This window comes from Sporosarcina sp. Y1009 (assembly GCF_057669865.1).
In genome coordinates this window covers 230,687-287,828 of record NZ_JBYHFO010000005.1, presented here as the reverse complement: position 1 = coordinate 287,828, position 57,142 = coordinate 230,687, and the positions used below count along the sequence as shown (strand labels likewise).

General features: G+C 40.2%; 64 protein-coding genes and 2 riboswitches (1 of these 66 only partly in view). Of the genes, 20 read left to right on the top strand and 44 right to left on the bottom strand.

Features of this window, described 5'->3' with window-relative positions; translation table 11 throughout:
* Positions 1–290: the end of a nuclease-related domain-containing protein gene (locus AC25Y1_RS09000; RefSeq protein ID WP_488147636.1), read on the top strand. Its footprint begins 574 nt before the window's first position; the window shows 290 of its 864 coding nt (coding positions 575–864); its start codon lies off the left edge, out of view; its stop codon occupies positions 288–290.
* Between the two features lie 43 nt (positions 291–333).
* On the opposite strand, the gene AC25Y1_RS08995 is transcribed toward AC25Y1_RS09000, so the two are convergent.
* The 4 genes from AC25Y1_RS08995 to AC25Y1_RS08980 all read right to left on the bottom strand — a co-directional run bounded on the left by AC25Y1_RS08995 (position 334) and on the right by AC25Y1_RS08980 (position 2,761).
* Complete coding sequence (locus AC25Y1_RS08995) at positions 334–948, bottom strand: YIP1 family protein (RefSeq protein WP_488147635.1); 615 nt, start codon at positions 946–948, stop codon at positions 334–336.
* A gap of 60 nt (positions 949–1,008) precedes the next feature.
* Positions 1,009–2,109 (bottom strand): DUF2812 domain-containing protein, encoded by a 1,101-nt coding sequence (locus tag AC25Y1_RS08990; RefSeq protein WP_488147634.1) that lies wholly within the window; start codon positions 2,107–2,109, stop codon positions 1,009–1,011.
* Positions 2,106–2,435, bottom strand: coding sequence for a PadR family transcriptional regulator (locus AC25Y1_RS08985; protein ID WP_488147633.1), 330 nt, complete (start codon positions 2,433–2,435; stop codon positions 2,106–2,108). The genes AC25Y1_RS08990 and AC25Y1_RS08985 overlap by 4 nt, the downstream gene beginning before the upstream one ends.
* 161 nt (positions 2,436–2,596) lie before the next feature.
* Positions 2,597–2,761, bottom strand: coding sequence for a hypothetical protein (locus AC25Y1_RS08980; protein WP_488147632.1), 165 nt, complete (start codon positions 2,759–2,761; stop codon positions 2,597–2,599).
* A gap of 172 nt (positions 2,762–2,933) precedes the next feature.
* On the opposite strand from AC25Y1_RS08980, the gene AC25Y1_RS08975 reads away from it, so the two are divergent.
* Positions 2,934–3,326, top strand: a complete 393-nt coding sequence (locus AC25Y1_RS08975; protein WP_488147631.1) for a thiol-disulfide oxidoreductase DCC family protein — start codon at positions 2,934–2,936, stop codon at positions 3,324–3,326.
* A 42-nt stretch (positions 3,327–3,368) separates the two neighbouring features.
* Here the strand turns inward: AC25Y1_RS08975 and AC25Y1_RS08970 are convergent, their stop codons facing one another.
* The 5 genes from AC25Y1_RS08970 to AC25Y1_RS08950 all read right to left on the bottom strand — a co-directional run bounded on the left by AC25Y1_RS08970 (position 3,369) and on the right by AC25Y1_RS08950 (position 9,437).
* Entirely contained in the window at positions 3,369–3,725 is a 357-nt protein-coding gene (locus AC25Y1_RS08970) for a DUF779 domain-containing protein (RefSeq protein WP_488147630.1), read from the bottom strand.
* 11 nt (positions 3,726–3,736) lie between these two features.
* The gene (adh, locus tag AC25Y1_RS08965) at positions 3,737–5,278 is read right to left on the bottom strand and encodes an aldehyde dehydrogenase (protein WP_488147629.1); all 1,542 of its coding nucleotides are present in this window, start codon (positions 5,276–5,278) and stop codon (positions 3,737–3,739) included.
* Positions 5,279–5,827: 549 nt separating this feature from the next.
* The gene (locus tag AC25Y1_RS08960) at positions 5,828–7,003 is read right to left on the bottom strand and encodes an amidohydrolase (protein ID WP_488147628.1); all 1,176 of its coding nucleotides are present in this window, start codon (positions 7,001–7,003) and stop codon (positions 5,828–5,830) included.
* Positions 7,000–8,235, bottom strand: coding sequence for an allantoate amidohydrolase (locus tag AC25Y1_RS08955; protein WP_488147627.1), 1,236 nt, complete (start codon positions 8,233–8,235; stop codon positions 7,000–7,002). Before AC25Y1_RS08955 ends, AC25Y1_RS08960 begins: the two co-directional genes overlap by 4 nt.
* 20 nt (positions 8,236–8,255) lie before the next feature.
* Positions 8,256–9,437, bottom strand: a complete 1,182-nt coding sequence (locus tag AC25Y1_RS08950; RefSeq protein ID WP_488147626.1) for a hypothetical protein — start codon at positions 9,435–9,437, stop codon at positions 8,256–8,258.
* A gap of 210 nt (positions 9,438–9,647) precedes the next feature.
* On the opposite strand from AC25Y1_RS08950, the gene AC25Y1_RS08945 reads away from it, so the two are divergent.
* The 4 genes from AC25Y1_RS08945 (at position 9,648) to AC25Y1_RS08930 (ending at position 14,254) form a co-directional block, all read left to right on the top strand.
* Entirely contained in the window at positions 9,648–10,805 is a 1,158-nt protein-coding gene (locus AC25Y1_RS08945; RefSeq protein ID WP_488147625.1) for a S1C family serine protease, read from the top strand.
* A gap of 354 nt (positions 10,806–11,159) precedes the next feature.
* On the top strand, positions 11,160–11,861 hold the full coding sequence (locus AC25Y1_RS08940) for a winged helix-turn-helix domain-containing protein (RefSeq protein ID WP_488147624.1): 702 nt from the start codon (positions 11,160–11,162) through the stop codon (positions 11,859–11,861).
* Complete coding sequence (locus tag AC25Y1_RS08935) at positions 11,858–13,261, top strand: sensor histidine kinase (RefSeq protein WP_488147623.1); 1,404 nt, start codon at positions 11,858–11,860, stop codon at positions 13,259–13,261. Before AC25Y1_RS08940 ends, AC25Y1_RS08935 begins: the two co-directional genes overlap by 4 nt.
* Before the next feature lie 117 nt (positions 13,262–13,378).
* Positions 13,379–14,254, top strand: a complete 876-nt coding sequence (locus AC25Y1_RS08930; protein ID WP_488147622.1) for a foldase protein PrsA — start codon at positions 13,379–13,381, stop codon at positions 14,252–14,254.
* A 36-nt stretch (positions 14,255–14,290) separates the two neighbouring features.
* Here the strand turns inward: AC25Y1_RS08930 and AC25Y1_RS08925 are convergent, their stop codons facing one another.
* The 8 genes from AC25Y1_RS08925 to thiD form a co-directional block, all read right to left on the bottom strand.
* Positions 14,291–14,884: an HAAS domain-containing protein gene (locus AC25Y1_RS08925; protein ID WP_488147621.1), complete on the bottom strand. Its 594-nt coding sequence runs from the start codon at positions 14,882–14,884 to the stop codon at positions 14,291–14,293.
* Between the two features lie 362 nt (positions 14,885–15,246).
* Positions 15,247–16,008: a DUF1129 family protein gene (locus AC25Y1_RS08920; protein ID WP_488147620.1), complete on the bottom strand. Its 762-nt coding sequence runs from the start codon at positions 16,006–16,008 to the stop codon at positions 15,247–15,249.
* Positions 15,986–16,339, bottom strand: a complete 354-nt coding sequence (locus AC25Y1_RS08915) for a PadR family transcriptional regulator (protein WP_488147619.1) — start codon at positions 16,337–16,339, stop codon at positions 15,986–15,988. Before AC25Y1_RS08915 ends, AC25Y1_RS08920 begins: the two co-directional genes overlap by 23 nt.
* Before the next feature lie 127 nt (positions 16,340–16,466).
* Positions 16,467–17,090 carry an NAD(P)H:quinone oxidoreductase gene (wrbA, locus tag AC25Y1_RS08910; protein ID WP_488147618.1) on the bottom strand — a complete coding sequence of 208 codons (624 nt, stop codon included), beginning with the start codon at positions 17,088–17,090 and terminating at the stop codon, positions 16,467–16,469.
* 80 nt (positions 17,091–17,170) lie between these two features.
* Positions 17,171–17,821, bottom strand: a complete 651-nt coding sequence (locus AC25Y1_RS08905) for an alpha/beta hydrolase (RefSeq protein WP_488147647.1) — start codon at positions 17,819–17,821, stop codon at positions 17,171–17,173.
* 61 nt (positions 17,822–17,882) lie between these two features.
* Positions 17,883–19,085 (bottom strand): DUF3238 domain-containing protein, encoded by a 1,203-nt coding sequence (locus AC25Y1_RS08900; RefSeq protein WP_488147617.1) that lies wholly within the window; start codon positions 19,083–19,085, stop codon positions 17,883–17,885.
* 65 nt (positions 19,086–19,150) lie between these two features.
* Positions 19,151–19,810, bottom strand: a complete 660-nt coding sequence (gene thiE / locus AC25Y1_RS08895; RefSeq protein WP_488147616.1) for a thiamine phosphate synthase — start codon at positions 19,808–19,810, stop codon at positions 19,151–19,153.
* Positions 19,803–20,639, bottom strand: a complete 837-nt coding sequence (gene thiD, locus AC25Y1_RS08890; RefSeq protein WP_488147615.1) for a bifunctional hydroxymethylpyrimidine kinase/phosphomethylpyrimidine kinase — start codon at positions 20,637–20,639, stop codon at positions 19,803–19,805. Before thiD ends, thiE begins: the two co-directional genes overlap by 8 nt.
* A gap of 75 nt (positions 20,640–20,714) precedes the next feature.
* Positions 20,715–20,819, bottom strand: a riboswitch (TPP riboswitch).
* 396 nt (positions 20,820–21,215) lie between these two features.
* Positions 21,216–21,323: riboswitch (TPP riboswitch) on the top strand.
* Between the two features lie 97 nt (positions 21,324–21,420).
* Here thiD and thiM point away from each other — a divergent pair.
* Together thiM and thiW are read left to right on the top strand one after the other, a co-directional pair.
* The gene (thiM, locus tag AC25Y1_RS08885; protein ID WP_488147614.1) at positions 21,421–22,191 is read left to right on the top strand and encodes a hydroxyethylthiazole kinase; all 771 of its coding nucleotides are present in this window, start codon (positions 21,421–21,423) and stop codon (positions 22,189–22,191) included.
* Positions 22,188–22,685 (top strand): energy coupling factor transporter S component ThiW, encoded by a 498-nt coding sequence (gene thiW, locus AC25Y1_RS08880; protein ID WP_488147613.1) that lies wholly within the window; start codon positions 22,188–22,190, stop codon positions 22,683–22,685. The genes thiM and thiW overlap by 4 nt, the downstream gene beginning before the upstream one ends.
* A 37-nt stretch (positions 22,686–22,722) precedes the next feature.
* On the opposite strand, the gene AC25Y1_RS08875 is transcribed toward thiW, so the two are convergent.
* The 18 genes from AC25Y1_RS08875 to AC25Y1_RS08790 all read right to left on the bottom strand — a co-directional run bounded on the left by AC25Y1_RS08875 (position 22,723) and on the right by AC25Y1_RS08790 (position 37,710).
* The gene (locus tag AC25Y1_RS08875; protein WP_488147612.1) at positions 22,723–23,589 is read right to left on the bottom strand and encodes an ABC transporter permease subunit; all 867 of its coding nucleotides are present in this window, start codon (positions 23,587–23,589) and stop codon (positions 22,723–22,725) included.
* The gene (locus AC25Y1_RS08870; RefSeq protein ID WP_488147611.1) at positions 23,589–24,374 is read right to left on the bottom strand and encodes a PhnE/PtxC family ABC transporter permease; all 786 of its coding nucleotides are present in this window, start codon (positions 24,372–24,374) and stop codon (positions 23,589–23,591) included. The genes AC25Y1_RS08875 and AC25Y1_RS08870 overlap by 1 nt, the downstream gene beginning before the upstream one ends.
* Before the next feature lie 15 nt (positions 24,375–24,389).
* Positions 24,390–25,154, bottom strand: coding sequence for a phosphonate ABC transporter ATP-binding protein (gene phnC / locus AC25Y1_RS08865; RefSeq protein WP_488147610.1), 765 nt, complete (start codon positions 25,152–25,154; stop codon positions 24,390–24,392).
* An 85-nt stretch (positions 25,155–25,239) separates the two neighbouring features.
* Complete coding sequence (locus tag AC25Y1_RS08860) at positions 25,240–26,265, bottom strand: PhnD/SsuA/transferrin family substrate-binding protein (protein WP_488147609.1); 1,026 nt, start codon at positions 26,263–26,265, stop codon at positions 25,240–25,242.
* Between the two features lie 41 nt (positions 26,266–26,306).
* Entirely contained in the window at positions 26,307–27,122 is an 816-nt protein-coding gene (locus tag AC25Y1_RS08855; RefSeq protein WP_488147608.1) for a PHP domain-containing protein, read from the bottom strand.
* A gap of 18 nt (positions 27,123–27,140) precedes the next feature.
* The gene (locus AC25Y1_RS08850; protein WP_488147607.1) at positions 27,141–27,836 is read right to left on the bottom strand and encodes a phosphonate C-P lyase system protein PhnL; all 696 of its coding nucleotides are present in this window, start codon (positions 27,834–27,836) and stop codon (positions 27,141–27,143) included.
* A gap of 6 nt (positions 27,837–27,842) precedes the next feature.
* Entirely contained in the window at positions 27,843–28,475 is a 633-nt protein-coding gene (locus AC25Y1_RS08845) for an LbetaH domain-containing protein (protein WP_488147606.1), read from the bottom strand.
* Positions 28,423–29,646 carry a phosphonate metabolism protein PhnM gene (phnM, locus tag AC25Y1_RS08840; RefSeq protein WP_488147605.1) on the bottom strand — a complete coding sequence of 408 codons (1,224 nt, stop codon included), beginning with the start codon at positions 29,644–29,646 and terminating at the stop codon, positions 28,423–28,425. The genes AC25Y1_RS08845 and phnM overlap by 53 nt, the downstream gene beginning before the upstream one ends.
* Positions 29,647–29,658: 12 nt before the next feature.
* A complete protein-coding gene (locus AC25Y1_RS08835) occupies positions 29,659–30,492 on the bottom strand; it encodes an ATP-binding cassette domain-containing protein (protein ID WP_488147604.1) in 834 nt (277 codons plus the stop codon).
* Complete coding sequence (locus AC25Y1_RS08830) at positions 30,482–31,354, bottom strand: alpha-D-ribose 1-methylphosphonate 5-phosphate C-P-lyase PhnJ (RefSeq protein ID WP_488147603.1); 873 nt, start codon at positions 31,352–31,354, stop codon at positions 30,482–30,484. The genes AC25Y1_RS08835 and AC25Y1_RS08830 overlap by 11 nt, the downstream gene beginning before the upstream one ends.
* A complete protein-coding gene (locus AC25Y1_RS08825; RefSeq protein ID WP_488147602.1) occupies positions 31,354–32,457 on the bottom strand; it encodes a carbon-phosphorus lyase complex subunit PhnI in 1,104 nt (367 codons plus the stop codon). The genes AC25Y1_RS08830 and AC25Y1_RS08825 overlap by 1 nt, the downstream gene beginning before the upstream one ends.
* Positions 32,457–33,053 carry a phosphonate C-P lyase system protein PhnH gene (gene phnH / locus AC25Y1_RS08820; protein WP_488147601.1) on the bottom strand — a complete coding sequence of 199 codons (597 nt, stop codon included), beginning with the start codon at positions 33,051–33,053 and terminating at the stop codon, positions 32,457–32,459. Before phnH ends, AC25Y1_RS08825 begins: the two co-directional genes overlap by 1 nt.
* Before the next feature lie 31 nt (positions 33,054–33,084).
* Positions 33,085–33,507 carry a phosphonate C-P lyase system protein PhnG gene (phnG, locus tag AC25Y1_RS08815; protein WP_488147600.1) on the bottom strand — a complete coding sequence of 141 codons (423 nt, stop codon included), beginning with the start codon at positions 33,505–33,507 and terminating at the stop codon, positions 33,085–33,087.
* A 167-nt stretch (positions 33,508–33,674) separates the two neighbouring features.
* On the bottom strand, positions 33,675–34,391 hold the full coding sequence (locus AC25Y1_RS08810) for a GntR family transcriptional regulator (RefSeq protein ID WP_488147599.1): 717 nt from the start codon (positions 34,389–34,391) through the stop codon (positions 33,675–33,677).
* 52 nt (positions 34,392–34,443) lie between these two features.
* Positions 34,444–35,235: a 5'/3'-nucleotidase SurE gene (gene surE, locus AC25Y1_RS08805; RefSeq protein WP_488147598.1), complete on the bottom strand. Its 792-nt coding sequence runs from the start codon at positions 35,233–35,235 to the stop codon at positions 34,444–34,446.
* Between the two features lie 283 nt (positions 35,236–35,518).
* Positions 35,519–36,058, bottom strand: a complete 540-nt coding sequence (locus AC25Y1_RS08800; RefSeq protein ID WP_488147597.1) for a histidine phosphatase family protein — start codon at positions 36,056–36,058, stop codon at positions 35,519–35,521.
* A 110-nt stretch (positions 36,059–36,168) separates the two neighbouring features.
* The gene (locus AC25Y1_RS08795) at positions 36,169–36,603 is read right to left on the bottom strand and encodes an NUDIX hydrolase (protein ID WP_488147596.1); all 435 of its coding nucleotides are present in this window, start codon (positions 36,601–36,603) and stop codon (positions 36,169–36,171) included.
* 45 nt (positions 36,604–36,648) lie between these two features.
* Positions 36,649–37,710, bottom strand: coding sequence for a DmpA family aminopeptidase (locus AC25Y1_RS08790; protein WP_488147595.1), 1,062 nt, complete (start codon positions 37,708–37,710; stop codon positions 36,649–36,651).
* Between the two features lie 233 nt (positions 37,711–37,943).
* Here AC25Y1_RS08790 and AC25Y1_RS08785 point away from each other — a divergent pair, with 233 nt between their 5' ends.
* The 4 genes from AC25Y1_RS08785 (at position 37,944) to ortB (ending at position 41,777) form a co-directional block, all read left to right on the top strand.
* The gene (locus tag AC25Y1_RS08785; protein ID WP_488147594.1) at positions 37,944–38,483 is read left to right on the top strand and encodes a helix-turn-helix domain-containing protein; all 540 of its coding nucleotides are present in this window, start codon (positions 37,944–37,946) and stop codon (positions 38,481–38,483) included.
* Positions 38,484–38,626: 143 nt separating this feature from the next.
* Positions 38,627–40,057 (top strand): Na+/H+ antiporter NhaC family protein, encoded by a 1,431-nt coding sequence (locus AC25Y1_RS08780; protein ID WP_488147593.1) that lies wholly within the window; start codon positions 38,627–38,629, stop codon positions 40,055–40,057.
* Positions 40,058–40,369 carry a 2-amino-4-oxopentanoate thiolase subunit OrtA gene (gene ortA / locus AC25Y1_RS08775; protein WP_488147592.1) on the top strand — a complete coding sequence of 104 codons (312 nt, stop codon included), beginning with the start codon at positions 40,058–40,060 and terminating at the stop codon, positions 40,367–40,369.
* On the top strand, positions 40,362–41,777 hold the full coding sequence (ortB, locus tag AC25Y1_RS08770; RefSeq protein ID WP_488147591.1) for a 2-amino-4-oxopentanoate thiolase subunit OrtB: 1,416 nt from the start codon (positions 40,362–40,364) through the stop codon (positions 41,775–41,777). Before ortA ends, ortB begins: the two co-directional genes overlap by 8 nt.
* A gap of 117 nt (positions 41,778–41,894) precedes the next feature.
* Here ortB and AC25Y1_RS08765 read toward each other — a convergent pair whose 3' ends face one another.
* Positions 41,895–42,422, bottom strand: a complete 528-nt coding sequence (locus AC25Y1_RS08765; RefSeq protein WP_488147590.1) for a hypothetical protein — start codon at positions 42,420–42,422, stop codon at positions 41,895–41,897.
* 11 nt (positions 42,423–42,433) lie between these two features.
* Positions 42,434–43,615: an Alp7A family actin-like protein gene (locus AC25Y1_RS08760; protein WP_488147589.1), complete on the bottom strand. Its 1,182-nt coding sequence runs from the start codon at positions 43,613–43,615 to the stop codon at positions 42,434–42,436.
* Between the two features lie 749 nt (positions 43,616–44,364).
* Between AC25Y1_RS08760 and AC25Y1_RS08755 the strand changes: the two genes are divergently transcribed.
* The 5 genes from AC25Y1_RS08755 to AC25Y1_RS08735 all read left to right on the top strand — a co-directional run bounded on the left by AC25Y1_RS08755 (position 44,365) and on the right by AC25Y1_RS08735 (position 49,745).
* Positions 44,365–44,964 (top strand): glycosyltransferase family 2 protein, encoded by a 600-nt coding sequence (locus tag AC25Y1_RS08755; protein WP_488147588.1) that lies wholly within the window; start codon positions 44,365–44,367, stop codon positions 44,962–44,964.
* 26 nt (positions 44,965–44,990) lie between these two features.
* The gene (locus AC25Y1_RS08750) at positions 44,991–46,013 is read left to right on the top strand and encodes a polysaccharide biosynthesis protein (protein ID WP_488147646.1); all 1,023 of its coding nucleotides are present in this window, start codon (positions 44,991–44,993) and stop codon (positions 46,011–46,013) included.
* Position 46,014: 1 nt separating this feature from the next.
* Complete coding sequence (locus AC25Y1_RS08745; protein WP_488147587.1) at positions 46,015–46,869, top strand: SDR family oxidoreductase; 855 nt, start codon at positions 46,015–46,017, stop codon at positions 46,867–46,869.
* A 284-nt stretch (positions 46,870–47,153) separates the two neighbouring features.
* Positions 47,154–48,560 carry a YfcC family protein gene (locus AC25Y1_RS08740; RefSeq protein WP_488147586.1) on the top strand — a complete coding sequence of 469 codons (1,407 nt, stop codon included), beginning with the start codon at positions 47,154–47,156 and terminating at the stop codon, positions 48,558–48,560.
* 27 nt (positions 48,561–48,587) lie between these two features.
* A complete protein-coding gene (locus tag AC25Y1_RS08735) occupies positions 48,588–49,745 on the top strand; it encodes a M20 metallopeptidase family protein (RefSeq protein ID WP_488147585.1) in 1,158 nt (385 codons plus the stop codon).
* A gap of 391 nt (positions 49,746–50,136) precedes the next feature.
* Here AC25Y1_RS08735 and AC25Y1_RS08730 read toward each other — a convergent pair whose 3' ends face one another.
* Positions 50,137–50,751 carry a C1q-like domain-containing protein gene (locus tag AC25Y1_RS08730; RefSeq protein WP_488147584.1) on the bottom strand — a complete coding sequence of 205 codons (615 nt, stop codon included), beginning with the start codon at positions 50,749–50,751 and terminating at the stop codon, positions 50,137–50,139.
* A 103-nt stretch (positions 50,752–50,854) separates the two neighbouring features.
* Here AC25Y1_RS08730 and AC25Y1_RS08725 point away from each other — a divergent pair, with 103 nt between their 5' ends.
* Positions 50,855–51,061, top strand: a complete 207-nt coding sequence (locus AC25Y1_RS08725; protein WP_488147583.1) for a hypothetical protein — start codon at positions 50,855–50,857, stop codon at positions 51,059–51,061.
* A 418-nt stretch (positions 51,062–51,479) separates the two neighbouring features.
* On the top strand, positions 51,480–51,818 hold the full coding sequence (locus AC25Y1_RS08720; RefSeq protein WP_488147582.1) for a LytTR family DNA-binding domain-containing protein: 339 nt from the start codon (positions 51,480–51,482) through the stop codon (positions 51,816–51,818).
* 178 nt (positions 51,819–51,996) lie between these two features.
* On the opposite strand, the gene AC25Y1_RS08715 is transcribed toward AC25Y1_RS08720, so the two are convergent.
* The 6 genes from AC25Y1_RS08715 to AC25Y1_RS08690 all read right to left on the bottom strand — a co-directional run bounded on the left by AC25Y1_RS08715 (position 51,997) and on the right by AC25Y1_RS08690 (position 56,276).
* Positions 51,997–52,641 (bottom strand): vWA domain-containing protein, encoded by a 645-nt coding sequence (locus AC25Y1_RS08715; RefSeq protein ID WP_488147581.1) that lies wholly within the window; start codon positions 52,639–52,641, stop codon positions 51,997–51,999.
* A gap of 269 nt (positions 52,642–52,910) precedes the next feature.
* Positions 52,911–53,906 (bottom strand): macro domain-containing protein, encoded by a 996-nt coding sequence (locus AC25Y1_RS08710; protein WP_488147580.1) that lies wholly within the window; start codon positions 53,904–53,906, stop codon positions 52,911–52,913.
* A gap of 18 nt (positions 53,907–53,924) precedes the next feature.
* A complete protein-coding gene (locus AC25Y1_RS08705; protein ID WP_488147579.1) occupies positions 53,925–54,401 on the bottom strand; it encodes a hypothetical protein in 477 nt (158 codons plus the stop codon).
* 30 nt (positions 54,402–54,431) lie between these two features.
* Entirely contained in the window at positions 54,432–54,836 is a 405-nt protein-coding gene (locus tag AC25Y1_RS08700) for a hypothetical protein (protein WP_488147578.1), read from the bottom strand.
* A complete protein-coding gene (locus AC25Y1_RS08695) occupies positions 54,833–55,363 on the bottom strand; it encodes a GNAT family N-acetyltransferase (RefSeq protein WP_488147577.1) in 531 nt (176 codons plus the stop codon). The genes AC25Y1_RS08700 and AC25Y1_RS08695 overlap by 4 nt, the downstream gene beginning before the upstream one ends.
* Positions 55,364–55,379: 16 nt before the next feature.
* Complete coding sequence (locus tag AC25Y1_RS08690; RefSeq protein WP_488147576.1) at positions 55,380–56,276, bottom strand: hypothetical protein; 897 nt, start codon at positions 56,274–56,276, stop codon at positions 55,380–55,382.
* A 194-nt stretch (positions 56,277–56,470) separates the two neighbouring features.
* Here AC25Y1_RS08690 and AC25Y1_RS08685 point away from each other — a divergent pair, with 194 nt between their 5' ends.
* Positions 56,471–57,073 (top strand): TlpA disulfide reductase family protein, encoded by a 603-nt coding sequence (locus AC25Y1_RS08685; protein WP_488147575.1) that lies wholly within the window; start codon positions 56,471–56,473, stop codon positions 57,071–57,073.
* The last annotated feature ends 69 nt before the right edge of the window (positions 57,074–57,142 follow it).

The following is a 57,142-nucleotide window of genomic DNA, read 5'->3' as shown; positions in this document are numbered from 1 at the left end:
AAAGTGATATTTTCACCGGAGTTGCATGTCCATCATGCTGTTTTTTAGGTATGACTAAATATAAGGGTGGTTGGCGCTGTCCAACATGTCCGCAAAAATGTTCGCATGCACATATACAGGCGATACGCGATTGGTTTCTTTTATTCGGTGGTAACATAACAAATAGAGAATGTCGCGATTTTCTTAACATAACACAGCGTCATACAGCTACCCGAATATTGAAAAGTATGGAATTGCACACTGAAGGCGAACAGCGTAATCGCACTTATACATTAAGAACCTTCAGATAAACAATCAAAAACGTGCACTACTTTCCAGTGCACGTTTAAATAATTACAAGAAAATAATTAATAATAATGGAATCAGAACTATAAGTACGATCAATACAGCAATTCCGACACAAATCATGATAACCCCAAAACCGCGCCATGCTGAAAAATTATGCACGAGTCCGATTCCTCTTGATAGAACAACCAGTCCATAAATCGAAACACCCATTAAGAGCAAGTTATGAAGAAAATAAAAACCGAACGACATATTCGTTATGGCAAAATCACCAATCGGCTGTATAAACAAACTCTCTCCATAAATGATAACAGCGATAATCCCAATCGGCATCGTCCATATCGTTGGAATGAGACCAGCCGCGACTGCATAACTCATATTGCGGATTGAACCAGTACCACCTAATAATTTTCCAATCCAAGTATAAACAACAGACACCAATCCCCAACTGGCGATGCTGATGATGATTGATAAAATAGTGACAATCACTAGAATAACAGGTAATGAAAAGCCTTCGAGAAAACCAGTATCCGCAAACGCTAAAATTCCTGTAGCAAAAGATGATAATATGGCTAGAAAAATTAAGTAACTGATTGATTTATTGTCAAGCATGTATTGCACGGTGTTCTTTGGCTGAGACCAAATCGATAATAATGGATTCATAAGACGACTCCCTTTTTATTTTATTATCAAATCATTGGAATAAAATGGCTACCCAGTTTTTCAAACTTCTTTCATCCTCTTTGCATACCACAAGGAACGAAGCATTCCTGTAATCGGAATTGCTAGTGACATTATTAACGCAATCATAATGACTTTTGCAAATAAATTCCAACCACTACCTTCGTACATCCAAAACATGAAAAACGTCAATAATAACGAGAAAAGGAGAGAACCGCCGCTCATCACCAATACTTTGCGGACATGCGCTTTCTTTTCTGTCAGATCAAACGTAAGCCGGGGTTTTATTTCCCCACGCTCATATTCTTTCATCCATAGCGCAGATCTGGCGATGGAGCTTGGAGAGAAAAACATTAACTGCCAGTCGTCACTTTTGTGAATATCAAAATAATGTAACGAAGTTTTCAATTGGAAATCATAGACATAAGACACTCGCTTTGGTTCCCCTTTTTGAAAAGTAAAGCGTGCACCTTGAATACGAACGAGATGATTGCCTTCCGCCGCCATATCATTTAACCAATTTTCCAATCGATCTGGGGCATTTGTCCATCCCAATTTCCATTTGACAAATGTATTTTCACGGGCAGGTTCAACATCAATAGATGAGCCAAAGTAGCGCTTTTCAAATGACCGCAGTTTCCGCGTTGCATGAATACACAGCCAAATGATCGCAACTAATTGTAATAAATACGGAACAAGAAACTTAACGGCTTGACCAAAGCCATCATTTTCAGAAACTGATAGCACGATAATGACAAGCGTTGCAAAAAAGAACAATTGCATGCCATAGAAAATTGAAATTCCAGTGAACACATTCGAGTGAAGGCGATTTCGCTTCAGTATATTATCGCGCACAGGATAAACGGTAATGGTAGGTTCCGCATTTTTCAAGAACTGCCAATTCCCTTTAGAAAAGAAACTACTCCAACCCGATTCTTCTAATCTATGCGACAGTTCACCACGAGATTTATCGAAAACAATTTGAAATTCAATCTTTTCACAATCCCCTTTTTCGAATGAAAACACGCGTATTTCCAGATTGATATCAACCAGCTGGTCACCATTCGCCGCCATTTCTGCTAACCAATGCTCCGTTTTTTCGACATCGTAACTCCAAAACGGTCGCCACTTTTTTATCGTCATTGGAATTCCCCCTCATGTTTAACCGCATTGGCATGCAATTCTTTTAGTCGAGTAATTTCATGTTGCATCAGAATTTTCCCTACATCGGTTATCTCGTAAATTTTCTTTCGCAATTCATCGGAATACACCGAAATAATGCCATCTCGTTGCATTTTCGTAAGCGTTCCGTAAATCGTGCCCGATCCAAGAACCAACCGGCCCGCCGTCAGTTCCTCAACATGTTTTATGATACCGTAGCCGTGGCGCGGGACTTTTAGGGATAATAAGATATAAAAAGCGGTTTCTGTCATTGGTAAATAAGATTTCAATACTTTTTCAATGCTCATCCGTATCACTTCCAATCCTAACCACTATGTCGCAACGTGACTGTGTCATAACTAGACTATATCACAACGTGACACATATAATCAATTACAAATACAAATGAAAAAAGAGTCTTCCGTTTAAGGAAAACTCTTACACCAATGCGTATGTCAGTATACATCCATTATTGGTATGTCTCAGGCAGTTCTTGGACTTTAGCTTGTTCCTCTTCTTCCTTAGCACGAGCATCAAAAATGGGTGCGCCTTCACCGACCATTTTCAACGAAGCAATATAATCTTCGTCATGTCTACGCGCCATTTCTTCCGGATCAATTGGTAAACGTTCCATAAACGATCAGCCTCCTTTACATAATAACCATGGCTAAATGTGACGGGAAAACTTAATCAAATCGATTATTCACTTTAATTATACCAAATTTTCTGTCACTAGTAAACTACAATGCTTCATTCGTAATACTTTTGTGATGTCAGGTTATACTATGCTTTAAGGAGGGATTTTAATGCAAAGAGTGATCTTATTTGACGGCGAGTGTAATTTTTGTGATTCGAGTGTACAATTTATCATCAAAAGGGACCCGTATGCATACTTTCATTTCGCATCATTACAAAGTGAAATAGGCGTAGCTTTGACGAAGAAATACGGCATACCTGAAGAGGTCGATAGCTTAGTTTATATTGAAAAAAATAAAGCATATACAAGATCTGGTGCAGCACTTCGTATCGCGAAAAAACTTGATGGATTATGGCATTTGTTATTTATATTTATACTCGTTCCAAGACCCATTCGTGACAGTGTTTATGCCTATATCGCTAGGAATCGTTATAAATGGTTCGGCAAAAAAGAACTCGCTTGTTCATTACCATCCCCAGAAGTTCGTGCACGATTTTTATAAATGTAAAAAGCCTTTTGGATTCCTCCAAAAGGCCATTCACATTCACACTTTTAATGCTTCATTTTCTTCTTTCGTAAAAATGCGAGATCGGACTAAGAAACGTTTCCCCTCAACACCCTCTAGTGAAAACATGCCGCCGCGTCCTTCTACTACATCGATAATGAGTTGCGTGTGTTTCCAATAGTCGAACTGGTTTTTATGCATATAAAACGGTGCGTCGCCAATGTGACCGAGAAGGACGTCTTGCTCCCCGATGATTAGCTCACCGTCTGGGTAGCACATTGGTGATGACCCATCGCAACAACCGCCCGACTGATGAAACATTAGCGGGCCATGTTTCTTTTTCAAAAACTCAATGAGTTCTAGTGTCGCGTCAGTCGCAATCACACGTTTTGTCATCTTCTCTTCTCTCAAAAGAATCCTTGTTTGTTTTCGTTGTAACTGACAAGCATGTTTTTCGTTTGCTGATAGCCGGAAAGCATATCGAGATGGTTTTCACGTCCAATACCAGATGCTTTGTAGCCTCCGAATGCTGCATGTGCTGGATAGACATGGTAACAATTCGTCCAAACGCGTCCTGCTTGAATACCACGACCGAAACGGTACGCCGTATTGACATCACGCGTCCAAATTCCAGAACCCAGACCATATAATGTGTCATTCGCAATTTCAAGTGCTTCTTCTTTCGTTTTAAATGTTGTGACTGAAACAACTGGCCCAAAAATCTCTTCTTGGAAAATCCGCATTTTATTGTCACCTTTAAAGACTGTCGGTTGAACATAATAGCCTTCTGCCAAATCGCCCTCGAGCTTATTTTGTGCGCCGCCCGTTAAGCATTCCGCGCCTTCTTGTTTACCGATATCTAGGTACGACAAGATTTTCTCCATTTGTTCATTTGAAGCTTGCGCCCCCATCATCACTGTTGGATCAAGCGGGTTTCCTACTTTAATTGCTTCTACTCGTGCAAGTGCGCGCTCCATGAATTTATCGTAAATCGATTCTTGGATCAAAGCCCGTGATGGACATGTGCACACTTCCCCTTGATTGAGCGCGAACATGACAAATCCTTCGACAGCTTTATCGAAAAATGCATCGTCTTCGTCAGCGATATCCTCAAAGAAGATATTTGGCGATTTTCCACCTAACTCAAGTGACACAGGGATTGTATTTTGGGACGCATATTGCATGATAAGACGTCCTGTCGTTGTTTCACCTGTGAAAGCAATTTTTCCAATTCGCGGACTCGATGCAAGTGGTTTCCCTGCTTCTAAGCCAAAACCATTCACAACATTTATAACACCCGCTGGAAGTAGATCTTCGATTAGTTCAACAAGAACCATAATCGATGCAGGTGTTTGTTCAGCTGGTTTTAAAATGACACAGTTTCCAGCTGCGAGTGCGGGTGCGAGTTTCCAAACTGCCATTAAGATTGGGAAGTTCCACGGAATAATTTGGCCAACGACGCCAATTGGCTCATGGAAATGATACGCGACTGTATCATCATCAATTTGGCTCACGCCACCTTCTTGTGCACGAATTGCCCCTGCGAAATAACGGAAGTGGTCGATTGCTAGCGGAATGTCCGCGTTCAATGTTTCCCGAACCGCTTTTCCGTTTTCCCAAGTTTCCGCAACTGCCAACAATTCTAAGTTTTGCTCCATACGTTCAGCGATTTTATTTAAAATATTTGAGCGTTCTGTGACTGACGTTTTTCCCCACGCATCTTTTGCGCCGTGTGCAGCATCCAGTGCCAATTCAATATCTTCTTTCGTAGAACGCGCGACTTGTGTGAAAACCTTCCCCGTCACTGGTGTTATATTGTCAAAGTACTCACCGTTAACCGGCGGTGTCCATTTCCCACCAATATAGTTCTCGTACCGTTCCTTATAATTTACTTTTGCTCCGTCCGTGTTTGGAAATGCGTAAACATGATTTTCTACTGCTTGTACCATTTTCCATTCCTCCCATTTCGATAATTTTCTAAAACTGTGCTGCGCATAGATTCCTATGAATCTACTTGCCTACCAAATTCCTGAAATCCTAAGAGGTTACTTACTCATTATGTCAGATTAGATACAATATTTCAACTAGACTAATATCAAATTCTATTTAAGTGTTTGTTTCCGACAATTTTTGCTGTAATTCGATTGTATTCCCCAGGAAATATGATGAATCAAGGCTGATTTCTGAACCAACTATAGGTCTTTCAATTCTTTTTAAGGTTAGCCTTCATCGCTAAAACCATTCACTGCCACTCGAGGTAATCCGAATCATCTAACACCACTCCCTGCTCTATTGGGGTTTAAACCAACATGATGAAATGCTATGGATTTTTTCCACGCACTACTATCCTATGGGCGAGCGTCTAGGGATATGCATAAATTCTTTAAGTTTTTTTATTCAACAAAAAAAGCCCCCTATCTTTACGAGATAGAGAGACTTTACAAAGCGGTTTTCGCATGGTGACTTGTTCTATTGGATTCCTAGCTAGCATTCTTGTTTTACTTGTTCAGGTAAGCCCATGCATATTGTGCATAAAGTTCTGCGCCTGTGACTAGTGCGTCTTCGTCGATGTCGAAGTTCCCGTGATGGTGCGACCATTCGGTGTCTTTTTCGGCATTTCCGCTTCCGACAAGCGCGAAGCTTCCCGGTGCTTTGTCTAGGTAGAATGAGAAATCTTCTGCACCCATCGTTGGTTTTTCATTGTAAATAACGTCGGATCCGAAAGCTTCTGCGGCGACTTGTTGAACGAGATCCGCACTCTTTTCATCATTTACAACGGGTTGGGTACCGCGGATGTACTCGACTTCTGCAGTTGCTCCGTACATCGCAGCGACGCTCTCTGCGTAGTGAGAAATACTTTTTTCAATATGATCGCGCGTTTCTTGGCTGAACGTGCGAACTGTACCTTCTATAACCGCATTCTCGGCAATTACGTTAAAACGCGTGCCTACATCCATTTTACCAATTGTAAGCACAGCAGGACTTTGTGGGTCGATTGTTCGTGAAATAACTGTTTGAACATTCATCACGAACGAAGAAGCTACGAGTGTAGCATCAATGCAATCTTCAGGCATCGCGCCGTGACCACCTTTTCCTGTGAAATTCACACGGATAATATCAGCCGCGGCAAATGTTGGTCCAGGTGGGCATGAAACTTTATGTGTCGGCATTTGTGACCAAATATGTATTCCAAACACATTATCTACATCATCCATCGCGCCTTGTTCGACCATCGCTTTTGCGCCTTCAGCAATTTCTTCAGCTGGTTGGAACACAAGACGCACACTCCCTTGAAGCTCATCCTGTACCTCCGATAGCGCCTTTGCGGCGATTAACAGCATGGATGTATGCGCATCATGGCCACAGGCATGCATTTTTCCCGCTACTTTTGAAGCGTAAGGAACGTGCGTATTAAGCTGTTCAACAGGAAGCGCATCCATGTCCCCGCGTAAGGCAACCATTTTCCCATGCGATTTCCCACTAATTGTTGCGATGACACCCGTCGGTTCAGTTCTTCGATATGAAATTCCAAGCCCATCAAGATAATTGCAAATGAATTGCGTCGTCTGCTCTTCTTCCCAAGGTAATTCTGGTTCACTGTGTAATTTTCGTCGAAGCGCTGTTAATTCGTCGCTATATTGAGTGATTAAATCTTTAATTTTTTGATTGATCATGATGTTTTTTCCTCCATTAATCTTTTGACCGTTTCAAATAGAATTGTTGCACCCGCCGCTATATCAGAAGCATCCGACCATTCCTCAGGGCAGTGGCTAAGTCCATTTTTACTCGGGATGAACACCATTCCGCAAGAAGTGAAATCCGATAACACCATCGCATCATGGCCGGCACCACTTTGGATGGTGCAATTTGAAATGTCTAATGCATCGCTTGTTTCTTTCAAGATGGAACGAATATTTTCATCCAATAGCTTTGGTTGAATATAAAGATTTTCCTCCACAGTCATCTGAATACCAGTCTCCATTTGTGCTGCAATTCGTTCCTCTGTCCGTCGAACCGCATCTAATACATGTGTTTCTTCACCTGAACGGATATCGATTGTGAACGTAACTTTATCCGGAATCACATTGGCCCCATTTGGATAAACAGTCAATCGCCCCGTCGTTATGACCGTTCCTCCTCCGACTGAATTTGCAATATTCGGTAAGTCTGCGATGAGTTTTGCAGCCGATACTAAAGCATCCGCACGACGATCCATTGGCGTTGTCCCTGCATGTCCCGCTTGACCTTGCACGGTGACTTCTAATTGCGTTAACCCTACAATCGCCTCTACAATTCCAACTTGAATGCCTTTCTCTTCAAGTATGGGACCTTGTTCAATATGAAGTTCCAAAAAAGCACGGATGGTTTCGGGATCACGCACTTTTCTTTTCGTAGGGTCCAAACCGATTTTCAACATTGCATCTTCTGCCAAAATATCATCTTTATCCGAAAGTAATCTAAAATCTTTTTCGGAAAGGACACCCATCATCCCTCTTGAACCCATGAGACCGCCGCCAAAACGTGAACCTTCTTCTTCAACGAGTGCAATAATTTCAAGGGGATATGTAGGTTGAATCGCATTTTCTTTGAACAATGCTGCGACTTCCAACCCAACAACGACACCAGCGGCACCATCATAAGAGCCTCCATTCGGAACGGAGTCAAAATGAGAGCCGACAATGACAGATGGGCCTTCAGGAAATGAGCCTTCAAGTTTCCCGAAGATATTTCCAAAGCCATCTTCACTGACAACTAGATCCAAAGCCGTCATTTGATTCTTAATATAGTTTCGCGCCTGCAAATCTTCTGGACTATATGTGAGTCGCGTGACACCTTCGCCAGGCGTTGCTGTATATTGGCGTAACGATTCGATATGTTGCTCAATTCGTTTGATATTTGCCTGCATCATGTTTCCCCCCAACTACTTTATAGAAATCCAACAAATATACCTGCAAGTACGACAGAGACAATCGTCACGCTGATAAAACCACCGACGAGCATTGGCGGTAGCATATGACTCGTTAACACTTTGCGTTCTTCCTCATCTTCCGTTAAGGCGACAATTACTTCATTTGTAATAATATAGTCTGCTGGGAATCCGTATAATGCCGTCAATGAAATCGCAAACGCCATTTCTTTACTCACTTTGAGGACTTTCCCCATGAAAAATGAGAATATGTACATCCCAAGAACCCCTAATCCAATACAAGCAATGAGTGGGTACAAAATGTCCATCATCATTTCAGGCGTCGCAACTTTCAACCCGTCGAAGACAAAAAGCATAAGCGCAAGGATTGCAAAACCAAATCCATTGGCCTTTTGCAAGACTTGGCGTTCTAAGAAACCTACGCTCGTTGCGATAACACCGAATAACAAACAAAGAACATATGGACTAATGGTGAAAAGTGGTGCCAGCATTTCAGAAGTAAGATACGCAAGATAACCCACAACCGCCAGCCTGAAAAACTTGAAATAATCTGTATTATATTTCTTAGGCATTTTACTAAACAACTTGAGTTCGGGTTTCGCTGATTCCTTCTCAGCTTCTAATTCCTCAGCCAACTCCCCGTTTCGATATTTAGCAAGAAGCATTTTCCCTTCTTTTTTCAGCATAACTGAAGTTAACGGGTAGCCTGCGAATCCTTGCATTACGTAAATTACGATTGCGAAAACAGACAACATCGTTAATCCTGCACCCGCTGCACCTTCTGACATGATTAACGCGGAGACAATACCGCCGACAAGAGGAGGAATCGCAACTAGCACCGTTTGAACATCAAATAATAATGTTCCAATTCCAAATAAGATGACAACAATCCCCAATATTCCTGCCAGGGAAATTAAAATGGTTTTCCACTGCCTGATTAATTCTTGAACTGAAAGCAATGTACCCATATTTGTAATTAGCAAATAGATTAACATCGTAGCAACAACGGGTGGCACACCTGCAAGCGCGACAATATCTTGCGGGAAAAATGTCCAATAACCGAGTAAAAATAGGACCGCGCTGATAAACACAGAAGGAATCCAGGCCTTCGTGCGAACGGCAACAAGATCACCGATAAATAAGATAGCAACAACAAGAACCAACGCGAGCATTTGAGACATAAAAGTTCCCCTTTTCTGATAATGATGAATCTACATACATTAGCATAAAAGTTTGTGAATTAAAAGCACAACTTTTTCCAGTTACATTAGAAATGCTTTCAAATCAACATTTCCTATGGTCATTAATTGTTTACTTCTTCGTAATAGTTTGTTCATATTTCCCATGTAAACTAAAGATAATTAGAACAAAACAAATAAGGAGGAATTATAATGGAAACAGAAAAGAAAAATGGAAAAGCAAAACGTTTTCTATCGACCGTTGCTGCAGGAATCATTGGTTCCATGCTCACACTCGGCGTCGTTTTCAATACAGATTTACTACCAGAAGCAGCAGGGTCCTCGGAGATTCAGTCGGAAAGTCAACCAGCGTATAATGTTGAACAAACATCTGCTAAAAACGACCTTTCACTTCCAGATATGGTTGAGAGCGCGTCCAGCGCAATCGTTGGCGTCGTGAATTATACAAGCGACGGGAATCGATTTGCCAGTGATGTAAAAGATATTCAAAATGGCACAGGTTCCGGGGTTGTTTATAAAATCGATGGCAATGATGCGTATATCGTCACAAATAATCACGTAATTGACGGCGCAAAGAAAATAGAGGTGTCATTGGAAAGCGGCGATACGACGACCGCAGAACTCGTTGGTCAGGACGCGCTTAGTGATTTAGCCGTTTTAAAAATGGATGCCAAATTTGCAAATAGCGTTCTGGAGTTTGGTGATTCTGATGTACTTCGTGCCGGGGATCCAGTCGTCGCAATCGGGAATCCACTCGGTCTCGAGTTTTCTCGAACGGTGACACAAGGAATTGTCAGTGCCGTTGACAGAGCGATAGATGTAGAGACGGCTGCTGGTTCTTGGGAATTGAACGTTATCCAAACTGATGCAGCCATCAACCCTGGAAACTCGGGTGGGGCATTATTGAATGCAGCAGGTGAACTCATTGGGATCAATAGTTTAAAAATTGCACAAGGTGGTGTGGAAGGACTTGGATTTGCCATTCCGAGTAACGACGTCCTCCCCATCGTCGATGAAATCACTAAAAATGGCAGTATAGAACGACCATATATTGGTGTAGGGCTTGCCAATCTAAATGAAGTACGCGGAGAATATGTACAACATCTTCCGGCATCAGTTGAAGGCGGCGTTATGGTTGTCAGTGTCGATCCAGAATCAGCTGCCGGAAAAGCAGGTGTCAAGGAAGCAGATATCATTACGGAAATCAACGGGATCGCTGTTAAAAATGCGACTGAGTTGCGCAAATTTCTTTACTCAGAATTAAAGATTGGTGAGAAAGCATCATTCAATGTATATCGCGGCGCAGAGAAAATCACGATTGACCTAACTTTGACGAGTAATAAAAAATAAGAACAGCGCTTTAGCCCATAACCGAGTACTTGATTTTTCAAGTATTCGGTTTTTTCTTTGATGCCGTAGATTTTCCGGTTGAGGCAAGGATACTTCTATATGAAATACTGCTTCTGATAGTTCGCTTGTACTTGGTATGGTTTTGCTTGCACTTCTTAAGGGTTTGATTGCACTCAGGAGACGTTTCCTTGCATTCAAATCAATTTGCTTGCAAGTCGGGACCTTTAACCTATTATAAACACTCCTTTATCTAACCGAAATTCACTTTGGTCTGAAAAGGGGTTTCTAGTTGCTTATTTATCATTTTCACCTTAATTTTAAGATAAAGAGAACTTGGGGAAAGGAGGCATTTGATTGAAAATACTAGTAATTGAGGACAATGAAAGTGTCTCTTCAATGATTGAATTATTCTTTTCGAAAGAAGGAATAGACGGAGAATTTGTGAAAGATGGACTCGAAGGCTTAAAGCGGGCACGTGAAGGTGGTTGGGATTGCCTCATCATCGACTGGATGTTACCTGGTATGGAAGGAATTATGATTTGTCGAACATTGCGGGCAGAAGATTATTCAGGCCCAATTATTATGCTAACTGCAAAAAATAGTGAATCCGACCAAGTACTGGGCCTTGAAATGGGTGCGGATGATTACGTAACAAAACCATTCAGCCCGTTGACTTTAATGGCACGCATTAAAGCCGTTACACGCCGATACTTCACGCACTTAGCCGAACCAGAGCAGACAGGTATCATTACAACAACCCATTTTACAATCAATCAAAATACCAGAGAAGTATTACTTGACGGACAATCGATTCAAAACTTAACCCCTAAAGAATTCGATTTATTACTGCATTTCGTACAGCATCCAAAGCAAGTATTTTCACGCGAACAACTTTTAGAGCGCGTTTGGGGGTTTGACTTTTACGGGGACGATCGAACAGTGGACGTTCACATAAAACGATTACGGACAAAAATCGCAACCGATACGCAGCCTTTTTTCCATACGGTTTGGGGTGTCGGGTATCGTTTTGATGAAACCGTTGGTGAGACTACTTGAAAATCAAATACTTATACCAACAAATTGCAAGTCACTTAAGTGTGATCATTGTCGCGTTCCTCATTTTAAGCTTGGTTTTTTCCCAGTATGTTGAGAAGTTTGTTTACGACGCTAAAACAGAGGAACTCATCACTTACGGACAAAACATCTTAACAGATACAGAAAGAAGCCAACTAAGTTCGACAACTATTTTACAATCTTACGGCCATATTCTCGATGGCCGAGATATCCAATATAGCCTATTTAACGAAAACTCGGTTATCACGTATTCAACCGGTCAAAATACACCACTGATCGAACTGCGGGAAGAGGAATGGGAAGACATACAAAACGGGAATATTATTACTGTTAAACAAGATTTCAATCGATTCGATGAAGCCGTTACGTTTGTCTTACTACCGTATTTTCATAACACTGAGTTTGTCGGTGGAATCCTACTCACTTCCCCGATTAAAGGATCACGTCAAGTCGTCACAGAAATGAATACCTTTTTACTCTACACAACCGGGATTGCACTCGTCTTTTCATTATTACTCAGTTGGATTTTGTCCTTTTTTCATGTTCGGCGCATTAAACGACTACAAGAAGCAACCTCACTCGTTTCTGGCGGCGATTATTCCGTCCGAATTCCATCCTCCAACTTCGATGAAATTAGTGAGCTTGCCGGTGATTTTAATAGTATGGTGAAAAAGTTAAATGCATCAATGGAAGAAATTCAAACGTTAGAAAACCGACGACGCCAATTCATGGCAGATGTTTCACACGAATTACGAACACCCCTCACAACGATTCGTGGAATTATCGAAGGTATTAGCAATGACATGATTTCAGAAGAAGAAAAAATAAAAGGACTTGGCCTTGCGAGCAATGAAACTCGACGTCTCATTCGACTTGTCAATGAAAACTTGGATTATGAAAAAATTCGTTCTAACCAAATTGTATTGCATAAACAAGAAATTCAGCTGATCGAGTTGTTTGAAATCATCAAAGACCAACTCAGTGAAATGAGTGCCCAGCGAAATAATGAAATCGTTATTTCCACTGCATCTGACGTCCGAATCCACGCAGACTACGATCGGATGACTCAAATTCTAATCAATATTATCAAAAACAGTATACAATTTACTGAAAATGGTGTAATTGCTTTACATGGATATGAACAAGGTGAGCATACGATCATTGAAATTTCGGATACGGGGATTGGCATTGATCCTGCTGATATCGAAAAGATTTGGAGCCGCTTTTATAAGGCAATCTTGTCAAGAACGACCAATCCATATGGAGAGTTCGGACTTGGGTTATCCATTGTCAAACAACTCGTAATGATGCATAATGGAACAATCGATGTTGAAAGTATCAAAGGACAAGGTACGAAATTTACAATTATTTTGCCGAAATAGGGTATACTACTATTTACGTAAATAGAAGTTTTTATCATCAAATTCTATTTGTTAATAGTTTGTTCATAATTCACATGTACAATCAAAGGAAATCTAACATTTATGGGGGAGAAATAATTGAGTAAGAAGTTCATGAAATCACTACTACTAACAGCTGTACTCGCAGTCTCATTTGTACTTGCAGGTTGCGCCGATAACAACAAGAACAATGAAGATGTCGCAACTGTTGAAGGCGAAAAGATTACAAAAGATGAGTTATACGATGCTATGGTACAAGCTGGCGGGCAAGAAGCACTTTCAATACTAATTGATGGTAAACTAATTGACCTAGAAGTAAAAGATGAAAAAATTGAAGTATCCGACGAAGAAGTTGATGAAGAACTATCAGCATTTGTTGAAACTAGCGGCGGAGATGAAGCTTTCAAGACCGCTTTAGAACAAAGTGGAATGACTGAAAAAGAATTCAAAGATAATATCGTTGAGTACTTATCTCTTCGTAAGTTATTAGAACCACGCATTGATATTACCGATGAAGAACTCGAAGCATTCTTTGAAGAAACAAAAGCGCAATGGGCACAAGCTGAACAAGTTCAAGCAAGCCATATTCTTGTTGATGACGAGGAAACTGCCAAAGAAGTCGAGCAAAAATTGGAAGACGGCGGAGACTTTGCAGAACTCGCTGCAGAGTATTCACAGGACCCATCGAACGCTAACAACGGTGGCGATTTAGGTTATTTCGGCAGAGGTCAAATGGTTCCTGAATTTGATGAAGCTGTCTTCGCAATGGAAATCGACGAAATTAGCGGTCCAGTTGAAACTAGCCACGGTTTCCACATTATTCACGTAACGGATAAAAAAGAAGAAAAAGAAGCGAGCCTTGAAGAATCAGAAGAGCTAGTAAGAGACGCACTTTTCGAAAGAAAAATGCAAACGGAATACGGCGCTCTAATTGCAGAACTGAAAGAAAAGTACACAGTTGAAAATAATTTATAACATAGCAAAGGAAAAGCTCATCGGGCTTTTCCTTTTTTATTTGAGATGATCACTATACTCCCGCAGATTCTTTCTTAGAATAAGCAACTGAACGATGATCATCGCAGCAATCAACGCCATCGAAATAATCCAACCACCGATTATTTTCCACTCTTCATTAAACGATGTAAAATTAAATACGATCTGTGGTCCGAATAATAAAATAGGAACTAGAATGGCAATCCACTGTTGTAACCAAATTGCACCGCTCACAAAGATTAAAGCACAAATTATCGCAATGACGATATTCATTTTCCATGATGCGACATAAAATGGATCAATAAAGAATGAACTAGAAAGTGCGACTGCAAAAAATAGGAGCATAACAAGTGTTACCGCAAAAAATGATAAAAAAAAGCTTTTCTTATTGGTCATTTCTTTTTTTGCCATGTTCCGAAACAATGCCCAGTAAATAATAAGCGAAACAATCGCTACAATCGGCAACCCAATTAGCTGAATGATATTCATCTCGAATGAACCGTTTAACGCAGATCCCATGGTTGAATACGCTACAAACAAAAGCCCAACAATCGGGATATATTTAAACCAAGAAGCAGAGTCATTGGTCATCTCTTTTTCCAGCGACTCCATATACTCCGCAGGTGACCCCGCCGTAATACTTTCAACACTTTTCCCGCGACTTTCAAGCTCCGCAAGATGATCTTCTAACTCCCCGTTACCTCTTCAATTTCAACTTCATTTTTCCCCGATGTGAATAAATACAACCGAACGTTTTTTACAAACTCATCACTTCTCTTTGACAGTTTCATGATGCTCCCCCTCTCTTTCCATTAAAAGATTAACGCCAATTGAAAGCTCTTTCCAACGCGTTTTAAATCCTCCTAGTTCCGTTCTTCCTTAAGAAGTCAGGGAATAACACTTCCGTTTCGGAGACGTGTATCGCAGTCGTCGCAAATCCTCTGCGTACTTCACGTTATATGATGATAAATCCTTCATATTCTCACAGACTCTTTCTTTTTTAGCACTAGTAAATGCATGATGGTAAAGATACTAATAAGAACCATAGAAATCACCACGCCACCGACCATTTCCCATTCCTTATTAAACGACGTGTAATTGAACACAATCATAGGTCCGAATAACAAAATTGGATAAACAATGAGAAGCCAACTTCCCAGCCAAATTGCCCCTACAACAAATACTAACGCACAAATAATCGCAATGAAGATATTCATTTTTGGTGAAGCTGTGTACAACGGATCGATGAACAACGAACTTGAAAGTGCGACTGCAAAAAACATAAGCATGACAAGCGCAACTGCGAAAAATGAAGCGAAAAAGCTTTTCTTACCCGCCCATTCCTTTTTCGCCATGTTCCGAAACAGTGCCCAGTAAATAATAAGCGATATAATCACCACAATCGGCAACCCAATTAGCTGGATGATATTCACTTCAAATGCACTATTTAGCGCGGATCCCATTACTGAAAAGGCAAGGATGATAAGTCCGACAATCGGTAAATACTTAAACCAGGAAAGATAGTCGTTCACCATCTCTTTTTCCAACGACTCCATATACTCCGCAGGTGATCCAGCCGTAATACTCTCAACACTTTTTCCTCGACTCTCAAGCTCCGCAAGATGATCTTCAAGCTCCCCCGTAACCTCAACAATTTCCTCTTCATTTTTCCCTGATGTAAATAAATACAACCGAACATTTTTTACAAATTCATCACTTCTCTTTGATAGCTTCATGATGCTCCCCCTCCCTTTCCATTAACAAATCAACACCCATTGAAAGCTCTTTCCAACGCGATTTAAATCCTTCTAGTTCCGTTCTTCCTTCAGAAGTCAGGGAATAATACTTCCGTTTCGGACCGTTCGGAGACGGACGCATAGCAGTCGTCACGAATCCTTCTTTTTGCATCCGGAGTAGCACGGGATAGATGCTTCCTTCACTGACCATTGTTAATCCAAACGTACCCAATCGCTCAATCATCTCATACCCGTATGTTTCCCCTTTACTGATGACTGCAAGAAGGCAGCCTTCCAAAACCCCTTTTAACATCTGACTCGATGAAGCCATCCATTTCCACCTCCACACCACTATCTTGTAATACATACTAGCAGACAGAAATTAAAATGTCCACTAGTTTGTATAACAACATAGCAGTCAAAAAAATCGACTCCAATTCGAGTCGATTTACTACAAATTATACTTCTAAATACCTCAACGCTTTCGCAACTTTCACCGTACGTTCCGCCTGGTGTTGGACTGCTGCTTTAATCGCCGCTTCGTCTTCAGCGATTTTTCCGTCCTGTCCAACGGTAACGCTCGTTCCGTATGGGTTTCCACCAGCTTCGAATGTTACTGGATCTGTAAATCCTGGGGCCGCCACAATTGCTCCCCAGTGATACATCGTCGTATATAAAGAAAGAATAGTCGCTTCCTGTCCACCATGTGGGTTTTGTGCAGACGACATTGCGCTCACTGCTTTATTCGCAAGTTTTCCTTGTGCCCAAAGCCCACCGACTGTGTCGATAAAGCTTTGCACTTGGCTTGAGACATTGCCGAAACGTGTGGGTACACTAAAAATGATGGCGTCTGCCCATTCCAGATCCTCATGTGTTACTTCCGGAACATCTTTCGTTGCCTCCACATGCGCCTTCCAACCTTCATTGGAATCGATTGCGGATTGTGGTGCTGTCTCCGGAATCTTTAATACCCTTACCTCAGATCCGGCTTTATTCGCACCTTCTTCGGCCCACTGCGCAAGTTGATAGTTTGTACCACCCGAACTGTAATATACGATTGCCGTATTTATACTATCATCCATCTTATTAGCACTTGTGTTCCCGAATAGTCTGTATAAGTAGCCCAATTTATTCACCCGCCGCTCTCACCAAGGAATTTAAATTAGAACTGGCTTCGGTACCAATCCGCTGCTGCAGCGACTTCAGATCCCGTTAACGTATGCCCGTTCATCTCCCAGTGTACTGCTGTACTCGCGCCTGCACCACGTAAAAGCTCATCCAACTCTTCAGATTCTGCAGCTGAACACATCGGGTCATTTTTCCCTGCGGCGATAAACACCGAAACCTCAGAGAGATCCGGCAACTCGACACCGCGTCTTGGAACCATTGGGTGATGCAAACTTGCACCTTTTAGCGAATCCCCATAATGGAACAATAAACTCGCCGCGATATTGGCTCCGTTTGAATAACCGAAAGCCACGATATTCGAACGATCGAAGCCGTGTTCTTTTGCAGCTTCATCTAGAAATTCATGTAGTTCCTTCGTACGGAAAATTAAATCTTCCTCATCAAATACACCTTCCGCTAGTCGACGGAAGAAACGCGGCATACCGTTCTCAGATACATTTCCTCGTACACTCAACACCGATGCTTCTGGATCAATCATTTCAGCTACTGGTAATAAAGCCTGCTCTGTCCCACCAGTCCCATGCAATAATAACAAAACAGGTTTCGACGTATCGCTACCTTGCTTAAAAATATGCTTCAAGTCAAATTCCTCCTTTAAATTCTTTTCCCAATTCGTCCAATTCATAAACTGTCTTGAATTCGAGATAATCTTATCAGAGAAATTTTGCATTGTCAAAGAGGTTGTTTCACTCGAAATTAGAAAATCGCCAATATTGCCAAGCAATTACGCCAGACATCCAAGCAAGCCCCTTACTTTTACTGAGATGGATTGTACGCCACTTACTCCCTTCCCCACGAGCAATATAGATTTCATGATGGGGAGCTTGGTCATGGAAACCAGTCATATCAAACGTGCCATCGCGTCTAAAGACGGTTCGCACTTCATAGTCGATAGGAGGGGCTGTGACTAGCGGATTGGCAACAGCATGTGTCAGTAAAAATCCAACCTCACCTGGTCGATGTTTGTTTTCCTCCAAAATAATGCCCTCGCTTGAGGCGACACCTTCTTCCCGGATACGACCGAATCGATCATAGGCAATCGTTCGACCAACGTCTTTCTCAAACGACATCAGCGGATGCTTACGATAATCCAGCGTTACATTTATACGTGTTCGGTACTTATCACTTTCTATATCAAAGTCTCGACCGTCACCTTGAAATGAATGATTTTTCGACAGTGGATTTGGATTTTTGATCACGTCATCTTGTAAAAACGTTGCGTAGCGAAATGCCCAATGATCTACATGACTTCTATGTTTCTTTTTGAGAACAGGGATCAGTAAAAGCCTCGGTTTCGCAATCAACTTCGAAACTGTGTATCGCTCCATAGCAGGTTCTGCGTGGATCGCCGCTTTACCAAATCGCTCAAATACATTGGCTACAAACGATTTACCTCGACTCATTCGCTCTTCCGACTTTCTCAGCAGCCGTGTGGAATGGATTCGATATGTATAGGATTCATCTAACGAAAAATCTCGATCAATGTAGCGATTCCCTTTAACTGCCTGCATATATATACCGTTGCGATAGATTTCATAGGTTTCAACATCTTTAATTTCTTCCCAAGACAATGCGATTTGTGACTTTGCAACGATCGTTGTCATCACGAGAAATTGAAGTGGATTTTTAATATTCTTTTGTTCAGCAAATGCCGAAGTTTGAAGCGCAATGACATCTACAACTTCATCATTGACAAGTCGTTCAATTGAGTAATGGTACATTTTTGCGTGTTTGAAATTACCGTCCGAAAACTCGGCGACTGTCCCTTCATATAGGAGTTCTCCATCTCGATATACTTGGTAAACCCCACCGACGTCTCGCCATGTGAAGGTGATTAAATCATGTGTATGGGTAATGGCCTCCACCTCAAAAAAATCATTCGTTTCCATACAAAAAACCACACTCCCTTTAGACAGAAGTGTGGCGTATTTTAAAGTTTGTTATACGTCTTGACTTACATTTCAACACCCGTAAGTGCAAGTGTGATGTGACCTTTGAAATTTCTTGTCGCTTCTTCTGTATTGTCACCATTTGTAATCGCTGAAATGACCGCAACGCCAGATGCACCAGCATGGATAACCTGGCTCGTCTTTCGCTCAGTGATGCCACCAATACCCACGACTGGTAAGCCTGGAAGTTCGGCGACGATTTCTTTCACAAGTGCCGTTCCAATTGCAGAACCAGCATCCTCTTTCGAATCTGTTTCAAATAATGGTCCGACACCAACATAATTAGCACCCGCGTCTGTTGCGGCTAATGCTTCGTTCAATGAATGTGTTGAAACGCCGAGCACTTTATCTGCACCGATTTTCAAGCGCACATCTGAAACTACGCCGTCGTCTTGACCGATATGAACACCGTCTGCATCAATTTCAAGCGCTAAGTCCACATCATCATTTACGATAAATGGTACTTTGTATTCTTCACAAAGCGCTTTACATTGCAGCGCCAATTCTTTTAAATCGTCACCAACGAGCGCGCCTTCCCCTTTTTCACGGAGTTGGAAAGCTGTTATACCACCTTTTAACGCCCCTTCGAGTACTGCTAGCGGATCTCTTCCACCTATGTTTGGTGTCCCCATTATAAAATAAAATTGTAGTTTACTTTTATCCATTGATTGCAATCCCCTCTATAAGTTTCTCGTTTTTCATTCGTCGTCCGTATGCCCAATGATTTGTTGGACCATGCCCGCTTCCTATGCTTAGACCATCTTCAATTGCCGCATGGATAAAATGTTTTGCGGAAACAACCGCATCTTCAAGTTTTTCTCCATTCGCAAGAAATGCCGTCAAGGCGGCAGCGTATGTGCATCCTGTTCCATGTGTGTCTTTAGTGTTTACCCAAGATGACCGAACTAAAAACTTTGTGCCTATATTAGACATGAACAGATCTTCAGCAAAGGGTGCATCTCGTCGATGCCCCCCTTTTATGACGACAGCCTTCACGCCTAAGGCTAGTATATGCCTGGCTGCTTCTTCTATGTCTGCATCCGTTTTGATGGTTAACCCCGTTAGTACTTCAGCTTCTGGGATATTCGGTGTTACAACAGCCGCTAAGGGTAACAGGACCGATTTCAATGCCTCTACTGCCTCATCGCGAAGCAAAGAAGCTCCCCCTTTGGCAATCATGACTGGATCGACAACTAGAGGAATTCCACTGCCCTGAATCGAATCTGCAACTGCATGAATAATTTCCGCTGAAAACAACATGCCTGTTTTTGCGGCCTTCACTGTAAAGTCCTCTGTAACTGCTTTAATTTGCGCTGTAACCATTGTCGGTTCCATCGCTTGAATTGCTGAAACGCCATGCGTATTTTGAGCCGTGACCGCTGTTAGTGCTGATGTGCCAAATACGCCAAGTTCCTGAAACGTCTTGAGGTCCGCCTGTATCCCCGCGCCCCCGCCACTATCCGAACCCGCAATTGTTAATGCTATATTTACCATGTTAGAACACGTCCTTTATTATGTTAAAAGCCGCCCCTGAAAACGATAGGAGGCGGCAACCATAAATTAAAAGGATATGGCGGATGCCCACTTTCCTACGTCGGTATCATCCGAATCAGGTTCCAAGGGTCCGCGCAAACTCGCACATCTCAGCCCATTAAGGCCCCCCTAGTGGTTATCAAACTATTCAGCTTTGATTCACTATAACACATATAACCTAGTTTCCGAAATAGAAGTTGCAGTGTGTTTTGGATGTTTCGGACGATGTTGCGTTCTTTTGACGAAACGTTGCGTTCTCCTCGGAACGTTGCCTTCTAGGGACAAAACATTGCCTTCTTTTGCTAAAACGTTGCCTTCTCCAGGCAAAGCGTTGCGTTCTTTTGACGAAACGTTGCTTTCTCCTCGGAACGTTGCGTTCTCGGGACAAAACGTTGTCTTCTTTTACTGAAACGTTGCCTTCTAGGGACAAAACATTGCCTTCTTTTGACGAAACGTTGCGTTCTCCCACAAACAATCATTCTCGTCTTGCGAATATTCCAAGTTGTGGTATAGTAACTGTGAAAACTACATAAATGATTTTGCCACTAGGGGTGTCCTTTTTAAGGACTGAGATGCATATGGATATGCGGACTCTTATTACCTGATCTGGTTTATACCAGCGGAGGGAAGTGGGACTGCGCATTTCCATGGACTTTATTTTAAAAAACCGCAGGCCGCTTCTTGATGCTATTTCAGGAGGCGGCTTTTTCATTTACAAAAATGACTAAGGGCGGGAATAATTATGATGCAAAGCAAAAATCTATTATCAAAACTACGTGAGGAACAACCACTGATTCACTGCATCACCAATATTGTGGTCGCGAATTTTCAAGCGAATGGCTTACTCGCACTTGGAGCCTCACCAGTGATGGCAGATGCTATTGAAGAAGCTGCAGAAATCGCCGCCGTGTCATCTGCAACAGTTTTAAATATAGGTACGTTAAAACGCACAACCATAGATGCTATGATTCTTGCAGGAAAAAGCGCTGTGGAACATGGATCTCCAGTCGTGCTCGATCCAGTTGGCGCAGGTGCTACTTCATTCCGAAAAGAGTCCGTTCTACGAATATTGAACAATGTGGATATCACTTTAATTCGCTGTAATGCAGGCGAACTTGCTACAATCGCTGGGGTTGATTGGCAAGCAAAAGGTGTTGATGCTGGCGATGGCGATGCAGACATCGAAGAAATCGCAAAAGAAGTTGCTGTAAAACACAATTGCCTTGTTGCGGTCTCCGGAATCATTGATATCGTCACCGACGGGTATGAAGTCATCAAAATAACAGGTGGCGATCCACTTATGACGCGCGTCACTGGCGTTGGCTGCCTATTGAGTAGTGTCGTAGGTGCCTTTCTAGCAGTTGCAAATGAAAATCAGCTAGAAGCTACCGCAACCGCGTTAACTTTTTATAAACGTGCTGGTGAAAAAGCTGCAGAACTCGCAGATGGACCTGGTGATTTCGGTGTCCACTTCCTAAACGCCTTTTATTCAAAGGAGGCGATTAAAGGATGAGCACTAGAAAAATTGCGATTATGACGATGTTTGTTGCGATTGCTGTTGCTGGATCAGTTTTCGTTTCATTCCCCGCGGGGATCGCTCGGGCATATCCTATCCAACATGCAGTTAACGTGCTTGCTGCGATTATGCTTGGACCGATACCCGCACTTACAATCGCGTTTATGACCGGGCTTGTTCGTTTACTAACAGGTACAGGGTCACTGCTTGCGTTTCCGGGCGGGATGATTGGCGCTTATTTGGCAGGTGTGATGTACAAGCGATTTGGAAAGTCGGTATATGCCGCAATTGGTGAAGTGATTGGGACGGGTTTGATTGCGCCATTTTTTGCGATTCCGTACGCAAAAATCCTAATGGGTACGACTGTCGGTACTTTTTTCTTCGTCCCGCCATTTTTAATTTCCAGCTTTAGCGGCGCAGCATTAGGATTACTGCTAGCTGCTCGGCTGCAACATACGCAAGTCGCGAAAAAACTTGGAACGATTGAGTAATGAAAAAGCCGCTTTTGGCGGCTTTTCATACTTATCCTCAAGCTGAAGCATTCGATAAAAAACGTTTCTTTAATTGGGTCGAGAGTAGCTCAAGTCCAATTGCGATGACTAATATGAAATAAGTAATGAACCCAACTTCTCGTAAATCGAAGTAGAAACCAGAAGCCATTAACAATTCGAAACCGATACCGCCTGCACCCGCTGCAGCACCCATTGCAACTGCAACCGTGAAATTCGTTTCGAAGCGTAGAAATGACCAGGATAATAAAGAACTTGCAGTTGAGGGAATGACAGCATGTGTGACAATATGCCACCAATTTGCACCACTTGCGCGTAGTGCTTCGATAATGCCCTCGTCTACTTCTTCAAATAATTCGGAGAAGGCTTTCACTAAAAACGCGACTGAATGGAAGACCATCCCAATTATGACCGCCTCACTTCCAAGGCCTGCTGCGATTGCAAAGATCAATACCCATAAAACAGTTGGCACCGCGCGAATAAAAGTCACGACGACGATAATCGCATTGGAAACAATCTTAGGCGATAAATTCTTGGCTGCAAATAAGGCAACAAACAAGGAAATGATGACACCTATCAGCGTCGAAAGAAAGCCCAGTCCCAACGTTAAGCCGATTTGGACAACCGCATCCCATAATGTAAAATGACTGAAAAAGGGTTGTAAAAACATCACTTTCAAATTATATAAGGTATCAATTGTGGCTTGTACGATTGATATCCCTTTTAAGTCAAAGGTCAAAAACCCGTAAACCGTCAAAAAAGAAAGGGACAAAAACGTCATTAACATAACAATCTGGGTCTTTCCCCATACTTTAATCTTTATTTTCCCGGCACTCGTCTTCTTTTTATAATCATAAGTCAGATCATTACTCTTAATGGTCGTCATTATAAAATAATCCTCCTGACATAATTGGAAATGAGCTCAATGCCAATTACAACAACCACAATACTGATTGTAATCAAACTCACCACATTATAGTTCATGCTTTTATAATACAAATCGAACATGAAACCGATTCCCGTCCCGGTTAAAATCCCAACAAGCGTCGAACTTCTAATATTCGTTTCAATCATATATAAAATCCAACTAATCATTTGCGGCGAACATTCCGGTATGACAGCTTTCGCCACCATCTGAAAATAAGTCGCCCCTGATGCGCGTAAAGCTTCCACTGAACTACTACTTGTTTCATCGATTGTCTCGATAAAAGCACGTGTTAAAAATCCAAATGTCGCAAGAAATAAAGCAAAATAACCTGTTAACGCATTTTGCCCAAATGACAATAGCAGGATTAGCGCCCATGCGACAATCGGTATATTTCGGTACACAGAAGCAACAATTCGGCTTAATGATGCGAAAAAGTTATTCACCTTCGTCGTCTGCGAGCCCATTAAAGCTAAGAACATGGCCACAACCGCTGCAGTTGTAGTGGAAGTAATGGATAGAAAAATAGTTTCTATTAATTTATCGATAACAGATGGAAACTTCTCTAAAGATTCCGCTGTAATATACAGGTTAGAAGCCATCCAACTGGCCGCTTTTGGCAATGTTAGCAAGCCGTGCATGAAATTGAAATCTGTTAACTTTGCTGATAAAAGTGTAATGCCGATAAGCATGACAAAGACAAATGTGAGCTGTTTTTTACTTTTCTTATACGCGTGAACCGTCATCGAAGGTTTTTCCCCCTATTCCATAATTAGGCTTCCGGCTTCAGAGCCATAAATTGCATGAATCGCTTCTGACGACAGTGCTTCTGAATCTCCGTCATAGACAACACGACCACTATTCAATCCAATCACTCGGTCTGAGTATTTCTTGGCTACATCGACCTGGTGGAGGTTGACGATACAAGTTATATTCATTTCCTTCGAAATGCTTTGTAGGTGATCCATAATTACTTTCGAAGCATTGGGGTCCAACGATGCGATTGGCTCATCGCAAAGGAGCAACTTCGGAGATTGTATTAAAGCACGCGCAATACCAACACGCTGTTTTTGTCCCCCACTTAGTTGGTCACATCTTTTATAGGCATGCTCACTCATTCCGAGCTTCTCAAGAAGATGGAAGGCCTCCATTTTTTCTTCCTCTGTAAATATGCCCAAAATCCCTTGCAAGGTCGATTTATAGCCAAATCTTCCATGCAACACATTTTCAATGACCGTTAAACGAGAGACCAAGTTGTAATGTTGAAAAATCATCCCGATTTTCGTTCTATGTCTGCGTAAATTCTTTTTGTTTAACAAAGCTACTTCAGTACCATCAAAGTGGATATCTCCCTCGGAGATGTCAATCATTCGATTTATACAACGCAGAAATGTTGATTTTCCTGCACCGGATGGACCAATAATTGAGACGAACTCCCCTTCAAATATTTCCATGTTAATATCCGATAAAACATTCTTCCCTTTTTCATAATGCTTAGAGACATCTTTAACATGTAATATGGCCACCTAAAAAACTCCTCGTAACTATATTTTTATATCACTAGGCATGTGCCACTGGATCAGCACATGCCCGCTTCGTCTTGTAATTAGCTTAATTCGATAATTCGCGGATTGGGTTAAACCATGCATCCTCTACAGAAACAAATCGCTCTTCAGCTTTTTTCGAGAAAAGACCAGACACTTCGGAGTCTGCTGGAACAAAGATACTTTCGTTATTTGCAATCTCATCTGATATTAGTAGCTCCTGAATTTTCTTAAAGTCTTCTTCACTTAATACCTCCGAGTTTGCGACAAACGGTGCATTTAGAACAGGTGTCACGTTAATCAATGTGAATTCTTCGCCGTATAAATTATTAAATGGCTCTGCAGCATCATTTTTCACTTTGTAAACCGCACCTTTGGTATTTGCTTCCCCTTCTGCAACTTCAACGTAATTCCCAACACATGTATCACAGAATGCAGCTACATCTGCACGGCCATTTAAAAGGTTAACAGCTGAACCTTGATGGGAGTCACCGTATAAAACGTCTTTGAAGAATGTGCCACCTTCCATCAGATCTTCTGCCGTTAAATCTTTCCATTGATCTTGAGTTGCAAAGTAAGAAACAATGTCACTTGAAGGAACTTTAAACCCTGATGTTGAACTGCTTGATACGAACGAGAAATTGGAATCGACAATATCATCTATTGAATACTCACCGTCTACTTTATAATTCTCTGCATCTGCCTTTTTAACAGCTAACCAGCTATAGTAAACTGCATCATCAATCGTTCCCGATGCGCCACTAGGAACTACAAGCGGCTTGATTTTATCATTCTTGTTGCTTGCCTCGATATATCCCTGTGCACCCATGAAGGCTAGTTGTGCGTTTCCGTTTGCAATTGTTTCGATGGCAACTGCGTAGTCAGTCGTCAACTTATGGTCAACTTTTTTTCCAGTTACCTCTTCAATGACTTCACCAATTGCATCACGAGCCGCTTTCAAATCATTGCCTGATTCATTTGGATACCAAACCATTATTAACTCATCCGAATTCGATGCAGATCCTGTTGAACATGCTGCTAAAACCGAAGCTAGAACGATAAGTGTTAAGAAAGACAAAATGTGTTTTTTCATTTTTTTCTCCTTTTAAATAGATAGTTTGTGTGCTTTTCTCTTTAAATATTAGCTAATTCGAAATGCTGCATAGGGCTTAACTGCTCACCAATGCCTATTTCACTTCCATATCGACCATGGAAATCGCTGCCGCCTGTTTGGAACAATGAATACTCATTTGCATATTGTGACACGCTTTTCCTGTCTTCTGCTGTATGCGCAATGTGATTACGTTCGATTCCATCGAGTCCGTTTTTCACAAGTTCTGGGATTAAATCATATGAATCCAGCTGTCCGGGATGCGCTAAAACAGCAAATCCATTATCTGCCTTTATTGCTCTAACAGCTGAAATAGCATCTACATATTCAATATCTCTTGCACAAATTCCATTTCCTTTAAATAGACGTGTATACAGTTGTTTGTAGTAATGCGTGTTAAATGGTTCTTCTACTAAAGCATCCATAATATGCTGTTTGTAAATAACCCCTGACATCATTGCATTTTTTGCAACTTCTAGAAATTCGATGTCGAAATGATTCTTTTGCAGCTGATGAATTTGCCACAACGAATTCTCATGCCTTCTGGATAACAATGGATTACAAAGCTTTTTTATTTGAGTTGCTTCCTTATCAAATTCATAGCCTAAAATATGCACTTTACGCTTTCTCGAAAAATCATATGCTGAAATCTCGATACCTGGGATAACTGTGATGCCGTACTTTTCGCCCGCGATTTGAGCAGGTTCAATCCCACGAACTGTATCGTGATCGACTAAACTGATATGCGTTAAGCCTCTTTGAGAGGCCATTTCAAGTATTTCATCCACAGAAGAAGATCCATCAGAATAATGGGAATGGATGTGTAAGTCCGCCTTCATCATGTAACACCCCTTTTGTCAGATTGCTATTTCCTCCTGCAAGTCATAGACTTTATCGCATAGGCCGTCCATAAACGCCAAATCATGAAATATACCAATTAATGTTGTGCCGTCAGCTTTCAAACGTTCAATAATTTCGCGCACTTTCAACTTAGAAGCATCGTCCAAGCTTGCTGTCGGTTCGTCCAACAAAAGGAGACGAGGTTTTTTTACAATGGCACAGGAGATATTCAGTCGTAACTTTTGACCGCCTGAAAATGTGTTTGGATAACTATCCCATAACTCTGGATCTAGTTCGAAATGCGTCAAGGCATCCTCCGCTGCCTGCCTTGCTTCTTCTTTGGACCGCCCCATTTCTATCACCGCTTGTTCTACAAGTTCCCGAGCAGTCGTACGCGGCATAACATTCAAGAATTGTGACACATAGCCAATTTCATGTTTGCGTAAATACAAAACTTCCCTTTCAGACAGCTTTGCCAAATCCACTTGGCCAAATTTTTCAGAGTTATACAGGATGGAGCCTTCCTGGGGTAAATACGTGCGGTAAATACTTTTTAACACGGTCGATTTTCCACTGCCACTCTTCCCAACAATGCCAATGAATTCCCCTTCTTCTAATGAAAAATTAATGCTTTGAATAGCTGTCATCTTTTTCGTTAAATGATGAATGGTAAAGGATTTGCTTAAATCTTTTACTTCGAGTAAACGTGACATCACACACTACCTCTCATCGTATTTATTGATAAATTCAGCAATATTCAGCTGGAAGTCATCTATTCTATTTTTTATCTGCTCAAAGGGCCAATCCCACCAACTGATGCGATAAAGGGCTTCAATCTCCTCAGCGGAAAAGCGGTATTTAATCACTTTCGCTGGAACACCAACAACAATTGCGTAAGGCGGAACATCTTTTGTCACAACCGCTCCGCTTCCTACAATAGCGCCAATGCCAATTGAAATACCTGGCTGAATAATTGCACCATGACCAATCCAAGCATCGTGACCGATATGGGTTGTTTGTTTTTCTCGTTCGTCTAAAAACTGCTCATCATCTTGGTCACCAAAGCCGTACATTCTCTTCCGGTACGTAAAGTGGTGAAGAGACGGCCTTTTATACGGGTGATCTGTTGGCCCGATTCGCGTTTTAGCTGCGATATTCACAAACTTGCCGATCTTCGAATTTTGTACAAAACAAAACTGTCCTGTGTAAGAATAATCATCTAACGACGCATTTTCTATGAAATTGTATAGGCCGATTTCAGTGAATGCCCCTAGCTCCGTGTTTTTCAGTTCAACGTTGTCATGAATATAAGGCTTCTCGGATAGTTGAAGTTCCTTTGCTCTTATCGACACGGTACACCGTCCTTGTCATGAGTTTTCCATCTACGATTGATGTCGTAACCATCGGAAATCCATCGTCCATTTTTTCGATAATAATGATATCTGCTTTTTTCCCTGCTTTAATTGATCCAATTTCATTATCCATTTGAACAGCTTTTGCAGGATTTAGTGTCACAAGTTGAAACATTTCATGAAGATCTTGGCCGTATTCTTCACTTAATCTGAAAACTGAATGCAGCAGTGCAGCTGGGTAATAGTCGCTACATAAAACATCAATTGCGCGTTGTTGAATCGCCTCTGCCGCTGATAGATTTCCGGAATGAGAACCGCCAAGCAGCACATTAGGCGCACCGGCAACCGTCCACAAACCCATTTCTTTGGCTTTCACTGCAACTTCGATTGTCGTTGGAAACTCGCTAATTGTTGTTCCGAAGCTTTTCACTAGCGGTAGTTTTCCAATCTCGTCGTCATCATGTGATGCAATCGCGACATTGTTTTCTAACGCAATTTTTGAAATCTCCTTGATTTGTTCCAATGTGATTTTTTCTGTGTTCATATTGCCTTGAATAATTTTGTCTAGTTCGGCATCGGGTAGTTCGTTGAATCCTTGTAAAGTCTTTCGATAAATCTCCAAGTCTCGGTATTGTCCTTGGCCCGGCGTGTGATCCATAAAGGAAATCAAGTGAACCTTGCCGTCTTGAATATTCTTAGTGAAGCGTTCAACCTCTTCAATATTGTCAATTTCAAAACGTGCATGTGTACGATTTCTGATTAGATGTTCGCTTGTCGATGTTTCATTAATGGCGTCAATTAGACGATTTACATGTTCTGGACTGCGTATCGGCTTTGGTGCAAATCCATTCCCTGCATAAATCGAAAGCGAATGAAACATCGTTGTGATGCCGTGATTGATCAAAATTCGTTCAGCTTCACGCAGACCCATTTTAAAATCCATCAAGCAAGTTGGTCTTGGCGAAATAATGCCTTCTATATAATCAGAATGGATGTCTACGAACCCCGGAGAAATATACCCGCCTTGTGCATCGATTAGCGAATAACCGCTGTACATTGAAATATCTTTCGCTGGGATAATTTCTTGGATTCGATCATTACTGATCACAACTGCATGATTTCCAAGTATCTGTTCTTCGGTAATAATTTGACCATTTATCAAAATGTACAAAGTAGCACCCCTTTAAATTAACGAATAGACGAGCTGTTGCGTATATTCATGCTGTGGATCTTCTAAGATTTGATCTGTAAGCCCTTGTTCAATAATTTCTCCGTTGAGCATGACAATGGTGCGGTCCGCCAACATCCGAATAACCGCCAAATCATGTGAGACTACGAGCATGCTGATTCCAAGTTCTCGTTGAATTTTTTTAATGAGATCAAGCACACTTGCCTGTACCGATAAATCTAAACCCGTTGTCACTTCATCTAAAAATAAAATGGGTGGATTATTGGAAAGTGCTTTTGCAATCTGAACACGTTGCTGCATCCCACCAGAAAACTTCCTTGGTTCGTCTTTCATACGCGCAAGTGGAATATGAACATGTTCTAGTAACTCTTTGCTTCTGTCTTCCATGCGCTGAACATTTCGATCACCTGCCGCAATCAATTTTTCAGCAATATTACCTATGGATGAAAAATCCATTTTCAAACCAAGAATCGGATTTTGATAGACCATTCCAAGAATATAATTTCGGATATGGCGGTGTTGTTGTGATGATTCTTCAAAGATATTTGTTTGTCCGCCTTTATACGAACGGATATAAGCTTGCCCATCTGTTACGGCTTCGTCGAAGTACAAACACTTCATCAGCGTAGACTTTCCACTGCCACTTTCTCCGACGATTCCCAGTATTTCACCCTCATGTAAATCGAACGAAATATTCCGGCAAGCATAGACGGTCTGGCACTTGGGGCAATAGTTTTTTTCGACAATGCCATCGTCGGCACAGTTCGTGCAACCTGGTCCATACTGCTTCTTAAAATTCCTCACTTGTAAGATCGGCTTATCTCGCATAGGCAACCTCCACTCCTGTAGTAGGCGCTTCTTTGTTCAACTGGGATAGACAATGACTCGTATCATTGCATTGATATTCAGTAACACCTGTTTCCTGATTTACCAATTCATCAAGATAGACATTAACCGAAGAACATAAGCGACATTGTTTTCCTTCAAACGATTCTACTTCGAATGGATAGTCCTCAAACGCGAGTGACGACACATTTGTATAGGGCGGAATCGCATAGATTTTCTTTTCTCTACCTGCACCGAATAAGATCAAGGCCTCTGATTGATGAAGTTTCGTATTATCAAAACGCGGAATTGGACTAGGTGCCATCACATAACGGTCATGCACAAGTACCGGATGATCCGCATCTGTAGCCGTCTTCCCATACTTCATAATTTGTTCGAACAACATGAGCCATGCCCCGCTATAGTCATTTTCGGCGTGAAGTTTTTTCGTTTTAAATTCACTCGGTTCAACCCAACGTAGTGGTTCAGGAATCGGAACTTGTAGCACCATAATTTGATTTTTCGTTAACGGAACTTCTGGAATACGGTGTCGTGATTGGATAATCGAAGCTTCACTTGTTTCTATGGTCGTTTGAACACCCGTTGTTTTATTGACAAGTTTTTTAATATTAACCGCATTGACCGATTCATCTGAGCCTTGATCAATTACTTTTAATATGTCTTTTTTACCAATGATAGATAGCGTGATTTGAAGGCCGCCTGTTCCCCAGCCGCGCGCAATAGGCATCTCTCTTGAAGCAAAAGGTACCTGATAGCCCGGGATGGCTACACCTTTTAAAATGGCTCTTCGTATTTCCTTTTTCGAACCTTCATCAAATAAAGCGAAATGTGTTTGCAACTGCATTATTTTTTAGACTCCTTTTTAATTTTCCGTATACTATCAAGCTTGGATTGAAATGTCACATAATGTGGCAACTTCAAATGTGAGATAAAACCGCTTGACTCGACTGAATCTATATGGAGTAGGACAAATTCTTCGTCCTGCGTTGGATGGTCTTTCTTCCCGACTTCTAAGCCGTGATCTAAAATACTCATTGCAATGGCCTTCGTTTCGTTTTGTCCATAACAAATGCCGTAGCCGATTTCAAATTCCATTTCTTCTATATGGTTGTCGTTTTGTACAGAAACAGGAACAAACGACTCCACTTCTGTTACCTTAATTTCGCCGATATAATAGTCGTTTTCTTCATCATCCGATTGATCTGTAGGATGGTTCACTGTGAGCGGCAACTTGCCAACACGTAATTCCCCGACTGTTGGATGGACTTGACCATACCCTCGAATCGCTGCATACCCAAGGGATGTAACGGCCCCTGTTTGCCCTCTCGTCAACACTTGCAGTCGTTCGCTGCGCGTCGTCGGAAACTGTAGGCTTTGTTTTGTCACGTCGATGGGTTCTGTGTTGTCGTCTTCAACTTGGGAAAATAACTGTTCTTCCCGTAAGTACTCAACAACTTTAGGCAAAGCATTTAAGTTCGATGTTGTTGTTTCAGTTGCCTCGTTTAAAAAATCAATTACCCAATCCTTCATCCCGGCTTTAGATTCACTGAGAAGATTAAAATCCAGTAAACGATGTGTATAGTCGTAAGATGCCCCTAGGATTTGTCCGCCTGGTATATCCTTAAAACTCGCTGAGATTCTTCGCTCGACCGCCATCGTATTTGTCTCAACAACTCTTGTGTAATAAGTCCTCGGCAATGTTGAACGATGTGCTCGTAATAAAAACACCGCTTCTTCCACATTGCCTTCGGATTGTTTTATCGCAAGTGCCGCTAGATACTCCGAGTACAAACTACTTTCAGACATTACTTGATCCACCATCCCACGCATTGTGGCCATGATCGTCTCAATTTCCAATAGCTCATGTTCTTGAATGCGTTCATAGGTAAGGCGCTTAATCGATTCCGCTATCGCTTCAGTGCCACCTTTAACAGCTACATAAGCCATTAGCTCACCTCTCGTTCATAAATCAGCGTCGTTCTTGGCAAACACATAATGTTGCTGTTTGAATCGATTAAAATAAGATCTACACCAAGTGGATACTCCTTGATGGCTTCTGCTCGTTCAGTAATCCAAAATTCACTACCCGCAATTTCCACGTTTTTAGTGCGTTCGATGCCAGGCCCTTCTAACAACAGCTGGTTTCCAGTCGATAGCTGATTTGTTTCGATTAGAATCGTTGTGGACTGCTGCGGATTTCTTAATGTGCCTTTTCTAGCTTCTTTAAACACATTTTTTATCTGTTGTTTTTTAGCATCTTTCATGATGAAGATATAATCTGCTTGTTGTAGTTCAGCAACTTTTGCATAAGTAAAGGATGAAAGGAATTCTCCGATGTTGTCCGCTTGTTCACCTACAACATGAAAGCTCGTTTCCCCATCCAATAATGTAATTGCACTCACGAAAATTGAGTGATCGCAATATTGATGTTGTCCAATCGGCCTTCCGATTTCTTCAATATTTTCTATCGTTCCAGGCCTCGACATGCAATTAAGAAGAATGCGAAACACTTCTTGCGTATCGTGTACTAAGTCAATTGCCATGATTTCACTCCTCGTTTGAATTTAGTTTTCACTAAACATCCATCATTTCAAAATCAACTTTTGTTTTCAGAATCGATTGTTCTTTATTTGCCTTATTTTTTTGAATCCGTTTTTCTTCATGTTCAAATCGTAATTTCCAGTTTTGAGTTTCTTGTAATTCTGCTTGGTATGCTGCATCAATCACTGCAAGCGAATAGGAAAGTTCCTCTTCATTCCCTACTACGATGCCGACACCGATTTGGTTGTTGATCTGCACCTTTGTTTCTGTCACCAACACTTCACCAAGATAAAACAGTGAATTTTTAGCCGTCTCCCTCAACTTAATCATGGTTAATGCATGTTGTGGTTCTGACAAAACTTGAATAGCATAGTTACGTTCAATTTCACCGGCTAAGTCTTTTGCAAAACTTGGTGAGCCGTCAATTAGAATTGCCGTTCGTCTGCGTCGATTCAATTTCTCACTCCTTTACAAACCAAGCTTATCTTGTTGCCAAGTTGCCTGGTGTTAAGGGTTTGTAAAGTAATTATTAAAGAACTGTAAAAACTTAATCGACTGATGCTTGGAGCTAGATTATTTTTAGGCAAACAAAAAAACCTTGTCTAAAGACAAAGTTTTCCTGTTCAATCTTCCGAAATGACATAGGTAAATAGATCACTGCGGTAAATTATTTTGGTATAGCCCAAAACCATGTTTTGATTGGTCTCGATGCAGTCGCTTTCGACAACTAATAAAGGCACAAGTGATGCACAATCGAAAAGTCCACGCTCCACACTCGTTGGAAATGAAATGCTGACATATCCTTTATTACTCGAAAAGTCTGTAAATCCTTGATCTGCGTAATAGCTAAACATGGATTGAATATTATCCCCATCTCGCTCAATTTTCGGAAAAACAGATTTGGAAACATACGAAATATGAAGTGCAGTCGGCTGGCCATCCACGATATGAAGTCGTGAAATCTTAATCACTTCGTCACAACGCCCTACTTGAAGCTTAGCATAAATCTTTTCATCATAAGGAACTTTTACATACCCGAGATTTTGCGTTTCCAAATCATGTCCTGCCTGTCTCATTTCTTCACTAAAACTTCTGTTTCCAGCGAGATTTAATTTTAGCTGATGCTTCTTTGGCTTTAAGAATCGACCTTTTCCTTGCTTCGAATAAATATAACCCATATCTTCCAATTTCAAAAATGCATTTCTCACATTAAATCGTGGCACCTTATAGTGAATCGCTAATTCATTTTCCGACGGTAATCGATCATTTTCTTTATATTTCCCACCTATAATGAGTTGAAGTAAATCATCTGTTATTTTCGCATCATTTGTCGCAATCATAATTTCACCTTTTTCAATTAGGAACTATATCCTTACGTCGTTCTTAACCTTTTTAAAGTGGCACAGAAGTCGGCTTTTGAGTACTGCTGAACCAATGTTCAATTTCTCGTTTATTACTAAAGTCTGTTATTTGAGCTTGTAAAGGCGTCACTGTAACATATCCTTCGCGTAACAATGAGAAGTCACCTTCTAGCTCGTCGAAAGTAAGTTGTGACGGTTGCCCTTTTAGCCAATAGACTTCATTTCCCTCTACATCTACTTCTTGAAGATGTTTATACCTTAAAACACTAAAATCCAGTTCTGCAAAAGTCACACCTTTGCATTGTGATGCTTCAAGATTGGGAATGTTTATATTCAGTAATAAATTCGGTGCATATTGTTGTCCTAAGATGTTTTCCATTACCTGATTAAAGAGTTTTTTCGATTCGCTATAATCGAGAATCACAGCATTAACGTCCAAAGAAACAGCAACGGCTGGTATACCAAAGAAGGAGGCTTCTCGCGCTCCAGCTATCGTGCCTGAATAATAACTATCCCGGCCAATATTCGAACCAATGTTCATACCCGATACGACAAAATCGATTTCATCTGGGACTAATACTTCCAAAGCTATTTTCACACAATCAGCAGGCGATCCGCTGACTGTCCAAGCTTTTACATTGTTACCGAAAACGGATGTCTCCCGAACCTTCAAAGACTCTCGAAATGTAATTGAATGCCCCACAGCGCTCATATCTTTATCAGGACAAACAACAAAAACCTCTCCGTATTCCTTCATGACCTCAACAATTGCAGCTAAAGCGGGTGAAGCAATTCCGTCATCATTCGTTAATAGAAACTTCATACGATCATCCCTACTTTCTCAATGTTTTTCAGCTCAAGTCCCAGTAGTTATAGTCCAATTCCATCATCTTCTATGACTACCATGACTTAACTATATCTACACTGTGTTAAAGAAGTGTTAAGGGAATGTAAAAGATTTGTAAAATTGACATCATGTCTTGTCATTTTCTCCAACAATATAAAAAAGGCGCTCAGCAAATTCAATTGCCAAGCGAGCGATATTTTACCTATAAATATACACGTTCGTCTTTCTTTGTGTAGATAGACTTCTAGAGTGGCAACATTCAACCTTGCCAAACCCGTTCAACCGAGACGGATCCACTCGATTCACGAATTCTAAATACATCTGGGTTCGTGAGTTCTTTCCATTCGTCAAACCCAAAACTTTTGTCAAAGCACCTTAATAATAAGGTCATTAGATTTCCGTGAGTGACAATGACTGTCTTCGTATCACTTTTTAAATTTCTGATGACTCTATAAGCCCGGGTCATGGCTTCAATTGAAGACTCACCCCCGTTATATTTTAAATGGACATCTGAAAAACTGTCCTTCAATTTATTGAGCCAATCTGTATCATCTTGTAAACTCAGGACCCGTTCAGTCAAATTATTATCTTGCTCAATGTCCAGTCCCTTCGCTTCAGCAAGTGGTAATGCCGTGCTTCGTGCCCGAACAAAAGGGCTGACGATAATTCGATCAACCTCGATATCATCAAAAAACGAAACTAAACTTTCCGCTTGTGCTTTGCCTTGGACAGTCAATTTTGCATGTGGTTCCTGCCCTTCAGCTTCACAGTGTCGTATAATATAGACTAGTTTTTCCACCAATAACACCCCACTCTACTTTTCCCTGGAATTCATTGATAGAAACATTTTTGATGCACTCATTAGTTTTATTTTTCATAAATGTGTCAATTTGACAAATTCTTGGTTTTCTAGCAATGAATTGATTTCCGTAATACTTCTGCGTGCTTAATACTGTCTTTCAAGTAATGTGGTAATTCAACGTGATGATAAATCTCCTCAGGCGACATCCAATAAACCCCGGCCACCTCATCAACACTCGCAACATAGGGTTCCCCCACTGGATTCTCATATAAGAAGTAAACATTCACGACATGCTTCCCCGTATCCGTCACAAAACTTGTACTTTGTATATACCTCGGTCTTGCACGAAGGGTTAAACCAACCTCTTCCGCTACTTCTCGCACAATCGTGCGCTCCAAAATATCCGAAGAAAACCCTTCAATTTCAACTTTCCCACCAACAAGCGACAATTTACCACCTGCATGCGCTTCCTTCTCGCTACGCTTAATCAGTAAGTATTTTCCGTCCTTATAAATAGCTGCTTCTGTATTTACGACAAACATTCATTCATCTCCCACTCGTTCTGCGCTTGTCTTTCCATATTCTTATCAAAACGGATATGCATAGACAGTATTACCCTTTCTTCCAGTTGTTGTGACAGCCTGTGACATGGAGTTCAAAATCGCTTCTTCGGTCACATCTGTTGCTGCAATAAAAAGCTCATTCATAATTTCTCCGTCTTCCCTTAATAGATAGTCATTTTCAATAGGATCTTCAGAAACATGATATTTGGGATTAGCAGTCGTAAATGCAATCACAATATCTCCACTCCCATGACTGAAATGGCTACCCGTTCTACCTAATCCAATTCCGCTTCTTTTCGCGATTCGTCTCAGTTGCCTACTATCTACAGGGGCATCAGTTGCCAACACTATGATGATAGAACCGTCTGCTTCTTGTGGATAAGCAGGCGTTTCTTTAGGCTCGTTTAATTGGTATTTGCCAGCTTGAAAATCTTCCTTTGAGCCAAAGTTACTCAGTACAAGACAACCTATTGTATAGACTTTTCCTGAAGACCCCGTTCGAATGACACGTGATGATGTCCCTATGCCGCCCTTATAACCAAAGCAAATCATGCCTTTTCCCGCACCAACGGCCCCTTCTAAAGAAGGTTCTGTAGTCGCTTCATGAATTGCCGCTACTGCATCTCTCGGCTGAACTTCGAGCGCACGAATCGAGTTCAATCGACTATCATTACATTCTCCGACCACCACATTGACCGTTCCAGTTGTGTCGCCAATTTCCGGTGTTTCTTGCAACATATATTGAAGTGTTCCCTGAGTGACAGCTGGAACGCCAAAAGTATTCGTTAACATAATCGGTGATTCAATAAGTCCGAGCTCATCGATTTGAACAAGTCCTGTCGTTTTCCCAAAACCATTCAAAACATAAGACGCCCCAATTACTTTCTTTCTAAATAAGTTATCGCCATGTGGCAAAATAGCCGTTACACCAGTCGCCGCATATTCACCGCCGGCTAACGGTTTATCAATTGTGACGTGCCCGACTTTTACGCCTCTTACATCAGTAATGCAATTTTTCATCCCAACTGGAAGACGTCCAATCGTAACGCCGTGATTACGTATTTTTACTGGTTCTTGTAAGTTCATTTTTTTCACTCCAATTAATTTTTATGGATAAATTAATTTTAATTATACCAATAAATCAACGATTAGAAGAATAATTCAAAACTTTATTCATTAAAAGATAACTTTATAAACTTAAAGTTAAAAAATAAATTGACAGTTAACTTTTGAGTTGCTATAATTTATTGAATTGTTACAACAATCATTTGTAATAATCCTCAACTTAGTCAAAACATATGGAAATAGGGGTGAAATTAGTGGAATTAGGTAAAATATTACGAGACTTACGAGAGGGTAAAGGTATTTCAATTGTTAATTTATCAACTGAACTTGGAGTGAGCAGCAGTCATATTAGTCAAATTGAGCGTAATTTATCGAGTCCCTCCATAACAATGTTGAAAAAAATTTCAAATGTATTAGGAGTACCTATCACTTACTTTTTTCAAGAAAAAAATAAAACCAGTTCCGTTATTAAGAAAGCAGAAAGGAAAAAATTAATTTTGCCAGATTCGAATCCTATTTATGAGTTGCTTTCACCAACATTCGTGCAAGAATTCCAATTACTATTAACTCGAATTGAAGTTGGGGGGAAAATGGATGAAAACACAAGTATTCATGAGGGCGCTGAATGTTGTTTAATAAATAATGGTACCGTTGAATTTATCGTGGATGGTGAGAAGCATATTTTAGAAGAAGGTGACACCATATATTTTTCAGAAAACACACCTCATAATGCTATTAACATTGGCGATACAGAAGTAATCATTGTATCCGTCATTAGTCCAGCAGAATTTTAACATGTTAGATGAAAAACATAGTTCATAAAAATTAAATATATACACGATTACTTATGAAAGGACCCATTATATCATCAAATGTAAGCGCTTTATAAAACTCTAAAAACTATAAAGGTACAAAGACAAGGACGGGGGAATTTATATTGGATAAAAATATATCAGATGTAAAGTTTTTCGGGGGTCGCTGGACTTCATTTCTACCATTCGCTATTTTCGTGGTAATCGCAGTGTATATTTCTATTCTTCAAACTCCAGATATAAGGGGTATGTGGGTTGCAGCGTTACTTGGGATAATGCTTACTTTCTTTCTTAGTAAGGAAAAGGAAAAGTACTCGACAGCTGTTATTGAAGGTATGGCAGATAAGATTGCAATCATTCCAGTCGCGTGTTGGATTTTTGCCGGTGTATTTGCAACGGTTTTGAAAGAATCCGGATTAGTACAAGGAATTCTTTGGGCTGCGTACCATTTGGGAGCAAACGGAACTACATTTGTGATTGTTACTTTTATCGCCAGTGCAATATTCGCTACAACTACAGGGACAGCATTCGGAACCATTATTGCTGGGATGGCAGTCCTTTATCCAGCGGGAATTATGTTAGGTGCTGATCCTTTAATTCTAGCTGGAGCAATTGTTGGAGGGGGAGCTTTCGGTGACAATTTGGCACCTATATCTGATACAACAATCTCGTCGGCTGCGAGTCAGGATGCGGACATAGGTGGCGTGGTAAAATCGAGAATTAAATATGCAATTCCTGCTAGTATAATCACACTAATTCTGTTATTAGTCCTGGGTGGCGGCGGTTCAACTTCTGCAGTTCCAGTTGAAAAATTAAGTGAAAATATGAATCCAGTTGGTTTAGTTATGCTTATTCCCGCGTTATTAACTATTATTCTAGCAATGCGAGGCGCACATCTTATCAGTGCAACTACGGTTGGAACAATAGTCGGCGTAATATTAGCACACTTTTTTAAATTAAATAGTTTTTCCAATCTATTATTTATTAAGGATGGCGCTGTTCAAGGTGTATTTGTAGATGGAATCGGTGGAATGGTCGACATATCTATTTTGGCATTATTGTTAATGGCCTGCGTTAACGTGATGAGAGTTGGCGGTGGTGATAAAGCTTTAATTGATCTATCTCAAAAAGTAGTTAAGACAGCGAGAGGTGCAGAAGCCTCGATTGCCGGTTTAGTTTTAGCAATGAGTTCTGTAATGGGTCTTAACGCCCCGCCAATACTCGCTGTCGGAATCTCATATGCAAAACCCGTTGGAGAAAAGTTTAAACTTCACCGTTATCGAACAGCAAACGTTTTGGATGCTTTTGCTAATACATTAGTATTTTCTTTACCCTGGACACCTGCACTATTACTTGTCCGTGCATCATCCGAACAAGCAAATGCAGTATTCGGCGATATTGTTCCAATATTATCAACAAACCAGATAGCCCCTTGGGTCATCTATTGTTGGGCTTTACTAGCCGTAATGATATTCTCTGTAATTACAGGTTGGGGAAGAAGATACATTGGAGAAAATGGCGAACCAGTTAAGCACTTAAGTGAGGAGAAGGTATAAATGAAATACGCAGTACTTGGAGATTGGGTTGAAATAGAAGAGACAATATTGTCCCCCGAAGAAAGAACTTCACGGTTACCTGAAGATACTAAGAAGACTCCCTTAAAGCAGTGGTTGAAGGGAAACTTACTAAATGAAAAAGCTGTTATTGGGGACAAAGTTCAGATTGAAACTTTAATCGGAAGAACTGTAACAGGAAAATTATGTGACATTCGCCCTCGTCATACTCACGACTTCGGAGAGTATATTCAAGAGTTAATGGATGTCGGGAAAGAGTTACGGAAAGAAATGGGGACCTCTACAAATGAATAATCAGTCATATGCATCAGTTATGGCACGCAAAAATAAAATTATTAAACAATCTACGGGATTAGACTATGATCAATTCGAGTATGGAAGTTTTTCATTTTCCTATGAAGAGATGATGAGTAAAACGGGTTATACACTAGAAGATATCGAACGTATTCAAAAAGAAACCAAGGTCGGAAATACTCCAATTTTTGAATTAAAAAACATCAATAAACTGATTAAAAAGCATTCAGAAAGTGGAAAAGGCGCAAGAGTTTTTATTAAGGATGAAGCTGCAAATGCATCAGGTTCATATAAGGCGAGACGCGCTTCCGTCGCAGTCGATTATGCGAAAAAGATGGGATATAAAGGAGTAATTGTAGCCACCAGTGGGAACTACGGAGCTGCTGTCGCTTCCCAAGCAAGCCAAAGAGGATTGAAAACGATTGTCGTTCAGGAAGTATTTGATTCAAATAAAATTGGTCAACCTGAGATATTGGAAAAGGCAAGAAAATGTGAAGCATATGGTGCTGAGGTTATTCAGCAAACCATTGGTCCAGAACTATTCTATACTGTTTTAAAGTTACTTGAAGAAACGGGATATTTTAACGCATCTCTGTACTCACCGTTTAGTATTGCAGGAGTTGAAACGTTAGGTGTAGAAATTGCTAATGAGTTTTTTGAATTAGAAGGGAAATATCCAGACGTCGTTATTGCAACGAACGCTGGCGGAGGAAATTTGACTGGAACTGCTAGAGGATTACAAAAAGCAGGTGCGACAGAAACAAAAATCGTCGGTGCATCAGTTGATCTAACAGGATTACATATGGCTTCCGACAAGGATTTTAATAGAAAATCCTTTACTACAGGTCATACTGGATTCGGAGCTCCTTTTGCCACATGGCCAGATAGAACTGATGTACCAAGAAATGCAGCACGTGTTTTAAGATATATTGATCAATATGTAACGGTAACCCAAGGCGAAGTCTTTTATATTACTGAGGCACTTGCCCAATTAGAAGGCTTAGAAAGAGGACCAGCCGGCAATACATCTTTAGCAGCTGCAATCGCGATGGCTCGAGAATTGAATGATGACCAAGTAATCGTTGTTCAAGAAACTGAATACACTGGAGCAGGAAAACATCAAATGGCTCAGCTAACCTTCGCCAAGAAAAACGGCATTGAAGTTAAGCGTGGAAATCCTGAGGATAGTATCCCTGGTACCAATATAATCATTCCTGAAAGCTTTGATCAATTATCAATTAAAGAACTGGATTTGAATTTACTAAAGAAAAGTTACGTAAAAAACGCAATTAAAAACTACAATATTCATTCGATTAATAGAGCCGACTTTGATTTTCTTGTTGAAGACACCAACTCGACAGAGGACTTCATGAAAGAAGTTCTTATTAGCCATGGTATATCAATATAAGTTTTAAATCGATGTTACTGCAAAGTTTCCCAGCAGATTAAATATCATTTGTATTTACAATATTAGAGAAAAAGCTCAGCCAATCAAAATGATTGCTGAGCTTTTTGTATTTGATTTTTACTTATTCATCTGGGCAAGGAAATCTTCAAGTGGATTGATTTCTTCTTCCTCAGGTTTAGGTTCACTCTTTGTAATTTGTTTCCAGTCAAAACTTTCTAAGTCATCTTCACTATTAATATCGTCAATCTGTTCAGTTTCGACGGTCGCCGCTATTTCCTCTTGAAGGTATAGGGCATCATCTACCTCTAATGCATTACTATTCAATGACGCAAAGAGAGATGCTGTACGATTCGGATCAGACATAAGTTGATAGACAATACTGCCGAGCAATGCCTCAGAATGTTCATGTTTCAACCAATCCCGTTGAACTTTTGTTAACCCTTTTGGTAGCGGAATGACAATGGCTTCTCGTTGTTTTAAAAGAGATTCATTCACACCGTTAATCACAAATTCTGCAATTTTACTGGAGAAGTTTCTTCTTTCGACCTCTTTCAGCTTTTGTAACTGCTTTAATGTGTGATCAGATGTATCAGAGGGGAGACGAAATGTAATGGGTTGGCCTCTTTTTAATCCTTTTTCATTCATACCTTATCACCCTATTTTGTTGTAACTGCTTTTTCTGCTGCTTTCGGCTGTTCTATTTCACTTTTCTTAGCAAAATCTGAAATAAGTTTGTAATAGGCATTCGCCATCATCCAAACGCTTTCTTTTTCGTCTTCGAAGAAGTCGATATTATAGCCGTCTAAACTATTATTTAATGATTTGAGGTAATCTTTTAGAACAATTGAGCCTCCGCCGATAAAGTAGCAAATTTCAGTTTGTGAGTTTCTCGCCCATATATTTCGTAAATGACGATATTGCTTCTTCGCTAAATCTAATAGAATCCGATCTACGATATCATGCACATTTGTTCGGCTACCTTTTACCATGATGTGATTGCGGTCGTTTTTGCGCGTAATAATATCGACAACATCCATTCGGCTATCCAACTCAACTTCGTGTCTTGCGTAAATTTCTTCACGAATTTCATCGAGTGATCCAGATACGCCCAAGTTAAACCCTTGTGCCTTATCATCATCCACTTTACGGTTTTTAATCACTGCTACATCTGTAGAAAGACCACCGATGTCTTGAATAAGGATTTGCTTGTCGATCAATTCTTTATTGATGATATTCAAATCATTATCCATAACTAGATTGATAAATGCCGCAAAACCTTCTGGATATACTTTCACTTCATCAAATTTAATGTTCACTTTAATTCCTTGATACTTTGGTGTAACTAAAAACTCAACTTGGTGAACAGATCCAAGTAGTTGTGCACGGTAGCCAACATCTTTTCCTTCTTTCACTTCTCTAAGTGGAAGTCCGGTTCCCATTGTATAACTAGCCTCGACAACATCATTTTTGCGTTTAAATACTTTCGTATTTTCTTCACGAACTGCGTCTAATGCTAGTGCTGCAAACAACATAACGAGCGTCTGATCTTCTTCGGATTTGTTGCTACCCGGATCGAGTTCAGTAGAATTACTACTTTTCGCAGCTAAATTCCCCACACGGTAGATTGAATTATTATCTTTCAATGCAGGTGAGTGCACACGAATATGAATTCCATCAATCGGATCTTGGTTGTCCAATTCTTCTATTCCGATGACTGGTCGGTCTTCGATATCCTGTGCAATAACATTAGGGATATTAAGTTCTGCTTCTAATTTTCCAAAAATCGCTTTTAACGAATCATTACCTACATCAATTGCTGCAATACGCGATACTGTCAACTTAAAACATCCTCTCTCTTAACCTAGATTACTACTTAAACTTTATATGAGTTATAGAGGAAGGTCAATGTAAAGTGGGCATTTATCACACAACTGTAATATTGTGCACATTGATGTATACATGTGTACATAAGCGTCCACTCCAATAGCCGCATCATGTGTACGTGTTTGTTTACAAGTATACTTTATCGTTTACAATTGTATACATGTTTGTACACAACGTTACTATTAACGTATACATCGATTTTCGTCATTCAAAGAACCCTGTTTATCTCCTCCCCTCCCCCCTCTTTTTTGTTCACCATTAAAGAGTTTATTGTTTATTTTCAACTATTTTTGTATTCAATTATCTATAGATCTGATATTTATAATAAAACACATGATTTTTTTATGAATTAACGTAAAACTAACCGTTCAGAAGACTTTTTAACATTAATCTCCGCACAAAGTAGACTTAGAGTGTCTGAATTAGCTTAAAACGCTTAAAAGGCCTACTGAGACCCCTAGAAGAATAGGGAGAAACCTTACGGAAAATTGCGAAAACATACAGCGGGTTTAGTTGATACATGACCACCTACTTGCTCCCAATAAACAAGTAACTGTCATGCAAAGATAAGCATGACAATTACTAACGACACATCGACAACTTCATTATGCAAGTCACGCAGGCCTATAGGTTAGACAAACCTGTGCATATAGTAAACGTGTAAGGACAAAAGAAATATGCATAAAAGAAATGAGGTGCCTAGATGAAAATTAGTTTTCTCACACCAGCTTACAATAGTGAAAATTGGATTAAGACAATGCTAGATAGTATTCCTAGAGAATATGCATTTGAAATTATCGTTTGTGATGATGGGTCCACTGATAGGACATTAGAAATCTTAAAAGAGTATCAAAAAACCTGTCTACCATTAAAAATACTAATCAATCACAAGAATATAGGCGCCAGTGATACATATAACCGTTGCATCACAGAAGCGACTGGTGATTATGTAGCCATAATCGATAGTGATGATCAGTATTTACCGCCTATTCGAGATGTCTTGGCGCAAGTGAACGGAGATTATGACATCTATTACTACAATATGTTAACAAAAGAAGGTCATCAATTTGTGAAAAATAAAGAAAATTCCTATACATGGTGTGGACAATTTAAGATCATTCGAAGAGGTTTTATTGGCGAAGCGAAGTTCACAAATAGAGCAGATATGGCTGGTGACTGGGACTTTAATAGAGTCTTGATGGACCAAAATCCAACCTGTAAATATACTGGATTATTCGCCTATTGGTATAACTATCCTAGAGAGAATTCCGAATATGATTTGCATCTAAGGGGGTTAAAATGATGATACGACAGCCCCAAGATCAATATTTGTTTAAAGACAAAATCTTATTAATAACTGGTGGTACCGGATCATTTGGAAACGCAGTTTTGAAAAGATTCTTGGATACCGATATCAAGGAAATCAGGATATTTTCAAGAGACGAAAAGAAACAAGGCGATATGCGCATTCGCTTTCAAAGCAATAAAATTAAGTTTTACATTGGAGATGTACGGGATAGTAGCAGCCTAAATAATGCCATGTACAATGTAGATTATGTTTTTCATGCCGCAGCCCTCAAGCAAGTGCCTTCTTGCGAATTCTTTCCACTGGAAGCCGTTAAAACTAATGTCCTCGGAACAGAAAACGTATTAAATGCCGCCATAAATGCAGGTGTAAAAAAAGTTATTTGCCTATCTACAGATAAAGCAGCATACCCCGTAAATGCAATGGGGATTTCGAAAGCGATGATGGAGAAAACATTCATTGCCAAATCAAGAATGATTGCTTCTAGTCATACCATTATCTGTGGAACTCGATATGGAAACGTGATGGCCTCACGCGGTTCCGTCATTCCATTATTTATCGAACAGATTAAGAACGGAAAGCCATTAACCATAACCGATTCCCAAATGACACGCTTTATGATGAGCCTTGAAGAAGCGGTCGAATTGGTTATCTATGCGTTTCAAAACGCATCGAATGGAGACATCATGGTTCAAAAATCGCCTGCTTCTTATATAAAAGATTTAGCACAAGCGCTTAATGAATTATTCAATGTGAAAAATAATATTCAAATCATCGGCCCACGTCACGCAGAAAAGGTTTACGAGGTACTCCTTACGAAAGAAGAAGCAGCAAAAGCCATTGATATGGGCGATTTTTATCGAATACCCGCTGATAACCGGGACTTAAATTACGGTAAATATCTCGTAGAAGGCTCGCCCACTATTTCGTTAACTGAAGAATACAACTCAAATAATACAAATATCCTTTCAGTAGAAGAGATAAAAAAGAAATTATTAGCGCTAGCTGTTGTTCAAAACGAACTGAAGAACTGGGAGGAGGCTTGATATGAAATTCTTAGTTCTAGGGGCAACTGGAATGGCGGGTCATACCATCTCTCTCTATTTAAGTGAACAAGGGCATGATGTGACAACCTTTTCGAGAACGCCCTTCCCCTATTGCAAGAATATTATTGGGGATGTTAGGATCGAGCCATTGTTAGATTCAATACTAAAAGATGATTATGATGTTGTGATTAATTGTATAGGTGTATTAAACAAGGCTTGTGACACAAACCCTTCATTAGCTGTCTATTTAAATAGTTATTTACCACATTTTATAGCCGAATCATTAAAAAACACCCCTACCAAACTCATTCATATGAGCACAGATTGTGTTTTCTCAGGTAAATCAGCCCCTTATGTTGAAAACAGCCTGCATGACGGTGAAACGTTTTATGATCGAACCAAAGCATTGGGTGAGATGCATGCCCACAATACGTTAGTCTTCCGAAATTCAATCATTGGACCAGATATGAAAAAGAATGGCATCGGTTTATATAATTGGTTTATGCAACAACAAGGAACCATAAATGGCTATACAGGCGCCATTTGGACTGGTGTGACCACATTAACATTAGCAAAAGCAATGGAAAAGGCTGCCGCCGACAATCTAACGGGATTATATCATCTTGTTAACAATCAAAGCATTAGTAAATTTGAGTTATTGCAGATTTTCAAGAAGCATTTTAAAGCGAATGAAATAACGATTTCGCCTAGCGATACAGTAAATGTTGACAAAACATTGCACAATCATCGTCAAGATTTCTCATTCAAAGTCCCGAGTTATGAAGAAATGGTCATTGAGATGAAACAGTGGATTGGGACGCACAAGAATTTATATCCACATTATTTTGGTGATTAAGGAATATCGTTAGTAACGAATCACTTATTAACATGTGGATATTATAATAGGTGCTTGATTTCATATGTTTTTCGAAATCAGGCACCTTTTTTTCTTAATAACCCTCCAAAGTAATTTTTATGCACATTAAATGTGGATACATAGTGCAAATTGTTAATCAAATAAATCGGTAGCAAAGATAAATTCTTGATTTTGAACAATTAATCGTACATTGACAGCTATTTTTCTTTCACCTACAATGTTATGAATCATTTATTTCATAAAAAGAGTAGGAGGAATCGAATATGCATAAGCAAAATGCGGCAAATTCTCCAGAGAAAAAGAAGTTTAATATCCCTCACGTTTACGTTATATTATTTATCGTTATTATAATTGCGGCAGTTGCGACTTATCTTGTCCCTGCCGGTGAATATGATCGCATCGTGAATGATGAAGGACGTACCATTGTTGTTGATGGAACGTATCATGAAGTAGAGGCTTCTCCTACAGGTTTTTTTGAAATCTTTCAATCCTTACATAAAGGAATGACAAATGCTGCGGGTATTATTTTTTATATCTTTATTGTCGGTGGTGCATTTGGTGTCTTGCAATCTACAGGGGCAATTACCGCCGCCGTTGGAACCATCTCTACGAAAATGAAAGATCGGGAGTATTTACTCATCCCCATCCTTATGACATTCTTTGCATTGTCAGGGGCTATGTTAGGATTAGCAGAAGAAACAATTCCCTATATTACCATTCTAGTCCCGCTTATGGTTTTAATCGGATACGATTCCATAGTCGGTGCAGCTATCGTTCTACTCGGGACTTCAGCAGGCTTTACAGCGGCATTTATGAACCCTTTTACGATCGGAGTCGCACAAGGGATTGCTGAGGTACCCGTCTTTTCAGGTATGGGTTTTCGGATGATTCTTTGGGTCATTTTTCTAGCCGTCAGTATCTGGTATGTGATGCGCTACGCGAAAAAAGTGAAGGCTGATCCAACGACCAGTGTTTTATATGGGAGTCCCGAACAGGAATTTGAAACGCTAACTGAAATGACGAGCTTGAATACTAGACATAAACTCATTTTCTTCGTATTAATCGCTACAATTGTAACACTGGCGTTCGGTGTGATTAAACTTGAATGGTACTTAGCTGAGATTTCCGGTTTATTTCTACTAATGGGGATTATTATGGGGCTTCTCGGTAAGATGAACTTCAGTGAGATCGCTGAGTCATTTATTAAAGGTTGTCAGGTATTGGTAATGGGCGCACTTGTCGTCGGTATTGCGAATGCCATCCTCGTTGTTCTTCAAGACGGCAAAATTATGGACACGATTCTTAACGGACTCGCTTCTGGCATCGATACAATGCCTAGTGCACTCGCTGCAATTGGCATGTATATCGTTCAATGTCTACTCAATTACATTATCCCGTCTGGTAGTGGACAAGCTGCATTAACGATGCCAATTATGGCACCCTTGGCTGACTTAGTCGGTGTCACAAGGCAAACAGCAGTACTTGCCTTCCAGTTCGGCGATGGCATATCTAATATTTTCACACCAACATCTGGGTATTTCATGGCGGGTCTCGCACTAGCTAGGATCCCTTGGATTAAATGGGTGAAATGGATTTTCCCTTTAATCATTATCCACTATGTTTTAGGTGCAATTTTTGTAACGGTTGCACATTTAATCGGTTATTCTTAATCAAACAAAACGTGAGGTCGAATTAAAATGAAAATACATCATGAGTTAACAAAATGGGTAATCGAACAACGCCGTTACCTCCATCAACATCCAGAAGTCTCCTACGAAGAAAAGGAAACGAGACAATATATTGAGGATCAGCTACATGCGCTGGGGATTGAAACTTATTCACTGACCGGTAAAGATGTAATTGGCGTACTCAAAGGCACACACGAAGGCAAAACAATTGGGATACGTGCAGATATGGATGCTTTGCCGATTCATGAAGAAACTAATCTGCCATTCGCTTCAAAAAACCAAGGCGTCATGCATGCTTGTGGACATGATGGGCATATGGCAATCTTGCTTGGAGTTGCCAATTACTTATCAAGTAAAAAAGACGATATTCGTGGGACAATCTTACTTATCTTTCAACATGCAGAAGAAGATATTCCAGGCGGTGCTACTGAACTTATTGCTGCAAATCTACTAGAAAATGTGGACTCAATCTTCGGCTATCATCTATGGCAACCGTTAAAGTCTGGGCAAATCGGGGTTTGTGAAGGACCTACAATGGCAGGTGTGGACCGCTTTTCATTTAAAATCCTTGGAAAAGGCGGACATGGCTCAATGCCAGAAGATGCAATCGATCCGACACTTGTCATTTCACATGTGATTACACAACTTCACAGTATTGTTAGCCGTAGTTTAAAGCCTACAGACCCAGCGGTAATTAGTATTGGCACATTGAATGCTGGTTCAAATTATAATGTCATTCCTGATACTGCTTCTGCGTCGGGTACGGTTCGCTATTTCGATTTGGATACGTCGAAATTCATTCGTAAGCGCATTGAAACGATTATTAAAGGCGTCTGTGACTCTTTTGGCGCTGATTTTGAAATACATTACGAACACGGGGATCCCCCCCTACTGAATGATCCAAAGTTAACTTCTTACATGAAACAAACAGCGACAAGCCTATTTGGGGAAGAGGTCGTGGTTGATATTGAACCCATCCTAGGCGGCGAGGATTTCGCCTATTATTCCTTAGAGATTCCCGCCTCTTATATCTTTATCGGAATCGGTGATCCTAATCATCCTTATGGCCATCATCATCCCAAATTCGATATCGATGAAGATATGCTAGCGGTCGGCGTTGAATTATTTACAGATGCGCTGATTCGCTATCTAAGGAGCGCAAACTGATAATCTGAAAACATTAAAAAACCAACGGAAAAGTCCACGCTTTTCTGTTGGTTTTTTCCGTGTATATTTTTATGCCTTACTGTCGGCACGGTTGTTCACGGCACGCACTTCTTCACTTTTTTCTTTAGGACATTGCCGATCTTATGAATAGTCGACCCAATGGCATCCAGAAGCGCTGTGGTGCCGTCGACTACATAATCCTGCTCAGTAATTCGTGCAATCTCTTGAATCGAAATACGGTCATGCAGGCGGTCAAGAAACAATGGGTTTGGAGGGATGTTCTGCTAAGTTAGAACAACATAAAAGACAACCTTCAAAATGGACTTGCCATGAAGGTTGTCCTTTTACGGTAAAGCTTTCTTAACGACATTTCTAATTCCTCATCGTGTTCCTAAGAAAGTTTAGCGCCTGCAAAACTAGTACGTGGCTCGGCAATGACTGTACCTGGAGTGGTACTGAACGCAAAAATCTCTACAATGTCGCCCTCATTTAACATGACGATTTCGCTAAGGTCTACAGTGTTAAAGAAAGCAGCATTAAATCCTGTATAATCTGCTTCTACATCTGTTGACACTGCATTGACTCTTAAATTCATTCCAAATTCATAATCAACGTTCTCATTAATAGGATCGAATATAAGTGTAGCCGTGAATAGATATACACCTGCAGATTTTGCAACAAATGTGGATGTGTTACTGTTATATTCGTTATTCAAATCGAACTGTTCATTATTAAATGAAACTTTGAAATTAGTATTAACAGCTGGTATTTGTGTTGGTAAATTTTTGATAGCCCTAAAAGCTGACTTCACTTTTTTGTCATCCTTGTTTTTGTCGCAACATCCATTTACATTCACATGAACAACCGGGTTACCGGTGTTTTTATCTGGGCTTTTATGTTTTTTACACCGTTGTTCATAGAGTTGTTGTTCATGGAGTTGTAAATGAAAAGATTTTGAATTACTCTTGCGAGAGCGGTTATTACCACAATCATAGTATTTACTCATAATGTATCACCACCTTCCTTTTTAGTTTTAACATTAGTATCCGATGGGACAAGAACCAATGTAGTTCATAATATGTAAAAATATTAAAGGGGAATGGGCTTACATGCAAGAGAAGTCAAATAAGAGAGTAATTGCGGTTTTGTACGTGGATAAAACAAATAACCGTTTTGCAACTAACATTGTTGCAGAACGGTTAAAGGAAATGAAATATAGCGAGGTTTTAGAGGGATTCATCGCATTAATTATTTTTGGTGCATCAATATTAGAGGCTTGCACGTTCAACTCCCAATGCAAATCCAGCTACTTCTGACTCAAATGAGATGGGTGAATAGTCCCGCTTTACGGATATATTTCGGTATGTGCATGATATACATCCAAATCTATCGGATATATCCGTTTATATGACGGATATCCCTTCCCATCTGTCGGATATCCGCCCCTATATGCCAGATATCTGCGAGGTGCTGAACAACTAGAAACCGTACGAACCAAATATTGCTAACGCGTATTCGCAGCACATTTCGGGAGCACATGATATTCGCATTCGAAAAGAACAAACGATAGAGAAAGGAAGTGTCGCTGAAACAGTTATCAAGAAAAAGTGTAAAGTAGAAAAACTCGTAGACGATTCAATTTTCGGGGTCGCTTACTACGGAATTGGCTATCCTATTCAGATCGAAGAGACAGCAGGTGCATTAATTATTATATTGCCTACTACGCATCCACTTTTGAAACAGAAACCACTCACCTTTTTAACAGGGAGAAATGAGGATTCTCGGTGTCCAATTGCAATAGAAGAAGTTTCTCATATAGAGAGCTTGCAAAAAAAGACTTGGTTTTATACTAAAAACGAGGGATATCACTCAATCTACACGTTAAAAGAGTTAACGCTTCAGCTTCCTACATGTTTTATACGCATCCATCGCTCTTATATTGTAAATATTTCATATATCAAGGAAGTTTCGCGTGATTTTTCCTCAAACATCCAAATTACATTAAAGGATGGAACAATGTTGCCTGTTAGCCAAACGTATTCTGCAAACGTTCGTAAAAAGCTCGGATTTTAAGCGTTCAAAGTGTACGATTATGAAATTATAGGGAATTTAGTTAACATCGTGGCGTCCGTTGAACTTAAATTTCCCCCTCTCTCATAAACGATTCATTTCTGCCCAACAGTTGTCTTATAATAAACAATTATAAAAAACAGTACCCAATTTCACGGATACTGTTTTTCATTCAAAAATATCATTTACGACTTTCAAAATCCTTTTCAATGTTTTCCTTCCAAGCACGCTCGATCTTTTCACCTTTTCGAAAAGATGTAACCACCTCATTAAGCACTTGGAAATTAACCTGAGTGCCTTCGCTGTCAGCGTGATAGTTTACAGCATAATCCTCTTGAATCCCGAATTTCGAAGCCGTTGACAATGCGTCGATATTAGCACCAAGGAAGATAAACTCCCAACCGTATGTCACTTTTTGGTGTTCAATCATCGCTTTTATCTTCGTGTAATCATATTCACGGCTGGCATTCTCCATTCCGTCTGTCGTAATGACGAAAAGAACTTTTCCGGCACGCTCTTCTTCACTGGTTCTCTTTTGGACATTACCAATCTTATGAATCGTCGACCCAATCGCATCCAGTAGCGCTGTGGTGCCCCCTACCTCATATTCCTGTTCAGTAATCAGTGCAACTCCATTGATCGTGATACGGTCATGCAGTAGGTCTATATCGTGATTGAATAAAACGGTCGTGACCGTCGCTTCGCCTTCTTCTTTCTTTTGTTTCGCAAGCATCGCATTATAGCCACCAATGGTATCCGCCTCAAGCCCCGCCATTGAACCACTTCTATCTAGTATAAAAACTAATTCTGTTCCATTCGTTTTCATAATTGTCATCCTCCTCGTTTGTTACCGGAACCTCTATCCGGTTTCCTCTACAAACTAAGAATAACAAGTTACTTAATCGAATAGGTCGCTTCAAAAGCGACACTTTCTATCCCGCAGTAACTGGCTGTAAGATCCCTACCCCAAGAATTAAAGGAGAATCTAAGTATTCTAAGTAGGGGATCAACAGCCAGTAAAAGCCCGATTGGTTCAACTAACAATCAATAAGGAAGAATGCAGTTCAATTCTTCCTTATTGATTGAAGTTTCACTTTAAGCACCTAACAGCACTTGATCAAAACTAAATAACACCTCATTGATTTGATGGACATTAAAAACTTCCCTTTCAATGAAAAACCCAATAATCACATCAAATTTATAACTCTGCGACAATGTGTAGCCCGCCTTGGCCAATAAATCAATGGTTTCATCAAGGTTTAATTCCAACGCGATTGCAAAAGCAATGACAGTCTTTTTAAGTGGTGTATAATCAACTGAATTTCGAATTTTGGAAAATAAACGACGGTCAATATTCGCCTTTCTATACGTGGCTGCGTCCGTCATGCCTTTTTCATCAATTAAACGAAGAAGGCTTTCGGAAAAAGATTCGTCCATTTGAGCCAATACATCTTCTAAACTTCTTTTGCTAACGGGCGCTTCTATAATGTCGAACTGTGATTCTTGTAAAATTTCATCTTCCAAATGCCGACGATTCTCTGAATAAACGACTTCACGTTCGTCAACATAATGCTCATCAATATACTCCGTGATCGATGTGAACAGTTTCTTGCTAATCCTGAACGCCTTCTGATCAAAGACAACTAGATAGACATGTATATCATGCTCGAGTATGAATTCGCTTATGGTCGACATGGCAACTTGGAAGGCTTGTTCCCTTGGATAACCGTAAATCCCAGAAGATATAAGCGGAAACGCAATCGACTGATACCCCTCGCTGGCGGCAAGTTCTAAGGAGTTTTTATAGCAATTTCTAAGATGTGTTTCTTCATTCGCCGTGCCGCCTCTCCAAATAGGGCCCACCGTATGAATTATTTTCTTCGCCGGCAATTGAAAACCGTCCGTCATGACGGCTTCCCCTACCGGACATTCACCAATTTCATCACAGGCCAATTGCAATTCCTCTGCACCTGCCGCATTAAAAATCGCACCGCAAACACCGCCGCCCATCTGAAGTGAGCTATTTGCAGCGTTCACAATGACATCTACCTGCATCTTTGTAAGATCATTTCGTACTATTTCTAAAGGCATTGCAAACCACCCTGTTCATTAATATTGTCGAATCATTTCTTCTACATAACTAAGTAAACTTGGATATGTTGAATCTCCTTCAAAAAAGTCTGCTACCTCCAACAAAGGCATGATTACGTAATCACCACTTTTGGAATAAAGAAGCGTCCATGACTTTTTATTTCTTGAAATGTTGTGGAGTTGGGCTGAATGGTTGTATACAGAGTCAAATTCATACCACTGAAAATCCTGAATAATATTCCTTTTTATCACTTCCCCGACATATGCCCCGATTCGATTCACAAAGTTATCGAAATGCTTATCTAGCAATTCTACGTCTGTTGTCATGAGTTTCTTCGAATATAAATCAACAAAACGAATGCTATCAACAGTGAAATCTAGATTTTCCTTCGTCAAGTTTTCTTGATCCCACGCATCTTTCGAAACATCCTTGAATAGTAGTTTTGCAGAGCCTTTTAGATCATCTTTAACGAGCTTATTCTTTCTAAGAAACATACAACTTCTCCCCTTCATAGGTGGACATTATTACTTTTCATACTTTTCCTTTATATCATAATATACCTCAAGCGCTGTTTCATAAAATCTACTATCTTTACTAATAGTATAGTTTTCAGCCTTACCAGTTATTTTTGAAATTCCTTTATCATCAAAAGTGATTTCTCCAGAAATTTGGTCATTATAAATAAATGTAATACTTATTTCATTCCCATAGTTTATTTCTTCAGATGTTGTGCCGGTTAATTCAATCTCATTATAATGATTTACAAGTAAATCAATGGTATCTTTATCAGCCTTATTCATCGCATCATAAAAACTTTCACCATAAGATATCGTAAAATATTCCGCTTTAATATTTTTCACAGAGTTATTGCACCCAATAAGCGTCCAACACAAAATAATAATTCCAGTTATCAAAATTACTTTTTTCATGACATCACACTTTCGTTAAACTCGGCTGCATTCTCCTTTGGAATACTAAATGTTTGAATTAAACAAGCCTCTTCATCAATCAACTCTGCTCGTTCTTCATATTTAATATGTAATTCCTTGTAAAGCTTTTTCCAAAACGAAACTGCCGGCTTATTTTCAACAAGCTCAATCACAAAATACTGTCCACGTTTCTCTTTAAATAATTCTTTCACAGCCTGCCTGCCGAATCCTTTACCTTTGTATTTATTAAGTATAAATAAATCATTTATGCCAAAGTCCATTTCTTTTTTCAGGAAAGGACGTTCCAATAGCAGTATAAAACCAATTATCGTCTTATTTTCCTTGATGAAAAATGGCGAAATACCGTCTACTGTCCAAAATGTTTCCAAATCCTCAAAATGAAAAAAGCCGTCTTCTCCAATGTCGATTTGCTGAGTAAATTTAGAAAGATCATGTAGATATAATGAATACAGGTTTCGCAAAATAGTTTTATCTGCTTCTAAAGCTTTTTCCAGTGTAATCGACATATTAGTGTTTCCCCCCTTACAAATCAATCCAGTCGAAAGCCTTTAATACTTTCAAATAATCCAACGTCAAACTACCGCTCCACTCCACTTTCGCTGTCTCCCAATCCTCTTCAAACTGCCCCCAAGCCCACGTAGGTTCCCAACAACCATCCGTTGTTTGTTTCTCAACTAAATAATCTAAGTTTGCTGGGATAATATCGGAAAACAATTCATAGAAATCGGACCTTGGCGAATTAACCACCTGGATTGGCAAAAGACAATAAGAATCCCATTTATCAGGATCTACCGTAACATTCGCTTTCACCATTTCTATCAGTTTATCGGAAATTAAACCATACTTCTTTTCAGGCATTCTCTTGGCTAATTTTAAAATACAGAGCAGTTCGTGATTTTCATATTCCACCAAATTATTCACGTAGTCAATTGCATAATTCGTCAAATCGCAAAGGAACTCTGCAGGGACTAGACCCCTATAATCGTGCAGCAGTCCAATAATTTCCGCTGTCGGATTCCCCCACGCCCAATCCTCACTATAGTTCCACCAAATAGCGCGCGGTGCCGACTCCACTTCTTTTGGAACAATTTGCCAACCTATTTTTTCTTTATTAAACGTTGTTAATAAATACTGAACCGCTTTCTGAACAGCTTCATTCGTTTCGTCAATACCCGCTTTTGATAAATAATCAAGACCAATAGAGGTCGCTAGCGCTGAGGACTCCTTACATCGAAAGTCCGGTTCTAACCCATTACCAAAACCACCGTCCCCATTTTGATAATGGAGCAATTGCTTCACCAAATTTTCCTGGCTACCCTTTTCAAAATCTAGTTCGAACCGTGCTCTTTCTAGTTTACGAGCCTTTGATCCGATAAATGATTTCGCGTTTTCAAATTGCACTGTAGTTAGTTTGGCCATAATATTTCCCCCTATTGTAATAACCTCTTACTTATATTCAACAAAATATATAAAAGCCCTGCTACTTAACAAGGTTTAATATTGATCCGTAAACATATCGTGTGTAGACTGGGCATTTTTTGCCATGAACAACGCAATACCCTACAATTAAGGGAATCTTATGTATTATATTATTTTTTATGGAGGAGAAATTATTGAACTATAAATTTTTAGGTATGATTATTTCAGTTTTGATTATTACCTTCATGGTTATTATTACGATTAAAACAAATTTTACCGAAAAAGATGAATCCGCCGAATTTGAGGCGTACACGAGTGGTTTAATAGAAGATCAAGTCACTAATAATGATAAATCAGGACCCGATTTCGGATTTGAAAAAGGTGATGTTGCGGCTGATTTTGAATTGAAAAATCTATCTGGTGAAATAGTGAAGTTATCTGATTACAGAGGGAAGAAAGTACTTCTTAATTTTTGGGTTTCATGGTGCGGACCTTGCAGAGTTGAAATGCCTCATATGGAGAATTATTATAAAAAAAGCAAGCCCTCCGAGGATGTGGAAATTATTGCCGTGAATTTGACCACTAGTGAAAGAAGGGTTGAAAAGGTTCAGGAGTTTGTAGATTCTCATGGATTAACTTTTCCTGTATTACTAGACGATGAAGGTGAAGTAGAAAGTTTGTATAAAATCATTGGATATCCAACGACATATTTGATTGATGAAGAAGGAATAATAGTTGATGGCTTTTCAGCTTCGGTAGATGAAGAAAAGATAAAAGAATTGATGGATAATATGTGAATGAGAGAAACCTAATCAATGGCCCCACTTAGTGGAGATTGATTAGGTTTATCCATCAGGACTAATATC

Excerpts from the sequence above, each read along its gene's own strand:
- AC25Y1_RS08875 (WP_488147612.1), bottom strand. The coding sequence starts at position 23,589 with ATGACGACCATTAAGAGTAATGATCTGACTTATGATTATAAAAAGAAG.
- adh (WP_488147629.1), bottom strand. The coding sequence starts at position 5,278 with ATGGTACAAGCAGTAGAAAATCATGTTTACGCATTTCCAAACACGGAC.
- phnH (WP_488147601.1), bottom strand. The coding sequence starts at position 33,053 with ATGGCAATTGACTTAGTACACGATACGCAAGAAGTGTTTCGCATTCTT.
- AC25Y1_RS08795 (WP_488147596.1), bottom strand. The coding sequence starts at position 36,603 with ATGTTTGTCGTAAATACAGAAGCAGCTATTTATAAGGACGGAAAATAC.
- surE (WP_488147598.1), bottom strand. The coding sequence starts at position 35,235 with ATGAAGTTTCTATTAACGAATGATGACGGAATTGCTTCACCCGCTTTA.
- ortB (WP_488147591.1), top strand. The coding sequence starts at position 40,362 with ATGAATAATCAGTCATATGCATCAGTTATGGCACGCAAAAATAAAATT.
- AC25Y1_RS08915 (WP_488147619.1), bottom strand. The coding sequence starts at position 16,339 with ATGGCTTCATCGAGTCAGATGTTAAAAGGGGTTTTGGAAGGCTGCCTT.
- AC25Y1_RS08690 (WP_488147576.1), bottom strand. The coding sequence starts at position 56,276 with ATGGCCAAACTAACTACAGTGCAATTTGAAAACGCGAAATCATTTATC.
- AC25Y1_RS08970 (WP_488147630.1), bottom strand. The coding sequence starts at position 3,725 with ATGACAAAACGTGTGATTGCGACTGACGCGACACTAGAACTCATTGAG.
- AC25Y1_RS08830 (WP_488147603.1), bottom strand. The coding sequence starts at position 31,354 with ATGCAGTTGCAAACACATTTCGCTTTATTTGATGAAGGTTCGAAAAAG.
- AC25Y1_RS08990 (WP_488147634.1), bottom strand. The coding sequence starts at position 2,109 with ATGACGATAAAAAAGTGGCGACCGTTTTGGAGTTACGATGTCGAAAAA.
- AC25Y1_RS08710 (WP_488147580.1), bottom strand. The coding sequence starts at position 53,906 with ATGCCTTTAGAAATAGTACGAAATGATCTTACAAAGATGCAGGTAGAT.
- AC25Y1_RS08855 (WP_488147608.1), bottom strand. The coding sequence starts at position 27,122 with ATGAAGGCGGACTTACACATCCATTCCCATTATTCTGATGGATCTTCT.
- thiD (WP_488147615.1), bottom strand. The coding sequence starts at position 20,639 with ATGGTAAATATAGCATTAACAATTGCGGGTTCGGATAGTGGCGGGGGC.
- AC25Y1_RS08810 (WP_488147599.1), bottom strand. The coding sequence starts at position 34,391 with ATGATTGCGACAAATGATGCGAAAATAACAGATGATTTACTTCAACTC.
- wrbA (WP_488147618.1), bottom strand. The coding sequence starts at position 17,090 with ATGGATGATAGTATAAATACGGCAATCGTATATTACAGTTCGGGTGGT.
- AC25Y1_RS08995 (WP_488147635.1), bottom strand. The coding sequence starts at position 948 with ATGAATCCATTATTATCGATTTGGTCTCAGCCAAAGAACACCGTGCAA.
- AC25Y1_RS08900 (WP_488147617.1), bottom strand. The coding sequence starts at position 19,085 with ATGGAAACGAATGATTTTTTTGAGGTGGAGGCCATTACCCATACACAT.
- AC25Y1_RS08715 (WP_488147581.1), bottom strand. The coding sequence starts at position 52,641 with ATGAAAACGAATGGAACAGAATTAGTTTTTATACTAGATAGAAGTGGT.
- AC25Y1_RS08960 (WP_488147628.1), bottom strand. The coding sequence starts at position 7,003 with ATGATCAATCAAAAAATTAAAGATTTAATCACTCAATATAGCGACGAA.
- AC25Y1_RS08740 (WP_488147586.1), top strand. The coding sequence starts at position 47,154 with ATGCATAAGCAAAATGCGGCAAATTCTCCAGAGAAAAAGAAGTTTAAT.
- AC25Y1_RS08870 (WP_488147611.1), bottom strand. The coding sequence starts at position 24,374 with ATGACGGTTCACGCGTATAAGAAAAGTAAAAAACAGCTCACATTTGTC.
- AC25Y1_RS08705 (WP_488147579.1), bottom strand. The coding sequence starts at position 54,401 with ATGTTTCTTAGAAAGAATAAGCTCGTTAAAGATGATCTAAAAGGCTCT.
- AC25Y1_RS08755 (WP_488147588.1), top strand. The coding sequence starts at position 44,365 with ATGAAAATTAGTTTTCTCACACCAGCTTACAATAGTGAAAATTGGATT.
- AC25Y1_RS08920 (WP_488147620.1), bottom strand. The coding sequence starts at position 16,008 with ATGAAGCTATCAAAGAGAAGTGATGAATTTGTAAAAAATGTTCGGTTG.
- AC25Y1_RS08725 (WP_488147583.1), top strand. The coding sequence starts at position 50,855 with ATGCAAGAGAAGTCAAATAAGAGAGTAATTGCGGTTTTGTACGTGGAT.
- AC25Y1_RS08905 (WP_488147647.1), bottom strand. The coding sequence starts at position 17,821 with ATGAATTGGACGAATTGGGAAAAGAATTTAAAGGAGGAATTTGACTTG.
- AC25Y1_RS08825 (WP_488147602.1), bottom strand. The coding sequence starts at position 32,457 with ATGGCTTATGTAGCTGTTAAAGGTGGCACTGAAGCGATAGCGGAATCG.
- AC25Y1_RS08735 (WP_488147585.1), top strand. The coding sequence starts at position 48,588 with ATGAAAATACATCATGAGTTAACAAAATGGGTAATCGAACAACGCCGT.
- thiE (WP_488147616.1), bottom strand. The coding sequence starts at position 19,810 with ATGGATAAAAGTAAACTACAATTTTATTTTATAATGGGGACACCAAAC.
- AC25Y1_RS08790 (WP_488147595.1), bottom strand. The coding sequence starts at position 37,710 with ATGAACTTACAAGAACCAGTAAAAATACGTAATCACGGCGTTACGATT.
- AC25Y1_RS08765 (WP_488147590.1), bottom strand. The coding sequence starts at position 42,422 with ATGAATGAAAAAGGATTAAAAAGAGGCCAACCCATTACATTTCGTCTC.
- AC25Y1_RS08850 (WP_488147607.1), bottom strand. The coding sequence starts at position 27,836 with ATGTCACGTTTACTCGAAGTAAAAGATTTAAGCAAATCCTTTACCATT.
- AC25Y1_RS08745 (WP_488147587.1), top strand. The coding sequence starts at position 46,015 with ATGAAATTCTTAGTTCTAGGGGCAACTGGAATGGCGGGTCATACCATC.
- AC25Y1_RS08955 (WP_488147627.1), bottom strand. The coding sequence starts at position 8,235 with ATGCAGGCAAATATCAAACGAATTGAGCAACATATCGAATCGTTACGC.
- AC25Y1_RS08860 (WP_488147609.1), bottom strand. The coding sequence starts at position 26,265 with ATGAAAAAACACATTTTGTCTTTCTTAACACTTATCGTTCTAGCTTCG.
- AC25Y1_RS08950 (WP_488147626.1), bottom strand. The coding sequence starts at position 9,437 with ATGTCTCAAATGCTCGCGTTGGTTCTTGTTGTTGCTATCTTATTTATC.
- AC25Y1_RS08700 (WP_488147578.1), bottom strand. The coding sequence starts at position 54,836 with ATGAAAAAAGTAATTTTGATAACTGGAATTATTATTTTGTGTTGGACG.
- AC25Y1_RS08985 (WP_488147633.1), bottom strand. The coding sequence starts at position 2,435 with ATGAGCATTGAAAAAGTATTGAAATCTTATTTACCAATGACAGAAACC.
- AC25Y1_RS08980 (WP_488147632.1), bottom strand. The coding sequence starts at position 2,761 with ATGGAACGTTTACCAATTGATCCGGAAGAAATGGCGCGTAGACATGAC.
- AC25Y1_RS08835 (WP_488147604.1), bottom strand. The coding sequence starts at position 30,492 with ATGCGAGATAAGCCGATCTTACAAGTGAGGAATTTTAAGAAGCAGTAT.
- ortA (WP_488147592.1), top strand. The coding sequence starts at position 40,058 with ATGAAATACGCAGTACTTGGAGATTGGGTTGAAATAGAAGAGACAATA.
- thiM (WP_488147614.1), top strand. The coding sequence starts at position 21,421 with ATGATGCAAAGCAAAAATCTATTATCAAAACTACGTGAGGAACAACCA.
- AC25Y1_RS08730 (WP_488147584.1), bottom strand. The coding sequence starts at position 50,751 with ATGAGTAAATACTATGATTGTGGTAATAACCGCTCTCGCAAGAGTAAT.
- AC25Y1_RS08975 (WP_488147631.1), top strand. The coding sequence starts at position 2,934 with ATGCAAAGAGTGATCTTATTTGACGGCGAGTGTAATTTTTGTGATTCG.
- AC25Y1_RS08695 (WP_488147577.1), bottom strand. The coding sequence starts at position 55,363 with ATGTCGATTACACTGGAAAAAGCTTTAGAAGCAGATAAAACTATTTTG.
- AC25Y1_RS08925 (WP_488147621.1), bottom strand. The coding sequence starts at position 14,884 with ATGGAGTCGCTGGAAAAAGAGATGACCAATGACTCTGCTTCTTGGTTT.
- AC25Y1_RS08945 (WP_488147625.1), top strand. The coding sequence starts at position 9,648 with ATGGAAACAGAAAAGAAAAATGGAAAAGCAAAACGTTTTCTATCGACC.
- thiW (WP_488147613.1), top strand. The coding sequence starts at position 22,188 with ATGAGCACTAGAAAAATTGCGATTATGACGATGTTTGTTGCGATTGCT.